Source organism: Halomicrobium zhouii, from assembly GCF_900114435.1.
GTDB classification, from domain to species: domain Archaea; phylum Halobacteriota; class Halobacteria; order Halobacteriales; family Haloarculaceae; genus Halomicrobium; species Halomicrobium zhouii.
In genome coordinates this window covers 165,681-221,575 of record NZ_FOZK01000004.1, presented here as the reverse complement: position 1 = coordinate 221,575, position 55,895 = coordinate 165,681, and the positions used below count along the sequence as shown (strand labels likewise).

Here is a 55,895-nt window from a genome sequence, read left to right as displayed (position 1 = left end):
CGACCCGGGGACGAACGTCGAGAAGGCCTGGCAGATCTGCGAGCGGTTGCTGACCGAAGCCCGCGCCAACGACGCCGTCATGTCCGTCCTCTGGCACCCGCGCTTCTTCAGCGACGACTACCAGAGCTACGACGTGATCTACCGGCGCATCGTCGAGAGAGCCCTGGAGATGGACGCCTGGGTCGGCGCGCCGGGGACGCTGTACGAGACCCTCGACCACCAGTCGATGCCGCAGGCCGTCGCCGAAGAGCGCGCCAGCCAGTCGGCCGACTGACGTAGTGCCATTTTCCACTGTTACTGGGTCGTAACCGGTGGCTCATCGGGCCCTGCAATCGAACAGTCCCCGTAGGGCGCCGATAACAAAGGCCGCACCGCGAGGGGTCTGCTGTACGCCGAATGCAAATCGAACAACTCGACCTGTCGGAGTGGCGCGAGGCGCTCCCGGACAGCGGGATCGAGGTCTTCCATCGCCCGGAAGCGCTGGCGACCCTCGACGACCACACCGCCGGGGACCTGGAGCTGTACGGGGGGTTCAAGGGAGACGAACCGATCGGGCTGTTGCCGGTGTTCAAATCCTCGAAGTTTGTGGGAACGACGGTGACGTCGCCGCCGCCGTCGATGAACGTGCCGCGCCTGGGCCCCGTCGTGATGCCGACCAGCCCGAAGCAACGCAAACGAGAGAGCGTCAACCGGGATTTCACCGAGGAAGTACTCGCGGAGGTGGACATCGACGGGTCGCTCTCGCTGTTCCGGACGATCTGTCACAGCGACTACGCCGACCCACGGCCCTACCGATGGGCCGAGTACGACCTCTCGACGCAGTTCACCTACGTCCTCGATCTCGCAGAGAGGGACGCCGACGACGTGCTCGCCTCGTTCAGTAGCGGGCTCCGGCGCGACATCCGCGACGCCGAGGACCTGCCCGTCACCGTCGAGATCGAGGGGATCCACGGCGCCCGCGACGTCTACGAGCAGACGAAAGCGCGCTACGAAGAACAGGGTCGCGGGTTTCCGCTATCCTGGGAGTACGTCCGCGACCTGGTCGAGCGTCTCGACGAGCATGCCCGCGTCTACGTCGTCCGGGGTCCCGAGGGCGAGTTCCTCAGCGGGATCACGGTGCTGTACTCGACAGACGACGCCTACTTCTGGCAGGGCGGAACCCGCGCGGACTACGACGGCACGAGCGTCAACAGCCTGCTCCACTGGCGGATCATCACCGACATCCTCGAAGACCCCGCCCTCGACCACGTCACCGGCTACGACCTGATGGGGGCGAACACGAAACGCCTGTGCAAGTACAAGTCCAAGTTCGCCGCCGACCTGGTCCCCTACTACGTCGTCGAGTCGGACTCCATCGGGATGGACGTCGCGAAGGCGACGTACCAGACGCTGAAACGGTGATCCGATGCGCGTCCTGAACCTCGTCACGAACGCCGACTCCCAGTTCTACAAGACCCAGGTCTCGATGCTCGAAGACCGTGGCGTCGACAGCACGACGCTCGCCGTCCCCGGCGACCACCAGTACGGCGTCGCAGACGAGGACACCGAGGGCTCGGCCTCCCGGTCGCTCGTCGACTACGTGAAGTTCTACCCCCCGGTACTCAGGCGCTCCTTCGCGGACTACGACCTCGTCCACGCCAACTACGGGCTGACCGCGCCGGCGGCCATCGCCCAGCCGAACCTCCCGGTCGTCCTCTCGCTGTGGGGCTCGGACCTGATGGGCACCTACGGTCCCGTCTCGGAGTTCTGCGCGAACCACTGCGATGCCGTCATCGTGATGTCCGAGGAGATGGCCGCGGAACTCGACCGCGAGTGCCACGTCATCCCCCACGGCGTCGACCTCGACCGGTTCGAGCCGATGCCGCGGACGGCCGCGCGCGACGAGATGGGCTGGGACCCGGACGCCCACCACGTACTCTTTCCCTACCCGAAGGGACGCGAGGTCAAGAACTACCCGCGCGCCGAGCGCGTCGTCGAGCGAGTTCGCGAGCGCGTCGACCGGCCGGTCGAACTCCAGATCGCCAGCGGCATCCCCCACGAGCTGATGCCGACCCTCTTCAACGCCGCCGACGTCCTGTTGCTGACCTCCGAACGCGAGGGGTCGCCCAACACGGTCAAGGAGGCGATGGCCTGCAACCTCCCCGTCGTCGCCACCGACGTCGGCGACGTCCGGTCCCGTCTCGAGGGAGTCGCGAACTCCCACGTCGCCGCCAGCGAGGACCGCCTGGTCGGCGCCGTCGAGGCCGTCCTCAGGCGTGGCGAGCGCTCCGACGGCCGGGACGCGATCCGTCCCCTCAGCACCGAGCGCATGGCCGAGCGGATCCACGGCGTGTACGAGGAGGTGCTCGGCCAGGAGGTCCCGGGGCCCGGACGCAACGACGGCGGGGGGAACGACGGCGAATCCCGTTCGGAGCGAATCGTCGAAAACTGACCGCCCGCGCGGGGACCAGGAGCCGCACAGGGACCAGGGGCCGCGCAAGGACCAGGGGAAGTGAAGCCGCTCGGTGGACACGTCGCGGGACTGCGGGGGAAACGGACTCATACGATTTTGCAACGACAGCATAACAATGGACGTGCTGGGGATATCGCCGGCAACGAACCAGATGACGAGCACTAGCCTCCCGCGGTCGAGACGGCGACGGTTCACCGGCGTCCTCGCGGTCGGATTCCTCGCACTGACGGCGGCGATCCTGGCGGCGCGCTCGACGCCCATCGACGGCTACGAGCTGTCCATCTACGAGGCGACGCCGCCGACGTTCTGGGCCGGCGTCGTCCTCGCCGCTCTCGCGGCGGCCATCGTCGCGCTTAGCGCCCCACCGAAGAGCGTCCCGCGCCGCCTCGGCCTCCTCCTGGGGCCGATGGCGATAGTATCGGTGGTCGCGCTCCCGGTCCTGCGCGGCTACTACTTCTTCGGGGCCGGGGACGCGCTGAGCTACCTCGGCTGGGCGCGCCTCATCGCCGACGAACAGCTCAATCCCGTCGAGTTACTCTATCCGGGCATCGAGAGCACCGCGATCTTCGTCGCCCAGACGACCGGCATCACGCTCCGCCGGTCGCTGCTGCTGATCCCGCCCCTGCTGTTCGCCGCGTTCGTCGTCTCGGTGACGCTCGTGGTCGGTCGGATCTCGACGAGCCGAAACGGCGTCGTCGCCGGCTGTTTCGCCGCGCTCCTGGTCCTCCCGATCAACAACGTCCACACCTACATCGTCGCGTACCCGACGACGGCGGCCATCTTCTTCTCGCCGCTGGTGCTGTACGCGCTGTTCCGGTACGTGACGGACGAGGGGTCGGTGGCCCGCCTCGGCGACCGCACGCTCCTGACGCCGTTCGGCGTGTTGCTCGGAATCGCCGGCGTCGCCGCGATCCTCTATCATCCACAGGTCGGCGCCAACGTCATCGCGATCCTGTTCACCGTCCTCGGTCTCCAGGTACTCGCCCGGGCGTCGCGGCGGTGGGTCGGGTCCACCGCGATCAGCGCCCACCGGGCGATCGTCGCACCGGCGGCCGTCGTCGGCGGCTTCTTCCTGCTGTGGACGCCACGGTTCGACCGCGCCCAGGACACCGTCGGGACGCTCGTCACCCTGCTGGTGTCCGGCGCCGACCCCGGCGGGACCATCGAGGCCAAGGGGACGTCGCTGGCGACCCTCGGCGGCGGCATCGAGGAGCTGTTCCTCAAGATGTTCCTCGTCAGCGGCGTCCTCTCGCTGGTCGCCGGCCTGGTGATGCTCGCGACGCTGACCCGGCGCCTCGACGACGCGCCGGACCGCAACGCGCTGTTGACCTATCTCACCGTCGCCTTCGCGCCCATCTTCGTGCTGTTCCTGGCGTTCATGGTCGCGAGCCTCTCCGTCCAGCAGTTCCGCTACCTGGGCTTTATCATGGTGTTCGTCACCATCTTCGTCGCCGTGGCCGTCGCCGACGGAATCCCGTTCGGGCTGCCGATACGGTCGCCGACGACGCGGACGACGCTGGCGGTGGGCGTGTTCGCCCTCCTGCTGGTCCCCCAGCTGGCGATGGTGTTCTCCTCGCCGTACATCTACCAGCCCTCAAGCCAGGTGACCGAGCGGACGATGGAGGGGTACGAGACCTCGTTCGAACAGCGCGACCCCGAGGTGTGGCACACGGGCGTCCGCGGCGGCCCGCGCCGCTACGTCGACGCGTACCACGGGACGACCGGGTCGAACACGGCCGCGGACGGGACGACCTTCGAGGGCAAAGACGAGATGATACCGTTCGGTGTGTGGGGGAACAACATGACGGAGTTCTACTCCCGGTGTCGCTACGTCGCCCTCGAGCAGTCCGACTACCAGCGGGAGGTCGGCCTCTACGACGGCTTCCGCTACAGCGAGGCAGGCTTCGAACGGATGGAGACCGACCCACGCATCCACCGGGTCCAGTCGAACGGTGACTTCCGACTGTACGTCGTCGCGCCCGAAGGATCCACGTGCATGAGATGATTCGCGGGGGGCAAGCGTGAGCCTCGCCGAGCGCGTCGCCCGCGGCGTCAAGGCGTCGCTGATCGCCCGGGTCGTCTACATCGCGACCAACTCCGCGCTGTTGATCGTCCTCACGCGGTACCTGCTCGAACCCGGCGAGTACGGCCAGCTCTACTTCGCGCTGTCGGTGCTTGGGATCGCGCTCCTGTTCTCGGCGCTGGGCATCCCCAAGGCGACCGCCCGCTACGTCACCGAGTACGTCGAGAAAGACCAGCGCCAGATACCGTACCTGATCGAGCGCTCGCTGCTGGTCCTGCTCGTTCTGAGCGGGCTCGTCGCGCTCGCCCTCGCCGGCGGCCGCGGCCTCATCGCGGAGCTGCTCGGTGAGCCCGGCCTCGAACCGTTCCTCCTGATCGGCGCCGTCCACGTCGCCGCGAAGTCCCTCCAGACGTACGTGAAGACGCTGTTCCAGGGGTTCAACCGCGTCACCTACAGCGCCGTCGTCAGCGCCACCAACGGTGTGGCCAGGCTCGTCCTCGCGACCGTCTTCGTCCTCGCGGGGTACGGCGCGCTCGGGGCGCTGGCCGGCTACGTCGCCGCGTACGTCCTGTCCAGTCTCCTCGGCCTGGGGATTCTCTACGCGAAGTTCTACCGGCGCTACGAGCGCGCGGCCGAACCGGAAGCGGGACTCCTGCGTCGCCTGCTGGAGTACAGTATCCCGACGGCGGCGACGCGGGCCGGCGTCGTCCTCGACAGCCGGGTTGACAGCCTCCTGCTGGGCGTCCTCGCCGGCCCCGTCGCGGTCGGGTTCTACACGGTCGCCCGCCAGATCGCCGACGTCTGCATCGTCCCGGCCCAGTCGCTCGGCTACACCATCACGCCCGCGCTGGGCGAGCAGAAGGCCGCCGACCAGTCCTCGCGCGGCGCGCGCCTCTACGAGCGCTCCCTGGAGAACGTACTGCTGCTGTACATCCCGGCGGGCGTCGGGCTCGTCCTCGTCGCCGAGCCGGCGATCCGGTACGTGTTCACCGAGGACTACCTCGGGGCCGTCCCCGTCGTCCAGCTGTTCTCGCTGTTCATCCTCGTCCGGGCCGTCCACAAGATCACCGGCAGCGGGCTGGACTACCTCGGCCTGGCCCGTATCCGCGCTATCGCGCGGACGACGACGGCGCTCGGCAACGTCGGCCTGAACGTGCTGTTGATCCCCGAGTACGGCGCCGTCGGCGCCGGGCTGGCCACCGTGACGACGTATACGCTGTACACAGCTGTAAACGTCTACTACATCCACCGCGAGTTCGCGCTCCGCCTCGGGTTCCTGGCCAGACGGATCGCCCACATCCTCGCCGTCACGTCGGTGATGGCCGGCGGCGTCGTGCTCGCGCTCCCCTACGTCACCGGCCTGGCGACACTGGCCGGCGCGATACTGCTCGGTGGGGTCGTCTGGGCCGTCCTCGTCGTGCTGAGCGGCCTGCTCGACCCCGCCGAGATCCGGACGTTCCTGGGCTAGCGACGGCAGCCACGCCGGCCGCGCAGGCGGCGTCGCACGGGCCCGGGAGTACCGACCGACTACGCGCTGGTGTCCCGGCCGCTGTGAGCGTTTTACTAAGTGGTTTCCAGGAATTGACGACCACATGCACGGCGACGGAACCGATCGGCGGGGATCGGTCGTCATCTCCATCGACGCCGAACTCGGCTGGGGCTTCCACGACCTCGAGTCACCGCCCCGGGAGCGCATCGAGCGCAGTCGCGAGGGGTGGCTGGTGCTGGCCAATCTCCTCGGCGAGTACGAGATTCCAGCGACGTGGGCCATCGTTGGCCACCTGTTGCTCGACGACTGCGACGGGACTCACGCGGACCATCCCGCTGGCGAGGAGTGGTTCACCTGGGACGGCGAGGGACGGCGCGACCTGCGGTTCGCCGACGGCCTCGTCGACCGCGTCGCCGACTCGCCCGTCGACCACGAGATCGCCTGCCACACGTTCAGCCACGTCCTGTTCGGCGACGGCGACACCTCGCGAGAGGTCGCCGTGGCCGAACTGGAACAGTCCCGCCAGGCCTTCGCCGACGCCGGCCTCGACTTCGCCTCGTTCGTCTTCCCACGCAACCAGGTCGGCCACCGCGACGTGCTCGCCGAGTTCGGCGTCGAAGCATACCGCGGCGGGCGCGCCCCCGACGGATCCACGCTCCGGACGGCCGCCGAGTCGCTGCTGGGGACGTACGACCCACACCTCCCGGAGCCGACGGTCGACGAGTACGGCCTCGTGTTCGTTCCGCCCTCGCAGTACCTCTTCGGCTTCGAGGGAATCTACCACGAGATCGCCGAGGCGACCGTCGGCGACCCCGTCGTCGCCCAGGCCCGTCTCGGCATCGACGCCGCGGCCGAATCCGGCGGGCTCTATCACATGTGGCTGCACCCGAACAACCTGACCAGTCCGCTCCAGCGGCGCCGCATCGAGCGAATCCTCGCTTCCCTCGACGCCAACCGGCACCGGGTCCGGATCGAGACGATGGCCGACGTTGCCAGCCGAGTACGGTCGAACGATCCGGCCGCCGTCCCCGAGTAACGGTGGAGGAATCGACCGCCGTCCTCGAACAACGACTGGAAACACGATTATAACAATAGCCGCTGCCGGCGTCGGTGCTGGCACCCGCGGCTCTCAGTTTCCCATGTCCCAGCGTCCCTCCACTCGACAGGCGGCCGGCGCCACCGACCAGTACGAGATCCGCCCCTTCGAACCCGGCGACCGGGCGGAGTATCTCACTCTCTTCGACCGCGTCCTCAGCGGCGGCGACGACGAGTGGTTCGCGTGGAAGTACGCGGATAACCCCTTCGCCGACCACGTCCCGATCGTCGTCGCAACTGACGGCGACAGCGTCGTCGGCGCCAAATCCGCCGTCCCCCAGCGAGTCCGAGTCGGCGACCGGGCCGTCGACGCCCTCCAGCCCGCCGACACCATGGTCGACCCCGCCCACCGCCGACAGGGGCTGTTCTCCCGGATGACGGAGGTCATGAAGGAGCGCTACGCCGACCGGTCCCAGCAGCTGTTCTTCAACTTCCCGAACGAGATGACGCTCGCCGGCGGCAAGAAACACGGCTGGGTCGAGGTGGGCCGGGTCCCCACCTACTACCGGATCCAGCGCACTCGCGGAATAGTCGGTGGGGAACTCCCGGCCCCGCTCGACCGGGGCCTCGACCTGCTCGACCCGGTCTTCGACGCCTACCTGACGGCCCGGGGGAAACTGGCCCCCTCGTCACCGCCGGGCGTCACCGTCGAGGAGAACGAGGACGTCCCCGCCGACGTCCTCGCCGACCTCTACGAGCGAGCGGTTCCCGACGAACTCCACGTCGAGCGGTCGGCGGCGTTCTACGACTGGCGGTTCGAGAACCCGAAGTGGACCTACCAGACCTACCTCGCCGGCCTGGCGGGTTCGTCGGGAAGGCTCTCCGAACCCGACGTCGGCGTCGTCGTCGGCACGAGTACCATCGACGGCCAGGACGTCGCGAACGTCGTCGACGTCGCCCCGCTGGCCGGCGGCGCCCGGCTCCGGGCGCTCAGAGCCGCCCTCGAACGGGTCTGCGAGCGCCACGCCGACGCGGACGTGATCGCCGTCAGCGGCCACGCGATTCCTGCCGACCTGCTGTCCTCCCTGGGCTTCCTCGCCGACACCGACGTGCCCCTGTCGCTGGTTTCCTCGCCGAGCGCGCTGGCGAGTCACCCACTGACCGAGAACGGCTCCTGGTCCATCGACGGCCGCAACATCCGCCGGATGGACGACTGGCTGGTGACCTTCGCCGATCAGGACACGCGGTGAGGGCACTGCGCTGGGAGGGCGTTCTCAGTTCTCGTCGGTACAGACCCACTCGTGGCCAAGCGACGGGAACTCCTGGTCAGGAATTCTTTCCGTGGAAAGAGAATCTTTCCAGTAGCAGTCTTCGACGAGTCGTCAGGGGATTTCGCCGGCCGTTTCGACCAAGTCGTCCTCCGTTCGCCAGCGTCACAGTCGACTAGCGTCACCCAGTTCACCCCCATTCGAAGAGAGACCGCTGGACCGATCTCTAATCGGTAGTTTGCCCTGGGGTAAACTACTCGATGGATGACCCCGTAGCACGTCACATGAGCACCGACCCGGGGACCGGCGACGGGTCCGACCCGCGCGAGCTGCTGCACTTCGTGACCCAGCAGACCCGCTTCGCGCTGGTCGCGAACGTCCTCCAGCATCCCGAGGGACTGGCGTCGATGTACGAACTCGAACAGCTGAACCCCAGCCTCAGCGACGCCACCGTGTACAAACACGTCCAGAAGCTCGTCGACGCCGGCGTGCTGGAGGCCGTCGAACTCCCCGACGACGAGCGCCGGCAGGGCTACCCCTGGAAGTTCTACCGGCTGACCGACGAGGGTCGGCGGTTCCTCGACGACCACAACCTGCTTCAGGCCGAGGAGACCCTCCAGCGAATGTACGAGACCATCGCGGACAAGCCCGAGAAGATAGTCAAGTACGAGAACGCGCCGCGGCCTGAGGTGACGTGAACAGAGGGCGTGACCCGTAATCGGATCAATTCACTTCGATCATACGGATCACCATATTTTTTGGTGACTGGTTCGTACTGATTTTCAGAGGGTGATACAATGGCTTCGTCTGACGGCGGTGACAACGGCGACACGTACGGTACGGCCGAGATCAACGATCGTGGACGGCTGACGATTCCCAAAGCGCTCCGCGAAGAGTTGCATCTCGATGCGGGAACCGAGTTCGAGGTCGTCCGTGAAGGCGGGGACATCCGACTGGTCCGGCGCCTGCCGGAACTCGAAACGCTCACGCGGGACGAAGAGTGGGGAGACGAGGCGTTTCGGGATGCGGGGGACGCCACCTTCGGGGGGCGGTGACACCGATGGGTGGGGATCGAATTCTTCCAGACCTCAACGCCATTTCGATCCAGCTCGTCGACGACCACCCGGGGCACGCTGCCGTCGCGAACGAACTCGTCCCGGCTCTCAGCGGTCAGGACACACTGCTCATGTTCGGTTATCTCCCATTGCGAATCCAGTGGGTACTCGAGGACCTGGGATTCGATAGCGTCGGTGCCAGGAACGCGGTCTCGTCGCTGCTGCAGTATCCAATGGAGTTCGTCGATGTCGACGACGAGACGATCCGCGACGCGTACGCGATCAGCGCCGAGAAGAACCACGACGTCTACGATAGTTTCTACGTCGCCCTCGCACGCGCCGCCGATGCAGACAGGCTCGTCACTACGGACCGTGATTTCGAAGCCCTCTGTGCCGACGAGCCCTTCGAGTACGTCAATCCGGTACCCGAGGATGTGCTATCGAAATTCGAGAACGTCTGATAGCGCACCGATCGAACCTGGTCTACAACAGCCTCGAATCGCCTCCTGCCGAGAAAAGTCATTCAGTAGCCGGTCGGTTACTGCGTTACGACCGATGCCGCGGCACCGCAGGCCGGATATAACAAACTCTCCGTAGGTGCGAGCCACTACCAGATGACGTCGATAGCGTTCATGGGCAGTCACCCGCTCGGCGAGCAGTGTCTCGAAATCGCGACGGAACATCCCGACACCGACGTCGAACTGGTCGTCACCTACGGCCCCGACGAGGACAACTGGTGGGAGGGGTCGCTGTACGACCTGGCGACCGACATGGGCCACGACGTCGTGACCATCGACGAGGAGTCCCAGGTACTGGAGACCGACGTCGACTATCTCCTCTCGGTGTACTACCCCAACATCCTCGGCGCGGAGATGCTGAACCACCCCAACGACGCCGCGATCAACCTCCACCAGGCCGAGTTGCCCCGTTACCGCGGGTCGAACGTGATCAGCCACGCGATCATGAACGCCCGCGACGACGACCACTGGCAGTACGGGACGACGATGCACTTCATGGCCGAGGAGGTCGACGCCGGCGACGTCATCGCCCGGAACTTCGTGGAGATCGGCGAGGACGACACGGCCCGAGAGCTCTACGAGCGCATCGAGGGCGCCTCGGTCGACCTGTTCGACGAGATGCTCCCCGCGATGGTCTCCGGCGAGATCCTGGAGATGGGCACGCCCCAGGAGGAGTACCCCGGCGAGCGCTACTTCTACACCAAGGCCAGCCTCGACGGCGAGAAGGCCATCGACCCCGAGACGCTGACCGACCCCGAGAAGGAGGACGAGGTGTACGACAAGGTCCGGGCGCTCGACTTCCCGCCGTTCGAGCCCGCCTGGGTCGAACTCGACGACGGCCGGAAGCTGTATCTCACGGCGTCGGACTACGAGTACGTGCTCGACGAGATAGCGGCAGACGAGTGAGATACGGAGAGGACGTCACTTCGGAAGCGTCATCAGCTCGCTTCCTCATCGGCTGGAGTGACTTCGTCTGATCGTTGCACGATGGCTTGGCCGCAGTATCGAATAAAAAGGAGCCACCCGTTCTGATATAAACTATATATACATCTGCCTCAGATATCGGAGTGTTCCTCAGAATATGAAGTCTGGCGAAGGAGACAACAGTTCATCTCGATCTCTTCCTCACGATTAGATGGGTTGCGAATGCGTACTCCCCGAAATCGTAGTCAAGAATAGATAACGCTGTAACGTTCGTTTATATATTCCCATCCCGACATCAGCGATACTCGACGACGTCGACGACTTTCTTCGTCTCGTCGTGGGTGAGATCGCCGTCATCAGAGACGACTGGCGCGTCCAGTTCGCGTCCGGTCGCTGCGATGAGAGCATCGGGACCATCGAGATAGGGGCCTCCGGGAGCGATCTCGTCGGCGATCTCCCCGGCAGTCACCGCTGTTCGCTCATCGGCCGTGTACTTCTCACCCCACGAGAGATCGGCCCGTGCTCCCGCAACATCACCGCCCGGTAGGTTTCCCTCGCCCACGAGCGCCTCCGCGTACGCGACAACTGGCATCACCCACCGTTCCTCCTCACCACCATTCGCCTCGTAGAATTCGCGAGTTGCCTCGAGGCCATCGAGATAGTCGATGAGAAACGTCGCGTCGAGGACCTTCATGTAGTGTCCTCGGCACGCTCCCGCATCCGTCGCTTCCGCTTCTCTTTCGACCGTCTTCGTCCCTCACGGACGCGCTCTGTCTCGTCGTCCGACCAGCGACCGAATCCGTCGTAGAAGTCGCCCGTCTCCACTCCCTCTTCGAGGACGCGTTCGAGGACGTCGTTGTAGCTTTCCCCCTCTCGCCGTCGGCGATCGAGTTCCCGCTTCACCCGGTCGCTGACCCGGATCTGGTCGTCAGCCGTTGCCATATTTGCGTCAACGTTAGCGTTGACACGACTTAGTCGTTGTGAGGCCTGTGGCAATTAATATCGATCGCAGACCGCTCACAGGACCTGAACGTGCTCGCGAGCAGCAGACAGTTTGAGCGGCAGCCGAATCCCGAAGAAACGAAGAAAACCGACGGCGCTAGTCGTCGCTGCTTTCGGAGTTGACGGCGGAGTTGACGGCGGTCGGCTGCCGTTCGGAGCGACCGACGTCGGTCGGGTGGACGACGCGACCCTCGTCGGCCGATTCCTCGGCGCGTTCGAGCAGTTCGACGGTCTGGGCGCCGACGCGGCCGCTGGCGGGCGGGTCCTCGCCCTCCAGGCTCGCGTCGACGAACGCCTCTATCTCGGCTTTCAGCGGCTCGCGCTTCTCCGTGGTGTGGACGATGGAGCCGTCGTTACGGGAGGTGAGCTGGCCGTCGCGGTCCGAGTACACCTCCGCGTCGAAGATCTCCAGTTCCGTGTTCTCGAGGTAGTCCAGCCGCGCCGAGCGGTTGGAGCCGACGACGACCAGGTCGCGGGTCTTGCCGAAGGCGGGGACCTGCCACGAGGAGTTGATCACGCCGGTCGTGTTCCCGTAGTCCAGCGTCATCGTCGCCGTCTCGTCGATGCCCTCACGGACGAAGTCGTCCATCTTGCAGTGGATCGACTCCGGCAGGCCGTCGAGCAGGTAGTTGTACGTGTCGACGTCGTGGACCGCCAGCGAGTAGAGCACGCCCGTGGTGTCACGCGGGATGCGGAAGGTGTACCGTCGGGTGTGGAGGTACTTGATCCGGCCGAGCTCGCCGCGGTCGATGCGCCGTTTGAGTTCGCCCAGTGCGGGGTGGTAGCGGAAGATGTGACCGACGCCGAGCGAGCAGTCGTTGCGCTCGGCCGCGTCGACGATGGCCCAGGCGGCGTCGCTGTCCAGCGCGAGGGGCTTCTCGACCAGGAGGTCGGTGTCCCGCGAGAGGAGATCCGTCGCGATACCTTCGTGGGTAGTAGAAGGGGTCGCGACCGTCGCGGCGTCGACCTCCAGATCGCCGACGTCGGTGACGTAGTCGACACCGTAGGTCTCGGCCATCTCCGAGACGCGGTCCTCGTCGACGTCGCAGAGGACGATGTCGTCGATGCGGCCCTGGTCGCGCAGCTCCGCGGCGACCCTGACGTGGTTCTTCCCCCAGTAGCCCGTGCCGACGACGCCGTAGTTCATCGTTCACCGTAGAAGCGCTCGATCTCGTCACACACGCGGTCGACCTCCGCGTCGGTGATGCGCGGGTGCATCGGCAGCGAGAGGATGCGGTCGACGAGTCGCTCGGTTCGGGGCAGCGTCGGCACCGACGCCATCTCGGCGCGAATTGCCTCAGTCTGGTGGACCGGCGTCTCGTAGTGAATGCCCGTGTCGATGCCCTGCGATTCGAGGTGGTCCCGGAGCTCGTCGCGCTCGTCGCTCTGGATCACGAACAGGTGGTAGACGTGGTCGACGTCGTCCCGCTCGGTCGGCAGGCGGACCGCCGTCACCGATTCGAGGCGGTCGCGGTAGCGCTCGGCCGCCCGCTGGCGCCCGGCGTTCCAGTCGGCCAGATGGGAGAGCTGTTCGAGGCCAAACGCGGCGCTGACGTCGTCCATCCGGTGGTTCAGCCCCAGGCGGACGTGTTCGCCGTCGTCGTTGCGCCCGTGGTTGCGGTACTCGCGGGCGCGCCGGGCGATTTCGGCGTCGTCCGTCGTCAGGATACCGCCGTCGCCGCCGACGGTCATGTTCTTCGACGGGTAGAAGCTGAAACAGCCCACGTCGCCCAGGCTCCCCGTCGGCTGGCCCTCGTAGGTCGCGCCGTGGGCCTGACAGGAGTCCTCGACGACGGCGAGGTCGTGCCGGCGCGCCACGCGCCGGATCCCCTTCATGTCCGCCGGATGGCCGTAGAGGTGTACGGGGACGATGGCCTCGGCGTCCTCGCTGCGCTCGGCCGCCCGGCCGAGGTGGTCGACGTCGACGGTGTAGGTCAGCGGGTCGACGTCGACGAACACCGGTTCGGCGCCGAGTTCGAGTATCGGGCTCGCGCTCGCGAAGAAGGTGTGGGCCGGGACGATGACCTGGTCGCCCTCGCCGACGCCGACCGACTTCAGCGCCAGGTAGATGGCGTCCGTCCCGCTGTTGACCGCGACGGCGTGCTCGGCGTCGCACGCGTCCGCAAACGCCGCTTCGAACTGTTCGACGAGCGGCCCCTTGACGAATCGCCCCGAGCGGAGGGCCTCCTCGACGCGAGCGACCATCTCGTCGTCCACTTTGATATCTGTAAACGCAACCGATTCCGTCATCGACTATACCGGCCACTCGCGGACGGTTTGTTATAGAGAAAGTACCCCAGAGCCCCCGGTTTTAGGCGTCGCTGAACGCGATCGGAAGATGTTGCCGGTAACTGACGGCGATCTGGAACCGCGGGGAAGTAGGCGACAGGGAGTGCCTGTCGTCAGGAATCGAGTTCGTTTTCCAGCGAGTCCGTCTCAGATGACTTCCAGCCGCCGGTGCATCGTTATCGAACTGCTTCCAGACGTTCGATCTGTTCGCGAACCGTCTCCCAGTCATCGAGTGCACGCCACACGGCTTCGACGTCGACATGGTCGGCGTGTTCGAGCGCGTCGACACCGGACGGATCCTCCGCGTCGAACCGCTGTCGGAACGACGCGTCTTGGTCCAGTAGGTGGTGCAGTCGGTCCCGTATATTGGCCTGCGACGGCTGTGTGAGACGGTCTCGCTTTCGCCACTCGAAGTACGACTCGTTGCGAGCGAACGCGTCCGGACTTTCGCCCGTCTGTTCGAGGACACCGATATCGGCCAGTTTCCGGAGGTGCCTGCGCGCAGTATCGACGGCGCAGTCGACCTGCTCCGCTACCGTCGCAGCCCGCGCCGGCTCGTGAAGCTGGAGCGCCACGCGATAGACGCGTTCGTCGGCCGGCTGTGACGCCAGCTCCGCGGAAAGTTCGTCGGCGAGCGATGAGTCGGGGGGCGAAGTCGGCTCGTCTGTCACGGGAGTGTCTCGTAGCCGCACCACTATAGAATTTTGTCGCGCGGTATCTGGTCAGCCGTTCGGCTCGCGAATCGGTGCTGGGAATTCGACGACGAACGACGCTGTACGAAAGCGCCGACTTCCCCTCGGCGGAACATGTTGGTAGCGGTATTACTTTACGCGTTCCTCGAATCGTCGGGGACAACATGACCGACAGCGACCTGACCGGACAGACGGTGCTCGTGACCGGCGGCGCGGGGTTCGTCGGGAGCCACCTCGCCGAATCGCTGACAGACGCGGCCGAGGTGCGCGTCCTCGACGACCTCTCGAACGGCGACGCTGCGGACGTCCCCGCGCACGCGAGACTCATCGAGGGCGACGTCCGCGACCGGGCGACGGTGCGGGAGGCGATGGACGGCGCGGACGTCGTCTTCCACGAGGCGGCGATGGTCTCCGTCCCCGCCTCCGTCGAGGCCCCGATGGACTGCCACGGCGTGAACGGGACGGCGACGCTCCAGTTGCTCGACGTCGCCCGACAGACCGACAGCCGGGTCGTGCTGGCGTCGAGTGCAGCGATCTACGGCCACCCCGAGTCGGTCCCGGTCCCGGAGTCGGCCCCCAAACGCCCCGCCTCGCCCTACGGCGTCGAGAAGCTGACGAACGACGAGTACGCGCGCGTGTACGCGGAGCAGTACGAACTGGAGACCGTCGCGCTGCGCTATTTCAACATCTACGGGCCGCGCCAGACCGGTCAGTACAGCGGCGTCATCAGCGTCTTCCTCGACCAGGCCCGCGCCGGCGACCCGATCACCGTCGAGGGCGAGGGCGACCAGACGCGGGATTTCGTCCACGTCGACGACGTGGTAGCGGCGAATCGACTGGCGGCGACGACGGCAGAACCGGGCAGTGCGTACAACGTCGGCACCGGGTCGAGCGTCACGGTCCGCGAACTGGCGGAAATCGTCCGCGACGTGGTCGGCGCGGACGTCCCCATCGAACACGTCGACCCGCGGCCCAACGACATCCAGCGCAGTTGCGCCGACGTCTCGAAGGCCAGAGACGAACTCGGGTTCGAACCGACCGTCTCGCTCCGGGACGGACTCGCGACGACGATCGCGTAGTGGCTACCACCTGCTGATCGCGTTTTTTCCAGGCGCGCGCCACTCCGGGCTGAGACGAGGGCCCGAACCCGCCTGACCGTCGACATCGAATCGCCGGATCGGACCGGATCGGTCGTCCTCGGTCGCGAGCGGCCGTCCTCGGAGCTCCCTCCCAACTGGCCGAACCGACGAGTCGCCGATCCGTGAACGCGTTCCCTGATAAATGACCCGACCGTTCGGTCGGTAAGGAAGTCGCTACCGCCGGGAGCCGCCGGATCGAGTTCGCCGGACGCGGAGCGGACCGATTCGAACGACCAACAAACACATATAGGGAAACGAGTGATCGACAGGATATGACCTATCCCAGTACCGATGGTGGGGAAGGGGTGCCAGCACCTGCGAGCGAGAACCCTTCGAACCCACCCAGCACGCGCGTGGCGTATCGACTGGCCGAGGAAAGCGACACGGCGATCGAGGCGCTCCGACCGCTGGCCGAGTCTATCGACCCGGAGGCATTAGACGCGCTCTTCGACGGCCGAGCGGCGGAGAACGCCTACGTGACGTTCCGTCACGAGGGATTCACGATCACGGTCACTGGGAACGGGGACGTGCTCGTCGATCCCGTCGACGTCGAGTAATCGCTACTTGACTGCAGGTCCGATTGGCTACCGGTCTGCACCCACTCGCTAAGCAGGACATTACTTTCGGTCCGAGACCCCTGTGATCGCGTGTTCATGAACGGTCGATTGACGGAAAGCGAATGGCAGCGTATCGCGGAGTTCGCGGAGACACCGAAGCACCAGCGCTGTCCCGAGCAGTTGCTCCCGGAAGGTGGCGAGACGCTCTCGGAGAACAGAGACGGTGCCGAGGGCGCGCGACGGGACAGATAACGGGTAACGGTTACGCGATACCGACCGAGGGTTGCGTCGTTGCGACCGACGATCAAGTCATGTTCTCGGTCTCGATCGTCTCCCACACCTGATTGCCCCGGTCGGTGATGCCGTAGACGCGTCCCTTCTTCCTGTCTTCTGATACCAGGAGCTCGACGAGTTCGTGGTCCCGTAGTTCCTGGAGCGCACGTGAGACGTGCGCGACGCTCAGGCCGGTGTCGTCAGCGATCCGCGAGGGCGTCGCCGGTCCGTCGGACAGACGCCGAAGCGTTGCGATCCTGTACCGGGAGCTGATGACGTAGCTCACGTCGTCCCATTCGGTCGCGACCATGTCAGTATCCAGATCCTCCCCGACAGCAGCGCCGGACGCTGACTCGCCCGCTACGGTCGGCACGTGCTATCGGTCGGTTTCCGTCTCGGAGTTCGAGAGTGTCGTGTTTAGTCATTTCGTCGTTTCTGGTTTCCCGTTTACAGTAGGCGGACGTTTGTCGGTACGAGCGCGGAACCATCACTCACTCCGGCGGCATCTCGATGTGCTGGCGAGCGGTCGAGACGTAGTGGGCCACCGAGAGAACCAGAAAACTCGCCACCAGGAGGCCACCGACCGCCAGGAGCGGGATGGCCCCGAACAGGCCGACCTCGAGCCACGCGAGTACGAACACGAGCGCGCCCACGGCCGACAGTCCCAGGTACAGGTAGTGCCACGGAATCGACGAATCGCTATCGGTGAGATAGTCGTCGATGACCGAGGTCCGGTCCGTGAGGTGCACGGTGCCGCTGTCCTGGTCGTACTCCACGAGCCCGACGTCGGTGAGCTTCGGGATGTGGGTCTGATACAGTGAGACGTACACTCGCTTTCGATCCTGGTCTGTGAGTTCTGATTCGTCGGTGTCGTTCTCCCACGCAGCGATCGCCTTTGCCAGCTCGTTCAGTTCGACTGTATCGTCGATCTCACGCAGATAGTACAGGACGAACCGACGTCTCGGATTGCTCAAGACGTCGAACACGTCACTTTGTGAGATGTCTGGGTGTTTTGACGACATCAGGACCTACGAGTGGTTTTCACCGGGAGTACGCTGGTTGCGGGCAGTCAGTAGGCGAAGCGATGACCACACCGACGAAACAAGTGTCCACCCCTTTGTTACAACCAGCTTATCAACAATCAATCAGTAAAGGCGCCGCATTCGATCGGCCGCAGGAGGCCCCTGCGACGGGAATGGGGCGGCTGTTCAAGACAGGATTATTTCACCAGTTCTGGCGGTAAGACCGCCGTATCCCCCGAAGCGGCGCTTTACCACCGAAAACGCGCACATAACAAAACGTCATTTGATCGATAGCTGTGACTGTGACGGAACGCACTACAGTCGCAGTGATTGCCACTGTCGCCGATGGAAGACGGGCAGTTCGGCGGCGTAATCCCGGATTTACGGGCCGCCGCCCGGTTCCCGCCCGGACCGCTTCGCCGCGCGGAGGTGGACGGACGTGACCACCTCGCAGGACGTCCGACCGACGGTCGCTATCGCCGACCCGGACGTCGGTGAACGCGAGATGGCCAGCGTCCGCGACGTGCTCGCGTCGGGCCAGCTCAGCGCCGGCGAAACCGTCCAGTCGTTCGAGACGGAGTTCGCCAGCTACTGCGGCGTCGACCACGGCGTCGCGACGAGCAACGGAACGACGGCCCTCCACACCGCGCTGGAAGCCCTCGATCTCGGTGAGGGGGACACGGTCCTCACCACGCCCCTGTCGTTCGTCGCGACGGCGAACGCCGTCCGCCTCGTCGGGGCCGACCCGGTCTTCGCCGACGTCAACCCGTCGACGTACAACCTCGACCCGAGCGCGGTCGAGGCGAAGATTCGTACCCTGGACGGCGACGTCGACGCCATCCTGGCCGTCCACCTGTACGGGCTCCCCGCCCCGATGGACCGTCTCCGGGACGTCGCCGACCGCTACGACGTCCCGCTGATCGAGGACGCCGCCCAGGCCCACGGGGCCGAATTCGACGGCGACCGGGTCGGCTCGCTCGGCGACGTGGCCTGTTTCTCCTTTTACCCGACGAAGAACATGACCACGGGCGAGGGCGGGATGATAACCACCGACCGCGCGGACGTGGCCGAGCGCGCGGCCGCGTTCATCAACCACGGGCGCGACGACGACGGCCGCCACCAGCGCGTCGGTCACAACTTCCGTATGACCGACCTGGCAGCCGCCATCGGCCGCGTCCAGCTCCAGAAGCTCTCCGGGTACGTCCAGGCGCGCCGGGAGAACGCCGCCCGGTACACGGACGCGCTGCGCGACAGTCCGATCCGGGCGCCGGTCGAACCGAACGGGTATCGCCACTCGTACCACCAGTACACGATCCGGGCCGAGGACCGCGACGACCTCCAGGCGCACCTGAGCGAGTACGGCGTCGACTCGGCGGTGTACTACCCGACTGCCATCCACGAACAGCCCGCCTACGACGACGTCGACCACGGGGCGCCCAACGCCGAGCAGGCGACCGAAGACGTCCTCTCGATCCCCGTCCACCCGAACCTCACCGACCGCGACCGGACCGCCGTCGCGACTGCACTCGCCGAGTACTCACATGACTAACAGAGAGATACTGCGGGCCGGCGTCGTCGGCGTCGGCTCCATGGGAAGCCACCACGCACGGGTCTACAACGAATTGCCGAACGTCGAACTCGTCGGGGTCGCCGACGCGGACGCCTCGCGTGCGGAATCGACTGCGAACACCTACGGGACCGAGGCCGTCCCGACCGAGGATCTCCTCGACGCCGTGGACGTGACGTCCATCTCCGTCCCGACCGGCTACCACCACGACGTCGCCACGTCGGCCATGGAACGGGACGTGTCCGTCCTCGTCGAGAAGCCGTTCGTCACGGACGCCGAGAAGGGGCGGGACCTGATCCGCATGGCCCGGGATCGGGGCCTGACGCTCCAGGTCGGCCACATCGAGCGGTTCAACCCGGTCGTGGACGTCCTCGCCGACCTGCTGCCCGACCTGGACGTCATCGCCGTCGCCGCCCGACGGCTGGGCCCGCCAGTCGACCGCGACGGCAACGACGACATCGTGATGGACCTGATGATCCACGACATCGACCTGGTCCTCTCGCTGGTCGAGCGTGACCTGGAGGCCGTCGCCGCCATGAGCGCACGCGGCAAGGACCACGTCGCCGCCCAGTTGCAGTTCTCGGGCGACGTCGTCGGCTCGCTCACCGCGAGCCGCGTCACCCAGGAGAAGATCCGCGACCTGTCGATCACGGCCCGGGACTGCCTGGTCCACGTCGACTACATGGACCAGTCAGTCGAGATACACCGTCACTCGTCGCCGGAGTACGAGACCGAGGACGGCGACGTGCGCTTCCGCCACGAGAGCGTCGTCGAGCGCCCGTCGGTCGACAGCGGCGAACCGCTCAAGCGCGAACTCCGCTCGTTCGTCGATGCGGTGCGCGAGGGCGAGGAGCCGAAGGTGACCGGCGCCGACGGGCTCCGGGCGCTCTCGGTCGCCGGACAGATAAGCGACATCGCGACCTCCCGGGTCCACGGGGAAGCGGAGGTGAACCCGAGTGAAGTCACGACAGTCTGAGCGGGGCCTCTACGACGCCGACATCGACGAGGCACGCCAGCGAGTCGCACTCGTCAGCGGCGAGGTGCCGGTGGCAGTCTACGGCCTCGGCAAGATGGGACTACCGCTTGCCGGCGTCTACGCCGAGGTGACCGGCAACGTCGTCGGCGTCGACGTCGACGAGTCGGTGGCCCGGACGGTGAATTCCGGCGGCTGTCACGTCGAGGGCGAACCTGGCCTCGCCGAACTGGTCGAAGAGCGAGTGAACGAAGGCGCGCTGTCGGCGACCCACGAGCCGACGGCGGCCGCGGCCGAGGCGAGCGTCCACGTCGTCATCGTCCCGACGTTGCTCACCGACGACAACGAACCCGACCTCGCGACACTACGGGCCGCGGTCGAGTCGATCGGTGCAGGGCTGAGTGAGGGAGACGTCGTAGTCATCGAGTCGACGGTCCCGCCGGGCACGTGTCGCGACGTCGTCTTGCCCCTGCTGTGTGCGGAGAGCGGGCTGGACGAGGGCGCGTTCGGCCTCGCCTTCTGTCCCGAACGGACCTCCAGCGGCCGGGCGCTCGAAGACATCAGGGGGTCGTACCCGAAGGTCGTCGGCGGCGTCGACGACGAGAGTACGCGCGTCGCCGCGCTGATCTACGACCAGGTCACCGACAACGACGTCATCGAGGCGAGCGACGCGACGACGGCGGAGTGCGTGAAGGTGTTCGAGGGCGTCTACCGCGACGTCAACATCGCGCTGGCGAACGAACTCGGCCGGCTCACCGACGACCTGGCGGTCGACGTCACCGAGGCGATCGACGTCGCGAACACCCAGCCGTTCTGCGACATCCACACGCCCGGCCCGGGCGTCGGCGGCCACTGCATCCCGGTGTACCCGTACTTCCTGACCGAGCAGGTCGACTACGACCTCCCGCTGGTCCGGACCGCGCGAGCGGTCAACGACCGGATGTCGGAGTTCGTCGTCCGGAAAGTCGACCAGTTGCTCGCGGACCGGGGCCAGGCCCTGGATGATTCGACCGTCCTGTTGCTCGGCGCCACCTACCGCGCTGGCGTCGCCGAGACGCGCAAGGCACCGGCACGCGCAGTCGCACGGCACCTCGTCGAGCTCGGTGCCGACGTCACGCTGACCGACCCGATGCTCGAGGCCGACGACGTCGCCTCGTGGCCCGGGACCTTCGTGCCCACGACGGACGTCGAGACAGACGCCTTCGACGCCGTCGTGCTCCTGACGGCCCACGACGAGTTCGAGTCGCTGGATCCGGCGGCGTTCGGCGACGCGGCCATCCTCGACACGCGCCGCGCGCTGGCGTCTGGGACCCACGATCGGCCCCATTACGCCCTCGGACGCGGCACGAAGTAACGTATCGTTAGCCCCAGAGTCCATCGGGACCGTTCTCGCCTCGCCTCGCTGAACGAGTCGTCACCGCCTCGACAGATAGCGTGACCCTGTGGAACCGGGGACACGGGCCGTCGTCAGCCGTTCTATCGGATAGTAATGGGGTATTACCCCGCTTTTGGACCCGATTACCAGGAGTTGGGTAGAGAGTAACACATGTATACCAGTCTTAAAATTACAAACCATTAAGTGTCTGAGCTTCGGTAACTTGGACGCACTCGGGGGCTCGCCCCGGTGGGCAAATCGGAGAGAGATCATCCGGAATCGGATCGGCCCGGTGTGCGTCGCACCGATGGCGCGTACTACTCTCGGCGTGTAACGCCGAAATACGAACTGACGGTCACACATCGTGCGGCCGTGAGGGGGTCACAAAATGAGCGCACAGAATACAGCACCACAACGAAGCCAGGAATACGACGTCGACTCAGAGGACGTAGAGAACGAAAGCGAACAGACGGAGACGACAGCACCCGCCGAACCCGAAGAGCTGTCCCTCGACCTGATATTCGAGGTCCTGAAGAACCGACGTCGGCGTGACGTCATCCGATATCTCGAAGAACGGGGCGAGCGAACGTCGCTCAGCGACCTCGCCGAGCACGTCGCCGCCCTGGAGAACGACACGACGACGCAGGCGCTGACGTCGAGTCAGCGCAAGCGCGTCTACGTCGGCCTCTACCAGTGCCATCTGCCGAAGATGGACGACATGGACATCGTGAACTTCAACCAGGACCGGGGCTACGTCGAGCTCGGCGCCAACGTCGACCAGCTCGACCCGTACCTCGACCCCGTGACGACGGACGAGCAGCGCTGGCACACCTACTACCTCTGGCTCTCCGGGCTCGGGGTCGGCGCCATCGCCCTCTCGCTCGCCGCCGGCCTGACCGCGGCGCTCACCCAGGTGCTCCTGGGCGCCGTCGTCGCCGCCTATCTCGGCCTCGCCGCCTACCAGACGTACACGGCCTCGGCCGACGAGTAGCGTCATCAGGCTCGCCCCGTCCTTTCCTCGAGATCCGACCACATCCCGGCCTCGAAGGGGGCCGTTGTCGGAGGCCGGTCGGTCGTCCCGCCCGGGGCACGTGGAACCGCGGCGTCCGCCCTCGAAGCGTCTCCTGTCCGACCGCGCTCTGGGGACGGCCCTCTGTCTCCCAGGGCGCCCACTGTCCGCCCGCCTCCGGATTCGTTCCGGACGCCGTCCGACTCCAGACCACCGACGCACCGGTTCGACGGCCTGTGACGGCCCAGCGTCGCGGGAGGACAGTCTCTCCGTCCTGCCGACCCGGTGGGAACGGCGGGATCCAGTCCCCCATCTTAACTGACACCAGTAGACATATTGAGTGTCGGGCGCTCGTTTCGTTTACAGTTTATTCCATGGATGGAATTCTCCTCGAATACGATGCCAGGGTAGACCAGTACTACGTCGATATGCCGCTCGACGGGTCGTCCGACGTCGGCAGGGCGGTCGTCGTCGCCATCGGAGAGATACTCGACCAGGACCCGGTTTCGCTGCCGCCGCTCGGTGAGGTCATCGACACGGAGTCCCTGACAGCGGTCTTCGATGGACGATCGGCCGAATCGGAGAGCGACGCGTCCGTCTCCTTCGACTACAGCGGCTTCGCGGTGACCGTTCACTGCAGCGGCCGTATCACCTTCGACGAGAGACGCTAGCCCCGACCGCGTGGGAACTCGAACGGTGAGTCTGGTCGTTTCGGCGGGGGAAATACAGTCGTTTCAGCGGAGGAAATACAGTCGTTTCGGCGAAGGGAGTCTGGTCGTTTTGCGGGTCGACCATCGTCTTTCGTTTCGGCGGTCGGTCGGCGTGCTGAACCCACCCCCCGTGTGCGAAATGAAATGTGTACAGAACCGCCGATACAGAGGTTTTGGTGGCGGTTTTCAGATCGGAATATCCGAACGAGAGAATCTGAGTAGGAGTGGTTTACGGCAAGAGAAACGGCCTCCTACGGGTCCACAGGGCACGTTGGGACAGCTCCGAGTGCACCTGGCGACAGGTCCAGAAACCGTGCACGACCGAACGGCGGTCACTTGCTGAGGAAGTCCGCGACCTGCGCGTTGACGACGGAGCGAACCAGGTCCTCGTCCGCCTCGAGGTCGGAGAGACGCGAGTCCTCGCGAAGCGTCTCGGCGACGACGTCGGGGTCGTCGGTGAACGTGTACTCCTTGTGGACGCCCCGGCCGAACCCGCGACTCCGCCGTTCGGACGTGACCATGCCATAGGTGTCGAGTTCGTTCATGTACCGCAGGTAGGTGTCGCGGGACTTCTCGTCGGTGTCGAGCAGGTCGGTGAGGTACTCGTACACCGCGAAGCCGACGGTCCCCGGGACCGAGTCGATGTCCTCGTCCGCGTACACCTGCACCGCCGCCGTCGCGTACAGCGAGAGCTTCTTCTGGGTCGAGAGGCCCTCGATCTGGGTGAGCGTCCGGTCCTTCTCGAACTCCTCCTGGGCGTTCCGGGCGTGGGGCTCGGTGACGACGTCGGCGTCGTTCCGGTTCGCGATCTCGCCGGCCTTCCGGAAGAGGTCGATGGCCTTCCGCGCGTCGCCGTGGCTCTGGGCCGCGAACGCGGCGATGAGCGGGATGACGTCCTCCTTCAACGCGTCCTCGCGGAACGCGTCGCGCCGACGCCGGAGGATCGACCGGAGCTGGTTGGCGTCGTAGTCCGGGAACGCGACGTCCTGGGGGTTGAACGAACTCTCCGCGCGCCCGTCCAGGTCCTCCATGAACCCCGGGTCGTTGGTGAGCGCCGCGACGGAGACACAGCCCTCTATCTTGCCGAGTTTCTCCGCTCGCGAGAGCTGGTAGAGGAGACGGGAGTAGGCGGGCTCCTCGTCGGTTCCGCGACGACGACCGTGGAGGAGGTCGATCTCGTCGAGGATGATGATGACGGAGTCGAAGTTGTCGTTGATCAGCTCGTAGAGCCGGTCGAGTTTCTCGTCTGTGGAGATGCCCTTGCGCGGGACGCCGGGGTCGATGCCGATGCTGTCGGCGGCCGTCTCCACGAGCTTGTACACCGCGCGATCGTGAGACTTGATCGTCTGGCAGTTGATCTCGACGACGCCGAAGCGCTGGCCGTTCGAGTCGGATATCTCGACGATCTGTTCGCAGACGGCGTTGATGATGAGCGACTTCCCCGTCCCGGATGGCCCGTACAGGAGCATGTTTGGCGGCCGGTCCCCCTGGATCGAGGGGCGGAGATAGGTGATGATGTCGTCGAGCTGGTCGTCCCGGCCGACGATGCGGTTCTCGTCGATGATGGTGTCGGGCTCGACGAGGCTCTTGTCCCGGAACACCGACTTGTGCGTCCCGGCCTGGAGCCGTTCCTGGATGGACTGCTGGTCGTCGTCGACCGAGACCTGTTCCTCCCCCTCAGACATTGGAGAGTACTGGTAGTGGAAAGTATAAAAAAGTACGCCAACCGTGTGCGATGGCAAATATTTCTGAATCCGACACCTCCGGGCCTCTATCCCCCGTATAGGAATTCTTACAATACACCGCGAACGAGTTCAGGAATTACCGCCAGCCCGCCGGGAGGAGTTGTGCCTGGCTGGGGACACACCCCGTGTGCGAAATGAAACCGCGAGGAAACCGCGAGGAGTTCGACCGCTAGCGAAGTATCGCCGGAGAAACGGTTGCATCGCCGGAGAGACGGTTGCCCACCCCCCGTGTGCGAAATGAAATGTGGCGTTTACGGACATCTGAGGTGGGAAGAGACGACCGGAACGATCCGTCGAACCCAATCTGGATCCGGCTGGGACCGATTTTCGGCCAGTCGGGATACGACATCGCCCGGATAGTCTCGATCGAGTGGGATGGTTCGAGGGGGGATCGAGCGAACTGGGGGTGATTCGAGGAGAGTCGAGCGAACTGGGGGGACTCCAGGGGGAGGGGACACACACCCCGTGTGCGAAATGAATTCGGCGGAGAGGTGTGGTGGTTCGAACGAGGCAGCAGTGGGTCAGTCGGAACGACGCACCGTGGAGCGGCGGGACAGCATCTCTTCCGGATGTTTTGGCGGGTTTTCTCGATATCCAACTAGGAAATGGATATTTAGTTAACAGTTGTTGTGAGGTGATGTCCTACGGATATGGTTAGACACCCCCGTAAATAAACTTTTCTCCTGTTTGGAGTTTCCATCGCAGGGGTCCCCCCTCGACTGCGTCTTCCCTCGAAGTTCATCGGCCGAATCCGATACCCTGACGCTCGGACGCCGTCTGATCACCCGCCCACGCTATTTTCCCGTTTCATTTCGCACACGGGGTGTGGGTGTGTTTTTAAAACCCTCTTCTCGGGGATTCCCGTTCCATCCTCCTATTCGAGAGACAAGTGAGGATCGGGCAGAACAGTCCCTCTCTATGGGAAGCTCGAAGATCCCTCTAGAAATCATTTCGCACACGGTGTCCCGTCCCGGCTTGACCTCCAGGATCGGTCGACGTCTCTCGAACCCTCACCTCCACTCGGGAAACGTCCACGACTCGTGAGAAGTCGACGGGGACACACACACACCTGATTCCGAGTTAGTCGGGTATCGAGCGAGGGGGAGGAGTCGAGAGCGGCGTGAACTAACTCGGAATCAGGTGTGTCGATACTAGTTACTAGTTTCTAGAATAGGCTAGAAGAAGAAACGAGATAGAGGAAACGACGAGTACTAGAGAACGGGTACTAGAAAACGAGTACTAGAACGAGTACTAGAGAGTTAGGAGAAAGAACGAGGAAGACGACAGAACCAGACGGGGTGGTCCAGGTCGCACTCGGGTACGAACGAGTAGACCGTTTTTGGCGGCGTGTTCTCTCCGACCTTTCGTACCTTCTTGCCTGCTACTCTTCCCGCTCCCTTCACTACTGCTCTCCCTCTCCCTCGGCCGAACTAACTCGGAATCAGGTGTGTGTGTCCCTCACCGAACTCTCCTTCCCTCCAGACGTTCCCTTCCGAAATCCAAATATGGCGGGTAGAACGAACGAGATGGTCGCTACCGGACGCTCGGCCGTTCGGCCGTCCGGCTCCCTCGCATCTCGTTCGTTTGACCGTCGCCGCCGAGCCGACCGGGCTACTAACTCGGAATCGGGTGTGTTGATCAGAACAATCCTCTCTGATCGGCTTCTCGTCCGGTGAATACTAACTCGGAATGAGGTGTCTCTCTCCTCGCCCCCGTCTCGAAAGCCGTTCGGTCGGTCGATATCTAACTCGGAATCGGGTGTGTCGTCCACCTTCCCGGGGAGGGAACGCGCTCCGACTATCTACCGGCCGTTCGATTCACCTTCACACGATCACGTCCGGTTCACCCGATCAGCTATTGGTCCACATCTCGTCGGGGTGGTCGCTCGGTGTTCCCATCGATTCACCGCCGTCCCGGTAGACTATGGGATGCCCGCACACAGCCGCTAACTCGGAATCAGGGGGGTGTCAACCGAATTCGTAGTTACCCAGAAAACCGCTGTACTGGCTCTGGATCGGCGCGAGGGAGGGGATCTAACTCGGAATCTAGTGGTAACGTTTTTGAATGTGGTCGTGGATAGCGTCTGTATGAACGAGGGGAGCGACGGGGGATCCGGGGGTGACAACCTCTTCAGCGACGTGGACGCTGGCGGCGGGAACGACGTCTTCGCGAACCGTGAGCTACTGAACATCGACCACGTCCCGGACCAGAACCGGATCGTCGGTCGCGACGACCACATCCGGGAGCTGGCCAACGAGGTCGGTCCGGCCGTGACGGGCGTCCCGCCGAACTCCGTCATCCTGTACGGCAAGACCGGGTCGGGAAAGTCACTCGTCGCGAATCACGTCATGGAACGCGCTCGTGACGAGGCCGAGCGCCGTGGCAATCGCCTCGCGACTGTCACCGTCGATTGCGCGCAGGCAAAGGGAGAGGCGGACACCATCCAGACGGTCGCCGACAGCGTCAACCGCCCGGGCACCGGCGTCAAGGTGCCGACGCGCGGTATCTCGACCAACGAGTACTACAACCGACTCTGGGAGATCTTAGACCGCGAGTACGACGCCGCGCTGATCACGCTCGACGAAGTCGACCGGCTCGGCGACGACAACGTCCTGATGTTACTCTCACGTGCCCGCGAGGCCGGGAAAGTCGACGTCCCCATCGGTATCATCTCCATCTCGAACAAGGTCAACTTCCGCGAGCAGATGACCGAACGCGTCAAGAGCAGCCTCGGGCACAACGAGTTCATCTTCGACCCCTACGACGGCGAGCAGCTGCGCCAGATTCTCGAAAACCGCAAGGACGCGTTCCAGGAAGGGGTCCTGGAACCGGGCGTCATCCCGAAGACGGCGGCGCTCGCGGCCCAGCGACACGGGGACGCACGCAAAGCGATCCGCCTCCTTCGTCACGCCGGCGACTACGCCAAGAACAACGGCGTCGGCGAGGTCAGGGAGGACCACCTCGAACTCGCCCAGGAACAGGCCGAGGTCGAGCGTCTCAAAGAACTCATCGCCGGACTCCCACCCCACAGCAAGTACGTCCTCTACGCGCTCGCCAACCTCACGTCGAAGACGCCCGACGACCGCGACTGGTTCCGGACCACCGTCATCTACGACGTCTACCGGAAGGTCTGCGAGTCGGAGGGAACGGACGACCTGACGACCGACACGGTCCGCGGGCTCCTCAGCGAACTCGCCTTCCTCGAAGTCACCGAGTCGAACCAGGAACACGGCGGGATGGGGAAGGGGACGTACAAGGAACATCGGCTTCTCTGGGAGCCCAGCGTCGTCTTCAAGATGGACCCCGACCCCGCGCGCGTCGACGTCGATCAGTGACGCGATAGACGCCGATCGCCCCGGTCGACCGTCGGTTCGCTACTCGCCGCCGTGCCCGCCTCGTTTCCATTCCGGGTGGCCGACGACAGTCACGCTATCGGTTCCGGAGAGGCCGTGCTCACCGGATTCGTCCCGTTCCCACTCGAGGCGGGCCTCGGATTCGTCACCGTCGAACCCGGCGTGCCAGGTTGGGAACAGCAAGAGGAGGTCCTCTCGTCCGTCGCCGTCGACGTCCAGGGGATAGCCGTCGTGGACCGGTCGTGCACCGCCACCGTCGCTGACGACGTCTGGTGCTCCGAACCGGTACCGAACCGGTTCACTCGTCGGGTCGAACTCGTCCGTCTGGCCGACCGCCACCGGGACGAAGCCGTGTCCCTGCTGCGCGATCCGGTTCTCGTCACTGTGCGGTTTGACGTCGACGGAAAGCTCGTCCGGGTAGTGTGCAGCAGCCTGGCCACTGAGCGCTGGCACTGCGACTGCGGCGGCTGCCGCGCCGGCGCCCAGCCGGAGTACGTCCCGCCGGTGTTTCGAATTCGATTCGCCCTCCTCTCGCTCGCCGCCTCGTTCGCTCTTCATGTTAGACAAATAATAAGCCACTGGGATTGAAATTAATTTTTCTGGTACAATCGACGAAACGTGCCCCAACTGTACCTATCGGGGGGACGCCGCCGATGCCACTGTATCACGACTAGAGGCAGTTTCACAGCCGCGCCATCGTTTGTAATGGGTGTTACAAACGATCGTTTGCAACGACTATTTGCATCGACTCCTTCGACCTCGTAGCGTGAACTCGTGAGAGCTGCCCTCGACACTCCCCGCTATCGAGACGGTGCTCCCTCCCGTGTTATCCGCCTCATCCGCGCTCCACTCGCAGACGACCAGGACTCGGATATCGCCATACGATCTGATTCGTGTTCACTAACAGTGACGACGAGATGAGGGATTCACCACGCGTGCGCGCTTCTCCCGTCCGTGTCGGATCTGGATCCGAACGACCTTCGATGGCCGAGGCGGGATCGTGCCGAGTGAACTCTCGATCCGGGTGGAGACGTCCGCCCTCGAAACGCGTCGAACGTATCTCACGAACCAGATCAGCTACCTAAAATCCGGCGCTTAAACCGGGAAAGGAATTGTTTGAGCGGTGTTGACGATTTCAATACTAAAACTTGGCCGGGATCGATACGAATCAGCCGAATACGTTCATAGACTACTCTTCATATATTAATAAACAAATACCGTGAAACATGCTTCTACGAACCCGTAACGGACGAATCGCCAATTATTGGTATGCAATTTAATCTGAATTATCATGAGTGTGCCCTCATTATCACAAAATTTTGATAAGTTTTATAACTGGTTATAGGGAGATGTACTTCCGAATCAATGCGGAATACAGATCAGGATGATCAGGAAACTGATCGTCTTCGGGTGGGGCGTCGTCCGTTCCTGCGTTCGATAGGAGCAGCCGGCGTCGCGGGTGGAATCGCAAGTTCGGCGACCGGAATCGCGAGCGCAGCGACTCCGGACACGTGGGATACGGGTGGTGATCCGTACTACCAGACGCTCGTCGACGATCTCAAGAACGGACAGGGGCTCCCGGAAGCGGAGTTCGTTTTCGCCGACAACGAAGCCGATACGTGGAGTAGCGATAACGTTTCCGCGTATATTAGCGGAAACGGAACGGTAGACCGTTCGCTCGACGTGAGTGGTGACGACGTTCCGTTCACGCAGGCGACCCGGTTCGATATCACGTCGTCTCCCGAAGCGAAGACGAACGTCGCATACAAAGCTGATGTTCCCGATACCGTTGCATCGGAAATTCAAGAGAACGATGCGATGCTCGCAGTTGTCTACCTCCGGGCCCCAGCGGGCAACGTCACGGGCGAATTCTACGCGTCCAACTCCAACAATATCTCGCTGTGGCAACCCGACATCGGGGCCGAGTGGCAGCGATACTATTGCCCAATTGAATATGCGAGCGGTTCCGGTCAGAACGTACAGTTCTGGCTCGGGTTCGACCAGCAAACCGTCGATGTCGGTGGGTTTGCACTCCTGAACTTCGGCCAGAATGCTGCTTACGGGGATCTCCCGCGTGGACCCCAAGGAACCTTCGTCGATCCGTACTACGACCACCTGACTGACGACCTGAGCGAGATGGGCCTTCCCTCGGGAGAGTTCGTCTACGGTACGAGCGAAACGGCTGCGCGAAACACCTTCTACGAGACAGCCGGAGACTTCGGCTCGGTCTCATCGATCGACGTGGCTGCGGAGGGCGCCCCCTTTGCGGAGGCGAGGGCGTACGAGATCACGTCGTCGCCTGCCAATCCCTGGGACGTTCAACTGTACGCTACGCTCCCTAGAGCGGTCTCTGCGGGCGACGTCATGCTGGGTGTCGCATACCTTCGCTCGCCGTCGGATAGTCCGATTGCCGAGTTCCACGCGGTCGACAGCAACGACAGCGGAAACCATAATCAGGGACCGACATCGCCGACGATTTCCTCCGAGTGGACGCGCTACTACTTCCCGATAGAATTCGGAACGGACTCCGATGCCGACAATGCATACGTCCAGTTCCAGCTCGGATTCCAGCAGCAGACAGTCGAGGTCGGCGGCGTCGCACTGATCGACTTCGGTCAAGATGCCGACGTCAACTCGCTCCCAAGTGGTGTTCCAGGCAGCGGCGGCGGCGAGGACATCACCGAGTGGCCGGCCGTCGACGACCAGTACTACTCGACGCTGGTCGACGACCTGAGCGCGATGGAACTCTCGCCAGGGAAGTTCGTCTACGCGAACAACGAAGCGGACACGTTCGCGGCGTACGACGTCGACATGGGCGAATACGGTGACAAGACGCGCCCGCTCGACGTCAGCGGCGATGGTGTCCCGTTCTCGGAGGCGGCCCGGTTCGACGTCACCCAGAACCCCAGCAACGATTACGCCATCTCCTTCAAGGGCGAGGTGCCTGAGCAAGCGATTTCGAGCGGGGACGTCCTGCTCGGTGTCGCGTACCTCCGGACGCCCAACAATTCACGCGCCGATGTCACCTACAAGACGGGGTACTCGGCCGATTCGTCCGCCGACTTCACCGTGAAGAACAATCCCTCGGTCGGCCAGCAGTGGAAACGGTACTACTTCCCGATCGAGGCTGGTGACGCGTCCGACCCGACGGCCGAGGGCGAGTCCTGGTGGACCGAGTTCTGGCTCGGTGCTGACGTCCAGACCGTCGACATCGGTGGCCTGGCACTGCTGTACTTCAGCCAGGACCTCTCGACCTCCGACCTGCCGGTCTGGGAGGACGAGCGAAACGAGAACTGGGAGGCGAACGCGGACGCACGCATCGACAGCATCCGCACGACCGACTTCTCGGTGGACGTCGTCGACGGCGACGGCAACGCCGTCTCCGACGCGGACGTCCAGGTCGCGATGCACGAACACGAGTTCGACTTCGGGACGGCGCTCGACGCCGCCCACCTCGTCGAGAACACGGAGTCCGGAGACACGTTCCGGGAGAAGATCCCACACCTGTTCAACACGGTCGTCCTCGAGAACGCGCACAAGTGGCGGTTCTGGGAGGAAGAGAAGTACACCGCCGACTACGGGACCCAGTGGGCCATCGAGAACGGACTCGACGTCCGCGGGCACGTGGCCCTGTGGGGCGACGTCAGCAACTGGGCGGTCCCGATGGACGTCGTGCGAGCGATGGGCGTAGAGTTCGAGGACGGCAACGTCACCGACCCCGAACTCGACCCCGAATACGTCGAAGAACGCACGCACGAGCACCTCGAGGAGATCATCCAGTATTACGGCGACTACATCGACGACTGGGAGGTCGCTAACGAACACATCCACAAGCCGGGCCTCCTGGCCGCCATCGACGGGAAAGACGTCGACGACGCGGGCCTGCTCGAAACGCCCGACGGCGACCACGCGTACCTCACCGCAGACACGCTGGCGTCGTGGTACCAGACCGCCCGCGACGCCGCGCCGGAGGGCACGTCGCTCGCGGTCAACGACTACAGCGTGCTGACCGGGAACTACGGCGGCAAGCAGACCAAGTACGAGTCCCAGATCGAATTCCTCGCGAACCAGGACGCGGGCCTCGACATCGCCGGGATGCAGTCGCACTTTAGCGACGAGTCCACCACGCTCTCGCCGGTCAGGCTCATGGAGACGTTCAACCAGTACGCCCAGTACGACGTGGACCTCCGGATTTCCGAGCTGGACATGACCGACGGCGACTGGTCGGACGAGGACAAGGGAACCTACTTCTACCAGTTCCTGAAGATGGCGTTCAGCCACGAAGCCGTCGCGGAGTTCGACGTGTGGGGGATAAACGACGCCTACCACTGGCGGGACGACGCGCCGTTCTTCGACGCCGAGTGGAACCCCAAGCCGGCGCTCGCGAAGTACAAAGACCTCGTGTTCAACCAGTGGTGGACGAACGAGACCGGCGCGACGGACGGCGAGGGCTCGCTCGCCGTCTCGGGAGCGTTCAAGGGCGAGTACGCGATCATCGTCACCGTCGACGACGAGGAGACGACGAAGTACGCAACGGTCTCCGACGACACGGGCACCGTCGAGGTCGACGTCTCGACGAGCTACGAGCCGCCTGAGGAGCCGGACGTCGACCTGATGGACGCGTACCGCTCCAGTTCCGACGACGACGATGACCACGACGATTCACGTTCCAGCTCCGACTCGACGGCGACGCCGACGGCGTCGCCAACCCCGACGGCGACGTCGACTGCCACCGAGGAATCGACTGCGACGCCGTCGCCGACTCCGGGCGGCGCGCCGCCGGCCCAGGAGACCGACGAATCGACCGCGACCGAGGTGACAGACGAGTCCGGCCCCGGCATGGGCGTCGCCTCGGCCGTCGCCGGCCTGATCGGCGTCGGTCGGTATCTGACCCGGTCGACGAGCGAGGAAGAGGAGAACTGACGGCCCGGCCGGCCCCGAACGGAACGCTCCATGATCCGGGGCCGCCACCGCTCTCACGGGAGTCGACGCTCGGCGCCCACGCCGGTTGCTAATTCGTTCCCCCTTTCGCTCCTCTTCTCACCGGCCGGTGTTTCATTTCGCACACGGGGTGTGTGCGTCGTTCACGACGGTTCGCTTCACGGCGTTCCGTGACCCGGGAACGCGACTCACCCACGTGGACTATCGGTGTCCGCAGCGTAGTCGCTCGCATGGCGACTGTACTGGAGTTCACCAGCCCGGCCGACGAGTTCCCGCTGGGAACGATCTTCGAGAACCTGCCGACGGTAACAGTCGAACTGGAGCGGCTCATTCCCCACGAGACCATGATCATCCCGTACTTCTGGGTTCGTGGCGCGGACGCGGTCGACGTCGAAGCCGCCTTCGAGGCCCACGCCGGCGTCGTCGATGTCGAACGCATCGACAGCGTCGATAGCGAATATCTCATGCGTGCGGAGTGGGAGTCTGAGTACTTCGGCATCCTGAGTGCACTCGCCGAGGCGAGCGTCGTCGTTCTCACGGGCGTCGGGACCAGCGACGGCTGGGACTTCGAGGTTCGCGGGGAGGATCGGGCGGCGATCAGCGAGTTCCGAACGCTCTGCCAGGAACACGACATCCCTATCGAGATTACCGCCGTCCACGCGCTGCTCCCGGTCAAGGGCGACGGCATCGAACTGACGGACGCCCAGCGGGAGGCACTGGTGCTGGCGTACGAACGCGGCTACTTCGACTCACCCCGCGAGACGACGCTCGACGAGATGGCGTCTGAACTCGGGATCAGCCAGCAATCGCTCTCCTCGCGCCTCCGTCGCGGTCACCGACGCCTCATCGGCGGCACGCTGGTCAACTCGTAGCCTGGTGAACTGTCGACCACTCGTAAAAACCTCCTGTATAATCAGGGGAGTTCATCAACCGCGTTCGGTCTCTAAGTACAGTAGATTCCTTTGATCGCCACTTATCCGAATACCGAACTGGAGTCGCTGACGTTCGACCGCGACTCGGGGACGTACAGGGCGGAGTTCGACCAGCAACGTACCTCTGCGAGTGCGGCAGTCACCGCGTTGCTGTCTGCGGTACGGGACTGCGCCCCGATCGAACTCTCACCGCTCTACGAGTCTGTCGACCCGGACGCCCTCGACTCGCTCACCCGGGTTCGGAGTGGCACCAACGGTGACGTCACGGTCTCGTTTACCGTCGGCGAGGACGAGATCACCGTGTACAGCTACGGGACGGTCGCAGTCACGTCTTCGAACGCCGATGGACTCGAACGCTCGACCGAACAGCCCGCGCTCGACTGACCGCCCGACAGACTAGACGCCGAGCCACTCGTCGTCCCGGACCTCGTAGCCGTTCGACCGGCAGAAATCCGCTGCTTCGCGGCGCACTGCCCGGGATCCGGGTAGCTTCTCCTTCTCGCGGATCTGCTCGACGATCCAGTCGCGTATGACCCGGATTCCCTCGTCGTCGTCGTCCGCGTCGATTGCCGCGAGTTCCCGGAACGTCTTCTCGTAGGCGTCGCGCTGTGACCTGCCGAGGTCCGCGCCGGACAGTCGGTCGGTGGCTTCGACGACGCGTTTCATGGCCGTCGCGATCGTCGGTCGCTGGACCCGGATCCGGACGTCGGTGGGCGCCGCGAACGTCTCCGCGTCCGAGTCGGGGACCAGCTCCGCGACCGCGTAGCTTTCGTCGGTCGCGTCGACCTCGCGGTCGCCGATGGCCGCGACGACGTCTGCCCCCGTCGCCGGGAACGACACCGCCTCGAGGTCCGACTCGACGTCGTCGAGGTTCGCCTCGTCGACCGGCGGCTCGGGTTCGTCGCCGCGTTCCAGCTCGGTTTCGATAGCACGCTCCCGCTGGCGCCGCTCTTCGTCGTCGGCCTGTTTGTCTCGACCCGATTTGTTATCTGCCATTCTACATTTTTGGCACCGGAGCCGGATAGACCTGTGGTCGCTGGTGGACGTTTGGCGTTCGGCTATCGTCGACATCCCGGCCGGAATCGGCTCGCTCAGCCCCTGAGCGCGTCGACCGGGCGGTCGTTGGCTGCCTTCCAGGCCGGGTAGAGCCCGCTCAGCAGGCTCGCGAACACCGCGAACCCGAAGCCGTAGAAGAGGTACCGGAAGCTGGACCAGCCGAACACGAGCAACGCGTCGTCGGCGATCAGATCGAACATGAGCATGCCGACGCCGAGCGAGACGAGGGCGCCGACCAGCCCGCCGATGACGCCCAGGAAGGCGGCCTCGGTGAGGATCATCCGGAGGACCTCGCCGCGACGGATCCCGACGGCCCGGAGGACGCCGATCTCACCCCGGCGTTCGATCGTGCTCATTAGCATGACGTTGAGGATAGCCACGCTCGCGACGACCAGCGATATCGATCCGATCCCCAGCAGCGCCAGGTTGAGCGTGTTCAGGAACGAGTCGATGTTCTCCTGGACGCTGGCGAAGTTGGTGACGCTGATCACCTCTTCGTCCCCCTCGTTGAACCGCTCCTCGAGGCCGTCCGAGATGGCGGTGGCCTGGTCGCCGTCCGACGCCTCGATCGTCACCGAGTCGTAGTACTGCTGGTCGGAGAGCGCCGAGAGCGGCAACACGAGTTCGTTGCCGCCGCCCCCGAACCCCTGGCTCGAACCGATGAGCCCGCGGATGCGGTAGAGGCGGCCGTCGTACTCGACGGGGTCGCCGATCTCGAGCCCGAGCTGTTCGGCCGTACTGGCGCTGATCAGCGCGCCGGACTCCAGGCGGTCGGGCGAGTCCCCCGTCGTCACGTTGTACAGCACGTTCGCCTGCTCTACCGCGGTGACGCTCACGAACACCTCCTCGCCGCTCCGGGAGGTGAGCCTCGTCGAGTTGGTCTTCTGGGGAACGACGGGCGCGTCGCCGGCGATAGCTCGCATCTCGGCGACCTGGTCGTCGGTCAGCCCGTCGGTCTCGCTGTCCTCGCCGATCCGGACCGTTACCTCGCTCGCCAGGCCACCCAGGTCCGTCGTCGCCTGCTGCTGGATGGCGGCGCCCGCCATGCCGAGCGACGCGATGGCGATGACGCCGATGACGATGCCGAGCGCGGCCAGTCCCGTCCGGACCCGGTTCCGGCCGAGGTTGCGCCAGGCCATCAGGGCGCTGGGGAACCGCCAGAGGACGTCCGCGACGCTCACGCGGGGACCACCTCCTGGATCACGCCGTCGACGATACGGACCGTGCTGTCGGTGTACTCGAGCATCTGCTCGTCGTGCGTGACCGCGACGATGGCGACGTCCTCCTCCTCTTTCAGTCGGGTCAGCTCCTCGAGGATGGTCTCGCCGGTGTCCTGGTCGAGGTTCCCCGTCGGCTCGTCGGCCAGCAGGATGTCGGGTTCGTTGATGAGCGCGCGAGCGATGGCGACGCGCTGTTTCTGGCCGCCGGAGAGCTGTTTCGGCGTGTGGTCGAGCCGGTCGCCGAGGCCGACCCGCTCCAGCAGGTCGATGGCCCGGTCGTGCCGGTCGACGCTGGTGTCCCACATCGAGGGCAGTTCGACGTTCTCGGTCGCGGTGAGCATCGGCAGCAGGTGGAAGTCTTGGAAGACGAAGCCGATGCCCGACCGGCGCTCCTCGGTGAGTTCGTCCTCGCTGAAGTCGGTCACGTTCCGGCCGTCGAGCCGGACCGTCCCCTCTGTCGGCGTGTCCAGCAGGCCGATGATGTTGAGCATCGTGCTCTTCCCGGAGCCGGACGGTCCGATCACGGTGACCATCTCGCCGCGGTCGGCCTGGAAATCGACGCCCTTCAGCGCCTCGATTATCTCCTCGCCGCTCTTGTAGCGCTTGACGACGTCCTCGAGTTCGATGACGTTCATCGTCGCCAGAGGAACACCGCGACGCCGGCCACCGCGAGGATCACGAGGACGACGCCGATGGGAAGCAGCGGGAGGCCGCTCGAGCTGGGCTGTTCGTCCGGTCCGCCGGTCCCGCTGGCGGGGTTCTGCCCCTCGCCGCCGGGCTGCCCGTCACCACCGGTGGCGGCGCCGGCCCCACCGCCGGACCCGACGTTGACGTCCTGCGTCGTGGTCACACGCTCGCCGTCGACGATGTAGGTGATCTCGATCGGGACCGTCGACGTCCCGGCGTCGACCTCACCGGTCAGCTCGAAGGTCGCGAACTCGCTGGCCTCGATGGCGCCGATGAAGTACTCGCCCGACGGCGCCACGGGGCGCACGCCGCTGGCGTTCGGGATGCTGACGAGCACGGACTCGGTGTCGGTGCTCCCGATGTTCGCGGCGTCACCCTCGACGGTGACACGCGACCCGGTGCGCGTCGTCTCGACGCCGGTCAGCCGAATCTCGCCGTCGACCTGCTTGACGTTCTGCAGGTTGACCGTCTCTTCGGTGGTGTGGCTCTGGCCCGCCGCCGTGTAGGTCGCCGTGAACGTGACCCGGTCGGACGAGACGTTCTCCGTGTCGAACGTGGTGGTCTGGCTCGATCCCGGCGCCACGTCGAACAGGAAGTTCCGGTCGAATTCCTCGCCGTCCGCGCTCGCTGCGATCTCGACGTCCGACAGCTCCGTGTTGCCGAAGTTCGTCAGCGAGACCTCGGTGGCCCCCGACTGGTTGCCCGCCGTCCGCGTCGAGATATCCGCCTTGACGACCGGGTCCTCGACGTCGACGTACACCGGGTACTCGTAGGAGTTGTGGTTCCCGTCCTGGTCCCGGACGACGACGTGGGCGGTGAGGCGCTTCTCGCCGGCCTTCTCGAAGGTCGTCGTCAGCGGGATGGTGACCGAGCCGCCCGGCGGGACCGACCCGACGTCCTCGATCCGTTGTCGGGTGCTGGCATCGCCCGACGTCCGGAGGTAGATGTCGGTGATGTAGACGCTCCCGTTACTGCTCTGGAGGTTCGACACCGTCGTCTCCAGGGTGACGGGCTCGCCCGTCACGGTCTCGTTCGACGTCACCGACACCGACGAGATCTGGACGTCGGTCTGGGCGGCCACGACGGCCGTCGCGGCGACCCCCGCGCCGACGAGCACGGCGCAGACGACGAGTACTCGCAGGGTTCGGGACCTGGTCATCGGGCGACCCCGCTGGTGGCCGCCTCGCGGCCGGTCGCTGGTCGACGGCGATACCGACGACGAGGGAGGGGGCGCGCGGAGGACTGCCGGTTGCACGTTTCGCTATCAGGGCTCATACAGTGCCACTCGACGTGGAGCCATAAATGATATTCCAAATTCAACTGTGCCTGATCGGGAAGAAAGCTCGAACCGGACGCTGTCGGCACCGGCGGCCGGTGCGGCGTTTTCGGGCCCACTGACCCCCCGTCTGCGAATTGAAATCCGGACTCGATTCGGACTACTCTCCCCGCTTGCTTGCCTCGTCCAGCAGGATGACCGCGCCGCCCAGCAGCGCGACGTTCTTGAGGAAGTTGATCTTGTTCGCCTGGCGTTCCTGTCCCTCCATCGTCCAGAAGTCGTGGATGGCCGGCGTCGTCCCGAGGAAGAACACGACCAGCGCGCCGGCCGAGGCCCGCGGGAACTTCCAGAGCAGAATACCGAGGTTGGCGACCAGCAGCATGCCGGTGACGAACGGGACGGAGACGGCCGCCATCGGGACGCCCTTCTCCTCGGCGATGGCGACGCGCTTGTCGTTGTTCCGGAACCCGTCGACGGCCATGTACGCGAGGATACCGGCGTACAGCGCCCGGCCCAGTGCGGACGGCGGACTCCCGGCCGCGTCGGCGTCGGTCACGCCTCGACCACCCCGAGCCGGCTGACGTTGGCACTGACGCGCCCGACCGTCTCGTACTCCCCGTCGTCGGTCCGCCGCATGACCCGGCCCTCGACGTCGTCGCGCTGGTCGGGGACGTCGAAGAGCCCGGACCCGCAGATCACGTCGCCGTCGTGGACGGCCCACGTCTCGACGACCTCGTGGGGCTCGCCGGGGTAGGCGACGCGCTCCCAGTCCCGGCCGAAGTTCGTCGACTCGAACAGGGCGACCCCGTGCTCGTCGTTCACCCAGGCGGGCGGGGCCTCCTCGCCGCCGCCGAAGAAGACGGTGCCGTCGTGGACGAACACCTCCCTGATGTAGGAGAAGTCGGTGCCCCCGTCGATCCGGTCCCAGGAGTCGCCGGCGTCCGTCGTCCGCCAGAGCCCGCCCTCGCCGACCGCGTGTCCGAGGCCCAGGTTCTCCAGGTCGTGGTCGAGATAGCCGGTCGCGGCGAGCCAGACGTCCTCCGAGATGGGGAGGACCTGGTGGACGTCGTCGACGATGGCGTCGCGCCGGTCGACCCACGTCCGGCCGCCGTCGTGACTCAGGTGGATCCCGCCCGCCTCGACGCCGGCGATCAGCGTCTCCGGTCGCCCGGGGACCGTCTCCAGCGCCCGCAGCCGCGCGTAGTGGGGGTCGATGGGCGACTCCCAGTGACCCCGGGAGGGCAGCTCGCGGAACCCCTTCAGCTCCGACCACGTCTCGCCGTCGTCGACGGAGCGGAACAGGTAGGGGTCGTTCGTCCCGGCGTAGAGCGCGCCGTCGCTCGTCGCCAGGATGGACCACACCTCGCTCTGGCCGGCGTGCCAGAACCGGTCCCCGAGCGGGACGCCCAGATCCTCCCACGTCTGTCCGCCGTCGCGCGAGCGGTACGCCCCGGTCGAGGACGCGACGAACACGCCCTCGGTGTGGTCCCAGGACTTCACGGCCGTCACCACCTCGCAGTCGAGCACCTGCTCGGCCTCCTCGCGTTCGAAGGGCACGTCCGGAACCCGGAACAGGCCCTCGTCTGTCCCGATCAATAGTGTCATACGTGAACGTGTACGTTGCACTCCTAATAAGCGTTTACCAGACTGTAAAATCTAAGTGAGAGGGGCCGCAACCGGCACACGACGATTCACCCGCGCCGAGGCCGCTCCCGGCCCGGTCACCACTCCTCACCACCGACACTCCACCACCGACACTACTGCACCGACTACGCCACTCCACCGACGACGTTGCCGCACCACTGACACCATCCCACCAATGACGCCACCTCACCCCACGAAACGACCGACCGACGCAGCACACCTCGACGACGCTGTCGGCGACCAGGCCGACGACCTGCCCCGGGAACTGCTCACTCTCCCCTGGATAGACCCGCACAACCACGCACACACGCTCTCGTGGGCGGACCGGGAGCGGTACGCCCTCTCGGGGTGCCGGTCGATGCTCATGGTCGCGTCGGGCTACCACTGGACGCCGTACAAACCGGTCGCGGCCGACGACGTCCGGTTCCTCTGGGACGACGCGATCAACCGCCGGGGCGCCATCGAGCGGGACCACTTCTTCGAGGCCAAACTCGGCCTGGGAATCCACACCGGGGTCCGCATCGAGAACCCCGACGAACTGCTGGACGCGATGGCCGACTACTGCGAACTCGACGAGGTGGTGGCGGTGGGCGAGACGGGCGTCACGCCCTCACAGCACGTCAGTCGGTGGGATCTGGCCGGCCAGCGCGCCGTCGTCGGGGCGCAGATGGAACTGGCCGCCGACCACGACCTGCCCGTGATTCTCCACACGCCGAACACGACGACCGACAGTCGCCGCGAGTACCAGCGACCGCCGGGGACGCCGGGCTACGAGAAGAACGCCGGCCTCGGCCAGGACCCGGTGATCGACGCCGACAATCCCGCGCTGGAAGCGGCGAAGATCGACGTCGAACTCGCCGACGAGGCCGGGCTGGACGAAGAGCGAGTGGTCGCCTCCCACGCCGACCGGAACAACACCGAGTGGCTGATGGAACAGACCGACTGCTACCTGAGCTACACCATCGGCCACTCCTGGCTGATCGGGGTCACCGCCGCCGACGTCGCGAACGCCATCGACGAGTACGGCCCCGACCGGATCATGGTCGATACGGACTGTGCGAACGTGTTGCGGACCGATCCGTTCGCGCTGAAACGGGCGATCTTCGAACTCTATCGCTACGGCATCGACGTCGACGACATCCGGCAGGTGGTCCTGGAGAACCCGCGTGACGTGTTCGATTTCGAGGAGTAAGCTGTCGTCCGAGTCAGCCCACGGGAGGCCGCGACGGCTGACTTCGGTGCTCTAGCCGAACTCGCAGGGGTTCGTCAGTTCGCCCAGTTCCTCGATGCCGACGGTGACCTCGTCGCCGTCGTCCAGGAGCACGGGCGGGTCGCGGTACACGCCGACGCCGGGCGGCGTCCCGGTGAAGATGAGGTCGCCGGGTTTCAGGGTGAAGGCCTGGCTGCAGAAGGAGACGATTTCGTCGACGCCGAAAATGAACTGGTCCGTCGAGGAGTCCTGCAGGCGCTCGCCGTTGACCTCGGTCCAGATGTCCAGGTCGTGGGGGTCGTCGACCTCGTCGGTCGTCACGAGTTCCGGGCCGACCGGGGCGAACGTGTCCAGGCTCTTCCCGCGGACCCACTGGCCGTCGCCGTGTTGCAGGTCGCGGGCGGAGACGTCGTTGCCGACGAGGAAGCCGGCGACGTGGTCCATCGCGTCGTCGGTGTCGACCCGACGGGCCTCCTCGCCGACGACGATCACCAGTTCCGCCTCGTAGTCCACCTTCTCGGTGAGTTCGGGGTCCCAGCTGATCGGCTGGCTGGGGCCGTTGACGGCCGTCGGGAACTTCGAGAAGAGGACGGGTTCGTCGGGGATGGGGTTGTCGCCCTCCTCGGCGTGGTCGCGGTAGTTGAGGCCGACGCACACCACCTTCTGGGGGTCGCTGACGGGGGCGCGGCGCTCCACCTCGTCCGCCTGGTGGAGGCCGACGTCGTTCTCCTCGGCGTACTCGACGGCAAGCTCTACCTTGCGTCGCCACTGCCACGTCGCCAGCAGGTCACTCGTGCGGTGTGGGACGTCGATACCGGCGGCCGCGCCGGCCGTCGGCAGGTCGACTACCGTGTCGTCCGGCCGCAGGACGCCACACCAGGGCTGTTCACTCTCTGTCGTCGCGTATTGTCCGATGCGCATGTGTCTCGTCTCGGTCGTCGGTTCTCGCTCGGTGCTCTTCGGTATTGGGAAGTCGGTGGTCCGGTGTAGCGCCGGGCCGCAGCGCGGCGCGGTCTACAGGTCGATCCCCGCCTCCTCGATCAGCCGGTGACCGGACTCGACGAAGCGGTCGAACTCCTCGTCGACCAGCGGGTTCAGGAGTTCGCCGTCGCGCTTGACCACCTCCCCGTCGACGAGCACCGTGTCGATGTGGGAGGGGTCGGACTGGAACACGACGGTCTGGATCGGGTCGTGCGACGGCGCCGTCGTGAAGTCGTTCGTCCGCAGCATGACGACGTCGGCGCGTTTGCCGGGCGTGAGCGACCCGATCTCGTCTTCCAGGCCCAGGGCCTTCGCGCCCTCGATGGTGGCCATCTCCAGGGTGTCCCGGCAGGAGATGCTCACCTCGCCGACTTCCTCGTGGCCCTCGAGGACCGCCTGGTTGTCGAACATCCGCTGGAGCTGGAGCCCGAGCCGCATCTGCGAGCCCATGTCGCCGCTCACGGCGGAGCAGACGTCGACGCCCCACGCCGGTCGGCCGCCGGCCTCGAGGACTTTGTCCGTCACCGGGATGCCGTGGCCCATCTGCATCTCGACCTCCGGCGTCGACGAGAACGAGGCGCCGGCGTCGACCGCGAGCTGGACGTCCTCCTGTGAGAAGTGGTTCCCGTGGGCGACGTTGACGTCCGGGCCGAGCTCCTCTTCGAGACAGCCAAAGCCCTGGTAGTCCTCGCCGTAGACCGACGACGGCCACAGCGCGGCGCCCATGTGGATGGTCGCGAGCGCGTCCATCTCTCGCGCCAGTTCCAGGTCGCTCAGAGCGGTCTCGTCGACGCAGAAGTCCGGCCCCCGGAGCCCGAGCGCCAGGCTGAGCAGGTCGTCGTCGCTGATCTTCTCCTCGTAGAGCGCGCGGACGTTCTCCTCGGGGAGGCCGACGTCGCTCTCGAACCACCACTTGGCCGCGTCGTCGCCCGGCGGCCCGTAGGTGTACACCGTCCGCAGTCCGGCGTCCTTCAGCGCGTCGACGGCCCGTTCACCGTGTTCGAGCGAGTTGGGGTACGACCAGTCCAGGGCCGTGGTCGTCCCCGTGTGGAGTTTCTCCAGCGCGCCGAAGAGGCCCCCGAGGTACATGTCCTCGGGCTGGTAGAGCCCGGTGATATTCCCGAGCATGTGTTCGAAGTACTCTCCCATGAGCGACCAGTCTCCGGCGATGCCCCGTACCTGGGTCTGTGCGAGGTGGATGTGCGAGTCGACGAACCCGGGGATCACGATGTGGTCCGTCGCGTCGATGACCGCCGCGTTCGACGCCGAGAGCCCGCGCCCGATCTCCAGGATCTCCCCGTCCTCGATCAGGACGTCCGCGTCGTCGAGCTGGCCGATCTCCGGGTCCAGCGAGACGACCGTCCCGTGTTGTATGATGGTCTGTGTCATGGACAACTGTAATGATTGACCAGTAGGGTATAACTTTACCGGATGGTAAACTGGCCTCGTTCCGGCGTCGCCGCTGCGGCGTCTCGGCACGTCGCCCCGACGTCTCGGTCGCCGGCGCTTCCGCGAGCAGTCCTATTATATAGCTCTTGATCGGAGTAGTGGTATGAGCGAGCAGGACGGGGAGGCCGCCTCGAAGGACACGCGCGAGGTCATCATGGAGGCGACCTTCCGTGCGCTGCGAGAGCGGGGGTACGGCGACCTCCGGATGCGCCACATCGGCGAGGAGATGGACCTCACCAGGCAGGTGATCCACTACCACTTCGACGGGAAGGACGACCTGATGGCCTCCTTCCTCGAGTACATCGCCGAGCAGTACGAGGGGAGCGTCGAGGTGGCCGACGACATGGACCCCCGGGCCGAACTGGACGCCCGGATCGACCAGTGCCTGTTCGGCCCGGAGTTCGACGAGTTCACCCACTGGGACCGGATGAAAGTCTACCACGAGCTGTTCGCCCACGCCCAGAACGACGACCGACACCGCGACATTCTCGACGAACACTACGAGCAGATCAAGGGGAGCATCGTCGCGGTCATCGAGCGCGGCATCGACGAGGGCGCCTTCCGCGACGTCGACGCCGACCGCTTCGGCCAGCTAGTGACCGACGCCATCCACGTGGGTCGCGAGCGTCGCATCTCGCTGGGCCACGAGGAGGCCCCCGAAGAGGCCCGCGAGGCCATCGACGAGTTCATCCTCGACTCGCTGTCCGTCGACGAGTGACCTGGGTCGTCCCGCCCCGTCACTCGTCGCCGTCCTGGTCACCGAACGCGCCGGCGTCGGCCAGGGCGTCGATCTCCGCCTCGTCGTAGCCGAGTTCGCGGAACACCGCGCGGTTGTGCTCGCCGAGCAGCGGCGGCGGGAGGTCGAACCCGCTGTCGGCCTCGCCGTACCGGAGCGGGTGTTCGATCACCGGTATCTCCCCGAGCTCGGGGTGCTCGATCGACGTGATCGTCCCGCGAGCGTCGATCTGGGGGTTGTCGAGCGCCTCCTCGACGTCGTACACCGGGCCGGCCGGCACGCCGGCGTCTTCCGCGATGACCCGGATCCACTCCTCGGTCGTCTTCTCCCGCAGCGTCGACTCGATCTCGGCCTCCAGTTCGTCCAGGTGGTCGACGCGGTCGGCGTTCACTTCGAAGCGGTCGTCCTCGGGCAGGTCCGGGCGGTCGATCGCCTCGCACAGCTCCCCCCAGAGCTTCTCGTTGAGGATGCAGACGTTGATGTAGCCGTCCTTCGTCTCGAAGGTCTGGTAGGGGGCCAGCACAGGGTCCTTCGTCCCCATCCGCCGGGGCTCCTCGCCGGCGAACACCATCCCCGCCTGCTTGGTGAGCCACGGGAGCGTCGCCTCCAGCATCCCGAGGTCGATGTACTCGCCCTCGCCGGTCTGTTCCCGGCGATAGAGTGCGGTCATCGTCCCGAAGGCGGCCCACATCGCGGTGATCAGGTCCGTCATCGGCAGGCCGACCTTGACCGGCTGGCGCCCCTCCTCCCCGGTGACGCTCATGATCCCGCTCATCCCCTGGATGAGCAGGTCGTAGCCCGACCGCTCCCGCCAGGGGCCGGTCTGGCCGAACGCCGAGATGGCGAGGTAGACGAGGTCGTCGTTGTACTCGCCGAGGGTCTCGTAGTCGACGTCGAGGCGCTCGGCGGTCCCGGGCCGGAAGTTCTGCACGAACACGTCGGCTTCCGCGACGAGTTCGTAGAGGGCTTCCTTCGCCGCGTCGTTCTTCAGGTCCAGTTCGAGGCTCTTCTTGCCGTAGTTCAGCGACCAGTAGTACGGCGACTCGCCCTGGATGAACGGCGGCCCGGTATGGCGAACGGCGTCGCCGTAGCCCGGCTGTTCGACCTTGACGACCTCGGCGCCCTGGTTCGCCAGCATCGCGGAGCAGAACCCGCCGGTGACGAACGTCGAGAGGTCCACTACTTTCACGCCGTCCAGTATCTTGCTCTGGTCAGTCATGGTCGACCCCCGGTCCGGTGCCGGGTCGGCATTCTTGCATGATCGTTACTGTACTTACCGTCTGGTAAAACTATCGCCGGTGCCACCGTTCGTAAGCTATCGACCCGGACGCGACTGCGGGAGTCGATTTCAGTAGTGTTCCGTAACTGGGTTTCCAGTAGTAACTCCTATCGGGCACGGGGTCGATCGGCTGCTATGGACGACGAAGCGGGCGATTCCACCGGAGAGCTCGAAGTCTGGTGTGCCGGGAACGACTGGTGTCCGGTCACGACGACCGCGACGCTGATCGGGAAGAAGTGGCACCCCGTCATCGTCCACCGGTTGCTCGAACACGGCCCGAGCGGCTTCAACGAACTCGAGGCAAACGTCGACGGCATCTCCAGCAAGGTCCTCTCGGACAGCCTGGACGACCTCGAAGCGAACCAGCTCGTCGACCGCGAGATAATCAGCGAGAAACCGTTCCGCGTCCACTACTCGCTGACTGATCACGGGGAGGCACTCCAGCCAGTCATCCACGCGATGCGCGACTGGGGGACAGAACACCTGAAGCGGCCCGAGCACGCCGAGGACGCGGCCTCCGGTGGCTGACCGGCACAGTTCGCGAACGCACCGAGGGCGATCGGCCTCTCGGCCAGAAGGAGTTACGACAGGAGAGAGGCCTGTGACGCGAGAGAGGGGCCTGCGACGCGAGAGCGGCCGTGAGCCCTACGCGGCACAGTTGTTCGGGCCCAGCTCGAGTTCCGTCGCCTCGCTCTCGTCGTCGACGGTGTCTTTGCCGGTGTTGATGGCGATGACTGTCTCGTAGTTCGGGGGCTTCTCCGGGGCGTCTCCGGTCAATCGTTCGACGAACGCTTCGCGGTCCAGCCCGAGGAAGTCGAGTTCGTCGCGGAGGTCCCCGAGCCGGGCCACGAGGGGGTCACCCGGCGAGCCGTTCTCGTAGCGCCCGTCGCTCGTGACGGTGAGGTGGCCCGGCAGGATGGTCGTGTCGTCCGGGAGGTCGAGGATCGTCTCGTGGAGCGAGTCGTACAGCAGTTCCGCGCCACGCGAGGCGTCGTCCTCGTCGAACTGGAGTTCCGTCCGGCCGACGGAGTCGACGAACAGCGTATCGCCCGTCAACAGGAGTTCCCCGTCGACGAGGTAGTTCGTCATCTCCGAGGTGTGGCCGGGGGTGTGGAGCGCCTCGATCTCGACGTCGCCGACCTCGACGACTGCGCCATCTGCGAGCGGTTCGTATTCGTACTCGACACCGCGCTCGCTGGCTGCGTCACCGAGGTGGTAGGGCACGCCGACCTCGTCGGCGAGTGCCGGACTGCCGGAGATGTGGTCGGCGTGGACGTGCGTATCGAGCACGCGTGCGATGGAGAGCCCGGCGTCCTGGGCAGCGACTTTGAACTGGTCGGTCTGTCTGGTCGCGTCGACGACGGCTGCCTCTTCCGCGGCTTTCGAGCCGACGACGTAGCCGAGACAGCCCTTCGCCCGGCGCTGGACCTGCCGAACGACGAGGTCGTCGCTCGCCGTCTCGATGGGGACGACCTCGTAGCGCTTGCTCCACGCCTCCATCCCGCCAGTGACGACCGAGACGTCCTCGTAGCCGTGTTCCTCCAGGTCGAACGCGAACGGCGTCGACGTCAGTCCCTTCCCGCAGATGGCGACGACCGGTCCGCCGTCGACCAGTGTCTCCACCTCGTTTCGCTGGTCTTCGCTCAGTCCCTCGTCGGGGTCGTATGGAACGTTCGCCGCGTCGGGCACGTGCCAGGCCTCGAAGCTGTCTTCGGGACGCACGTCGATGAGCGTGAACTGTTCGCCGGCGTCGATCTCGTCCGCGAGTTGGTCCGCAGTGATGGTTGTGACCATGGTATCTCACCTGTGTCGTATCGAGTGTGCCGTTCGTGGGATCTATCGGGTCGCCGTTCGTCGGAACTGTCGGGTTCGCCGTTCGTGGGATCTATCGGAGTCGCTGTCGCCGCCTAGCGCGTTCGATTACGCCCTTCGTCGGGAAACGTGTTCCTGCGTGGGATCATGGACGTCTCGCAGTACGCTTCGCCGGCCGCGTAGTCGACGCCGGGCTGGATGAACGGATACGCCCCGTCTGCGGGCGTGTTCTGGGCTCGGCCACCGTCGTCGGCGGTCTCGACCAGCCCCATCACCTCGTAGTCGACGGGCGAGTGGCCTTCGAGATACTCGACGACGACGTCGACCGGGATGGTCCCGTCGTCGACCTCGACGTCCTGGAACGGGAACCCGCAGTTACCGAGGTCGCGTTCGGGGTCACCGGGCCGGCGGAACGTCGCCACCGAGTACGTCTCCTCGGGGTCGACCGTCTCGCCGTCGACCCGCATCTCGACGAGGCGACGGCCGCGCTTGGCGGTCGGGTCGACGGTCACCGCGACGTTCGAGGAGAAGCTACGGACGCGACCGTCCTCCTGGTCGTAGGGGTACGGCGTGAAGTTGTCCTCGAGGAACGCCTCCACGTGGCTCGTGAGTTGCTGGCCGTAGGCGACGCCACGGGCGACGGGCGCCGTCATCGGGAAGAACGTGTATAGATCGCCGAGTGTGATCTCGCCGGGCGGGATAGCAGTCCCGTAGCGGAACCCGTGCGAGACGGCGAGGTCCGTGCCGAAGTGCGCCCGCAGCGCGTCGTTGAACAGCGTGTTCCACGCGCTCTCGAGGAACGACTGCCGGTAGAGTGGTTTCTCCGTCCGGCCGACCACCGTATCTAGCGGACGGTCGAGCATCCCGGCCCCTCGCTCGAATCCTGGCTCGTCCTCGAGGAAGGGCGCGCGCTCGGCTTCGACCGTCGCCGCCGCCTCGGCGTCCGGTTCCGGCGTGTGCTCGCCGTCCTCGGTCAGACAGTAGAGGTGATGCCGGAACTGGATCTCCCCGTCTCGTACGCGGAGGTCCACGCGGCCGAGCGCCTCGCCCATCCCGGATTCGACGACCACGGTTTCGGTCTCCGCGACGACGATCGGGTCGTAGGTGTACTCGTGGGTGTGCGCGCTGAACATGACATCCACGCCCGCACAGTCCTTGGCGGCCTGGACCATCCACGGGAGGCCGATCTCGGTGACCGCGACCACGACGTCGGCGCCGTCCTCGCGGGCGGCCTGTGCGGACGCTTCGAGGAGCGCGGGGTGCTTCCCGAAGCGGTACTTCCCCTCGGAGAACGCGGGCGCCATCCGGTCGACGTAGACGTTCGTCATGCCGACGACGCCCACAGAGAGGCCACCGACGTCGAGGATCCGGTACGCGTCGTACAGTCGCTCGTCGGTCTCCCAGTCGTAGAGGTTGTTCGCGAGAACCGGGGCCTCGAGTGCGTCCATCAGTTCCACGAAGGAGCCGTCCTCGGCGGCCTCGTTCGAGTAGTCCCAGTTGCCGGGGACGTAGACGTCGGGCGCGACGTGTTCGTTGACGGGGTCGAGCATCGCTCGTCCGTCGGTGTAGGTGGTCACGGCGGAGCCGTGGAACGTGTCGCCACTCATGAGCGTACAGACGTCGTAGTCCTCGCGGAGTTCGTCGAGTTTGGCCGCCAGGATCGGGACGCCACCCGCACGCTCGATGACGCGGTCGTCGTCGCCGAAGTCGAAGTCCGGCTTCGACGTGAGGTTGTCGTAATAGACCTGGTGGCGCGGTGCCAACTGTCCGTGGAGGTCGCTCACGTGAGCGAAGACCACGTCGGCGTCCTCGTCGTCGCCGCGATCGACGGTGGCTCCGTCGAGAGAGCGCCACTCGCCCGTGACCGTTTCGTTCCCGCTCATGGTGGGGCGACTGTCCCTACGCCCGCCGACCGTTCGTGCGTTGTGGTTGCGATTACAAATACTGTACACGACTATCGAGAAATACCAGAACTGGCACGTGGGACGCGACCACGCCCCGTGGACTGCGATCGGACAACGAAACAAAACTGAACAGACGCGCTGGCTTGGATGCGAAACACGATACGGCGTTTCGCTCCCCCTTCGTAGTGGCAACTGCCCTAAGTGATGCGGTCGTAGTATCGGCCAGACAGATGCGTCTGCTACCGTCGAAACGGCGGCGGTATCGATGACGACAAACTGGATAACGACGGGAGTCTCACCTACACGGGAGCCGTGACGACGCCACTGCTGATCGAGGCCGTCGTCGCCGTGCCGATGGTGTTTCTCGGTGTCTGGTTCGGCGTGTACATCTTCGACCACATCCCCGAGCGCATCTTCCAGTGGCTCGTACTGGTGCTCCTGGCCGTAAACGCGTTCGTCCTCCTGTTCACGGCGGTTCCGGACCTCTGACGCGTCGGTCTGCTTGCCCGTCCTCCCCAGATTCGTACGTAACCGCTATCCGAACATATTCGCGCGAACCAACTTTTAGCCCGGCCTAAAACTCTCGGACGAGAACGGCGGTTCGACGAGTCGGCCACCCACGGCCGGGATACTCGGCCGCTGGTGCCGGTCACGGTGTCACTCCAATGCCATACGCAAAACTCACCATAACAGTCCCGGAGGCGGTCTGGGTCAGCGACGTGTCGCAGAGTCACCCCGACGTCCGGTTCCGCGTCCTCGCCGCGACGGCGAACGACGACGCCGGCGTCGCCGAGATGGAACTCGTCGGGCCGGACGCGGGCCTGATCAGTGACGAGATTCGGGCCTACGAGACGGTTTCGGCGGTGACCGAGTTCGAGTCCGAACCCGGCCGCCACCGCATCGAGGTCGAGACGACGATGCCACTCCTGCTGTCGTCGATCCAGGCCTCGGGCGTCCCGCTGACCACGCCGTTCGAAGTCCGTGACGGTGAGATGCTGCTGGAGGAGCGACTCCCCCAGGAGCGACTCTCGAAACTGGGTGACACGCTGGCGGACGTCGGCATCCAGTACACCGTCGAGCAGATCCGCCAGCACGTCGACTCCGAGTCGGTACTGACGGACCGCCAGCGCTGGTTGATCGGGGAAGCGATCGATCGGGGCTACTACGACACGCCCCGCCGGACGACGCTGACTGCCCTCGCCGAGGAACTCGACATCGCCGCGTCGACGTGTAGCGAAGTGCTCCACCGCGCGGAAGAGCGGGTACTGAAACAGTTCGTGCGAACGGACCGTCCGGCGCCCGCCCGTACGCCCGTTCACGCGGACTGACCTCCCGGTTTGGGCACGCCCACGTATTCGGCCGTGGAACGGACTCGAAGGGATTCGGGGTATCGCTTTCCGTGGTGGCTGACGAACCGTCGTGTATGTCCGCAGAGAGCCAGGGGCCCGGAACGGACGGCCTCGCGCCATCACCGTCAGCCGTCGGCGGGACGCCCGGGAGGTACCTGCTCGCGATTCACTGGCTCGCTGACGGGGATGCTGGTCGGGTGTCGACCGGTGAGCTGCAGCGATCCCTGGACGTGAGCGGGCCGACCGTGAGCGAGACGGTAGCGAAACTCGGTGACCGAGGCCTCGTCGACTACCAAAAGTACCGCGGGGTGACACTCACGCCCCGGGGGGACGCCGCTGCGACCCGACTGGCCCGGCAGTTCTGTATCGTGACGACCTTCTTCGAGTCGGTGCTCGACGTGCCGCTCGACGACGAGATGACCTACGATATCGGTGTCACGCTGCCCGCGGACGCCCTCTCCCGACTTCGGGAACTCACCGACCGCCCCTGCATCGACGACTGTCCGGAGACGGCCGGGGAAGATGCGGGCTGTCTCGTCTGAGCTGCTTTCACAGGGCGGTCCCAGCGGGGACCGACACTGTCGGAACCCCCGTCAGAACGGCGCGTCCGCACTGTAGCCGCGACTCGTACCTCCCATCCCCTGTGAACAGCCCGTCCCACCGCTTCCTCGCTGCCGCTGCTCGCTCGATTCGCCCGTCTCGCCGTCGTCGGCCGCTGCTTCCATCTCGGCCAGCATCTCGTTTATCGCGTCGGCGCGGTGGTGCATCTCGTCGACGCGGACGCGGACGAGGTCGTACTCGTGGCGGTCGGCCAGCCCGTTCCAGGCCCGGAAGGAGCCCCTGGTGAGCGTGTCGCTCTGCGGGCAGAAGGGCGTCGTCGGCGTGAACTCCGCCCACAGGATCGACGGGTCTTCGGCGTCCTCGCGAGCTTGCGAGGGAGGGCTCGTGGAACCGCGTTCCACGGCGTACCGGTAGCCGGCGTTCCGGTGTCGCGTGTCGAGGTTCAACCGCGCGAGGTTGTAGCCGAACGTCATGTCGTACACCCCGCGTTCCTCGAAGAGATCCCGCGTCAGCTCGTGGAAGTCGAGGTGGGCCTCGCCGGTGAGGACGTCGTGGCCCTCGAGAAATCGACCGGGCTCCGGGACGTTCGCCGGGACGAACTCGTCGTAGCTATCGAAGAGCGCGTCGCTGCCGCCGTCGTCGCCGCCGAACGGCGTACTGAATCCGACCATACCTCTTCTCGGTCGCGGACCACTACCACAGTATCGCCCAATATATTCGCCCGTGCCGGGAAGTGGGCCGTTCTCGACTGTCGACGCATCGTCCCGAATCGGGTCCAGCGTCGTCTCTCTGACTGGGCTCCGTCGCTTCCCACGTGTGAGGCGAACACGTTCGTGACGACTGGTTAGGGGGTCGAGCGGGACCTATCTGGTATGTCGTACTCCCGCATCACGCCGGACGTTAGCGAACGACTACAGCTCCTGGGCGGCGCAGTAGCCCTCGTCCTCGCCACGGTGTGTCTCGTCGCCCTGACCATGCTCGGGGTCGGCGGCGAACTCGACCGGATGGCGCTCGGCCTCTTCACCGTCGGCCTGTTCGTCGCCGGTGCGCTGTCCATCGGGAAGTCCGAACAGCCGCGCGTGTGAACGGCAGGGGCGTTAGGGCGTCACCGCGACGCGGGTGACGTACCCGCCACACGAACACCGCCCCTCGTCCGAGAGCTCGACGCCCCGTTCCACCGACCGTAGCGCTCCGTAGAGATACGACGACGGATGTCCGTGTCGTTCGTGGGTCACGAGATCGACGTATCGCCCGCTCCGGGTCTGTTCGACCGCGTCGACGGCCTCGGCGACTGTCAATCGGCTGTCGGCCGCGTGGGCTTCGCTCTCGAGGTCGGCGACCCACGGCCGGTCGTGTGCTCGCCTCGTCACCGGCTCGCGGTCGGCGTACGCGTTCGTCATCGGTCGGTCGTTTCGCGCAGACTGTCGAGTGGTTTCGGCCGAATATATGCGGGCTCGACTTCAGTTCCAGACGGCGGTCCGTCCGGACTGGATTCACGAAGGGTGAGTCCCCGTGACGGTCCAGTAGATGCTCTGGAGCGACTTCCCGGCGAAGCACCCGACGAAGAACCACAGCACGCCGGCCTCCTCGCCCTGCAGCGCGGCGCCGGCTACCCCACAGACGACACCGACGACGAGTCCCGGATGGCCCAGGAGCGACGGAACAGTTCGCATGGATGCCCAGTAGTTGTTCACTCTGATGAGTAATCGCCCGAACCGATTCGCATTCACGCTGGCGCCCAGTCGCGACGCTTCTTCCCCGCTCCACCTCGATGGTCGTTGGCGGTGAAGCGCTGATGCCGAACTAATCTCCGTCTGGTTCGTACGACGCCATGAAGGCCTGTGCACGTTCTTTCGCGGTCTCCACGTCCTCGACGACACCCAGCCGTTCGGCCGTCTCGCCGGTCGCTCTCACCAGGTAGCGCCAGCCGACGAAACTGCTCGGTTCCTGCACGTCGCTGATCCGGACCGCCTGGTCGCCGCTCTCGTGCTCGAAGACGATTCGCGTGTATTCCCGGGCGTTGTGGCGTTCGAATCGCGTTTCGTCGTGGACGGGTTCCCAGACGTCGGGGACAGCAGTCGTTACGGACATACCTCACTGTCGGTTGCCACCAGCCTTCCACCCGTTTGCGAAGATGTTCCCGATACCAGCTATCACGGTCTGGCGCAAATTCCTCGGAGAGCGCTCCGGTCGGCGGGGTCCCGTCTTCGGACGAAGCCCCCGGAATCGATTCCCCGAACCCCTTTTGTCACCAGCGAACCAATTCGATACAATGTCGAGTCACTCTCACGACCACGACCACGGTGAGGCCGAACCGGTCACCGACAGAACCCACGACAACTCGTGGTCCGCCAACCTCGAGAAACCACAGTACGAGGACGACCGGTCACTGCTCGAACGACACGCGGTCGAGGCAGTCGAACGGACCACCGGTGGTCACCACGTCAACCTCGTCACCCACGCGGCCCAGGGCCACCCGGAGGACTATCTGTACGACGCGCTCGAATCGAACTACGGTGACGACGACGTCGAGTGGGAGTACGTCGAGCAGTGTGGCTGCGGCGGCCACGTCGTCCGCGTTCACGTGAACTGAGAGGCGACGATCTGAGCCCGTCGTCTATCGACCACTCGCAGTTGGCTGACTCCCCTTCGTTGGTGACGCACAGGGCGTGTAATTACTAGCTACGAGCGCAGAGACGATTCGGGGAGTACCGTGATCACGATGTGAGAAGGGTTCTATGACACCCTGTGGCAGAATACTAAATCTGCCATTTTCTAAACACTCGAGTGTCCGCTCGATCGCTGCAAACGACATCTCGATCACGCTCGTGTGGTAGCCGTCGTGTTCGCGAAGCACGCGACAGGCGTCCAGGAGCCGGCACGCTTTCCGGAGCTGGATCACGTCGGCGTCGTGGGCAGTCGGATCGAGCCCTTCCTCGGAGTCCAGTCCACCGAGTGCGTACCCTCCGAAAGCGTCCTCGGCGTCGTCGAGCGTGGAAACGAGTGCGTCCGGATCGTCAGGCACTATTCAACACCTCCTGCTTGAGGTCGCGGAGCGTGTCGCTGTCGACGAGCGTAATTCCGTCGGTGAATACGTCTTCGAGCCGGCCCCCGTGTCCACGTGCTGATTCCGGCGACTCGACGAGAATCTGGAACTCGTACCGCTCGCCGTCGAACCGTACTTCCAGCCAGACGAGTTGCCCGAAGGGGAGAACGTGAAGGAACGGCGGCTGGAACTGCTCGACAGGGAACACGGCGTCTGGCAGTGTCACACCCAGTTCTCGTGTACAGCGGTCTGCCCGAAGGACATCCCGATCACCGAGGGGATCCAGGAGCTGAAACGCAAATCGGTCAAACAGAACCTGAAATTCTGGTAGCCATCCCCGATTCAAAAGGAGACGTTCCGGTCGTCGCGCGGGTCGGCCCTGTCCATCTCTTCGAGGGTCCCGCCCCGGTCGTCGTAGTACTTCCGTCCGATGTACCGCTCGTCGAGCGTCCCGTAGATCGACGCGAAGAGGTCGTCGAGGTTCTCGAACGTCTCGTCGTTGTCCCGGTCGAGCATCGTGCGAATCGCCGCCGAATCGTCGTCCGGGGCGTCGATAGTGACGTCCCCGACGCGTTCGACGACCCCCGACCGGTCGACCGGAAACTCGAACTCCTCGTCTAGATAGCCGCGCAGGTGTGGTGGTCTCATTGTGTTCACTGGATCGTTGTATTCACTCGATCGCTGGGTTCGTCCGTCCACTGTTCGTGGAGCGGTGTCGGCCGGAATTCTCTCGTGGAACGATTCGGCCGTCCCCGGCAAAAGCGTGCTTCTCAGTTCGTTCCCAGTCGGTGTTCGCGTTCGATGTCCTGGTGTTGTGGAATCGACGCTGACCCTCTCACAACGTGGATGATTCCCGCGTCTAGAGTCGCGGGAGGAGCTCGCGCTCCGTCGCGGATTCACCCACCGGGAGGTTTCGGTCCAGCCCCTATCTGGCGGACGTGTTCGGACGGCGATTGAAGGGCTCGGGGAACCAACACCGACGTGATGCTCGAACCAGGCGACACCGCACCGACGTTCACCGCGACGCTCGGCACGAGCGACCACGAATCGTTCGATCTCGACGACCGCCTCGGCGACGGCCCCGTCGTGCTCGCGTTCTTCCCGGGCGCGTTCACGCCCCCGTGTTCCAGCGAGATGGTCGCGCTGCAGGACCACCTCGAGGCGTTCCACGAGGTCGGGGCGACCGTCCTCGGCGTCAGCGCCGACTCGGCGTTCGCACAGGGCGCGTTCCGCGACGAACACGGTATCGAGTTCGACCTCGTGAGCGACACGGCGGGCGAGGCCATCCGCGCCTACGACCTCGAGATCGACATCGAGCCCCTCGGTCTGTACGGGGTCGCCA

At 65.3% G+C, this 55,895-nt stretch carries 58 protein-coding genes and 1 pseudogene (2 of these 59 cut by a window edge); 33 read left to right on the top strand and 26 right to left on the bottom strand.

The window, feature by feature from the left end:
* The 11 genes from BM337_RS18225 to BM337_RS18175 all read left to right on the top strand — a co-directional run.
* On the top strand, positions 1-274 hold the 3' portion of the coding sequence (locus BM337_RS18225; protein ID WP_089818624.1) for a polysaccharide deacetylase family protein. 653 nt of this gene lie to the left of the window's left edge; 274 of the gene's 927 nt are visible here — the last part of the coding sequence; its start codon lies off the left edge, out of view; it ends in the stop codon at positions 272-274.
* Positions 275-396: 122 nt separating this feature from the next.
* Positions 397-1,401, top strand: a complete 1,005-nt coding sequence (locus BM337_RS18220; protein ID WP_089818623.1) for a GNAT family N-acetyltransferase — start codon at positions 397-399, stop codon at positions 1,399-1,401.
* Positions 1,402-1,405: 4 nt separating this feature from the next.
* Positions 1,406-2,431, top strand: a complete 1,026-nt coding sequence (locus BM337_RS18215; RefSeq protein ID WP_089818622.1) for a glycosyltransferase family 4 protein — start codon at positions 1,406-1,408, stop codon at positions 2,429-2,431.
* 136 nt (positions 2,432-2,567) lie between these two features.
* A complete protein-coding gene (locus tag BM337_RS18210; protein WP_089818621.1) occupies positions 2,568-4,457 on the top strand; it encodes a hypothetical protein in 1,890 nt (629 codons plus the stop codon).
* A 16-nt stretch (positions 4,458-4,473) separates the two neighbouring features.
* Positions 4,474-5,943 (top strand): flippase, encoded by a 1,470-nt coding sequence (locus tag BM337_RS18205; protein ID WP_089818620.1) that lies wholly within the window; start codon positions 4,474-4,476, stop codon positions 5,941-5,943.
* A gap of 124 nt (positions 5,944-6,067) precedes the next feature.
* Positions 6,068-7,000 carry a polysaccharide deacetylase family protein gene (locus BM337_RS18200; RefSeq protein WP_089818619.1) on the top strand — a complete coding sequence of 311 codons (933 nt, stop codon included), beginning with the start codon at positions 6,068-6,070 and terminating at the stop codon, positions 6,998-7,000.
* 103 nt (positions 7,001-7,103) lie between these two features.
* Positions 7,104-8,249, top strand: coding sequence for a GNAT family N-acetyltransferase (locus tag BM337_RS18195; protein WP_089818618.1), 1,146 nt, complete (start codon positions 7,104-7,106; stop codon positions 8,247-8,249).
* 302 nt (positions 8,250-8,551) lie between these two features.
* Positions 8,552-8,965 carry a PadR family transcriptional regulator gene (locus BM337_RS18190; RefSeq protein ID WP_089818616.1) on the top strand — a complete coding sequence of 138 codons (414 nt, stop codon included), beginning with the start codon at positions 8,552-8,554 and terminating at the stop codon, positions 8,963-8,965.
* A gap of 99 nt (positions 8,966-9,064) precedes the next feature.
* The gene (locus BM337_RS18185; RefSeq protein ID WP_089818614.1) at positions 9,065-9,322 is read left to right on the top strand and encodes an AbrB/MazE/SpoVT family DNA-binding domain-containing protein; all 258 of its coding nucleotides are present in this window, start codon (positions 9,065-9,067) and stop codon (positions 9,320-9,322) included.
* 5 nt (positions 9,323-9,327) lie between these two features.
* Positions 9,328-9,783 carry a PIN domain-containing protein gene (locus BM337_RS18180; protein ID WP_089818612.1) on the top strand — a complete coding sequence of 152 codons (456 nt, stop codon included), beginning with the start codon at positions 9,328-9,330 and terminating at the stop codon, positions 9,781-9,783.
* A 153-nt stretch (positions 9,784-9,936) separates the two neighbouring features.
* On the top strand, positions 9,937-10,746 hold the full coding sequence (locus tag BM337_RS18175) for a methionyl-tRNA formyltransferase (RefSeq protein ID WP_089818610.1): 810 nt from the start codon (positions 9,937-9,939) through the stop codon (positions 10,744-10,746).
* A 313-nt stretch (positions 10,747-11,059) separates the two neighbouring features.
* Here the strand turns inward: BM337_RS18175 and BM337_RS18170 are convergent, their stop codons facing one another.
* The 5 genes from BM337_RS18170 to BM337_RS18150 form a co-directional block, all read right to left on the bottom strand.
* Positions 11,060-11,458 (bottom strand): PIN domain-containing protein, encoded by a 399-nt coding sequence (locus BM337_RS18170; protein WP_089818608.1) that lies wholly within the window; start codon positions 11,456-11,458, stop codon positions 11,060-11,062.
* On the bottom strand, positions 11,455-11,706 hold the full coding sequence (locus BM337_RS18165; RefSeq protein WP_089818583.1) for an antitoxin VapB family protein: 252 nt from the start codon (positions 11,704-11,706) through the stop codon (positions 11,455-11,457). The genes BM337_RS18170 and BM337_RS18165 overlap by 4 nt, the downstream gene beginning before the upstream one ends.
* Before the next feature lie 157 nt (positions 11,707-11,863).
* Positions 11,864-12,913, bottom strand: coding sequence for a Gfo/Idh/MocA family protein (locus tag BM337_RS18160; RefSeq protein WP_089818581.1), 1,050 nt, complete (start codon positions 12,911-12,913; stop codon positions 11,864-11,866).
* Positions 12,910-14,016 carry a DegT/DnrJ/EryC1/StrS family aminotransferase gene (locus BM337_RS18155; RefSeq protein ID WP_089818579.1) on the bottom strand — a complete coding sequence of 369 codons (1,107 nt, stop codon included), beginning with the start codon at positions 14,014-14,016 and terminating at the stop codon, positions 12,910-12,912. Before BM337_RS18155 ends, BM337_RS18160 begins: the two co-directional genes overlap by 4 nt.
* A 215-nt stretch (positions 14,017-14,231) precedes the next feature.
* On the bottom strand, positions 14,232-14,726 hold the full coding sequence (locus BM337_RS18150) for a DUF7342 family protein (RefSeq protein WP_089818576.1): 495 nt from the start codon (positions 14,724-14,726) through the stop codon (positions 14,232-14,234).
* Positions 14,727-14,911: 185 nt separating this feature from the next.
* Here BM337_RS18150 and BM337_RS18145 point away from each other — a divergent pair, with 185 nt between their 5' ends.
* The 3 genes from BM337_RS18145 (at position 14,912) to BM337_RS21300 (ending at position 16,695) form a co-directional block, all read left to right on the top strand.
* The gene (locus tag BM337_RS18145) at positions 14,912-15,826 is read left to right on the top strand and encodes an NAD-dependent epimerase/dehydratase family protein (RefSeq protein WP_089818575.1); all 915 of its coding nucleotides are present in this window, start codon (positions 14,912-14,914) and stop codon (positions 15,824-15,826) included.
* A 332-nt stretch (positions 15,827-16,158) separates the two neighbouring features.
* Positions 16,159-16,443, top strand: a complete 285-nt coding sequence (locus BM337_RS18140) for a HalOD1 output domain-containing protein (RefSeq protein WP_143117756.1) — start codon at positions 16,159-16,161, stop codon at positions 16,441-16,443.
* Positions 16,444-16,539: 96 nt separating this feature from the next.
* Positions 16,540-16,695 (top strand): hypothetical protein, encoded by a 156-nt coding sequence (locus BM337_RS21300; protein ID WP_177227678.1) that lies wholly within the window; start codon positions 16,540-16,542, stop codon positions 16,693-16,695.
* 52 nt (positions 16,696-16,747) lie between these two features.
* Here the strand turns inward: BM337_RS21300 and BM337_RS18135 are convergent, their stop codons facing one another.
* Positions 16,748-17,026 (bottom strand): winged helix-turn-helix domain-containing protein, encoded by a 279-nt coding sequence (locus BM337_RS18135; protein WP_089818571.1) that lies wholly within the window; start codon positions 17,024-17,026, stop codon positions 16,748-16,750.
* Positions 17,027-17,207: 181 nt separating this feature from the next.
* Positions 17,208-17,738 (bottom strand): DUF7344 domain-containing protein, encoded by a 531-nt coding sequence (locus BM337_RS18130; protein WP_143117755.1) that lies wholly within the window; start codon positions 17,736-17,738, stop codon positions 17,208-17,210.
* A 505-nt stretch (positions 17,739-18,243) separates the two neighbouring features.
* Here BM337_RS18130 and BM337_RS18125 point away from each other — a divergent pair.
* The 5 genes from BM337_RS18125 to BM337_RS18105 all read left to right on the top strand — a co-directional run bounded on the left by BM337_RS18125 (position 18,244) and on the right by BM337_RS18105 (position 23,333).
* A complete protein-coding gene (locus BM337_RS18125) occupies positions 18,244-19,287 on the top strand; it encodes a DegT/DnrJ/EryC1/StrS family aminotransferase (RefSeq protein ID WP_089818727.1) in 1,044 nt (347 codons plus the stop codon).
* Positions 19,280-20,281 carry a Gfo/Idh/MocA family protein gene (locus BM337_RS18120; RefSeq protein ID WP_089818567.1) on the top strand — a complete coding sequence of 334 codons (1,002 nt, stop codon included), beginning with the start codon at positions 19,280-19,282 and terminating at the stop codon, positions 20,279-20,281. Before BM337_RS18125 ends, BM337_RS18120 begins: the two co-directional genes overlap by 8 nt.
* A complete protein-coding gene (locus tag BM337_RS18115) occupies positions 20,262-21,632 on the top strand; it encodes a nucleotide sugar dehydrogenase (RefSeq protein ID WP_218155592.1) in 1,371 nt (456 codons plus the stop codon). Before BM337_RS18120 ends, BM337_RS18115 begins: the two co-directional genes overlap by 20 nt.
* Before the next feature lie 409 nt (positions 21,633-22,041).
* On the top strand, positions 22,042-22,644 hold the full coding sequence (locus tag BM337_RS18110; protein ID WP_089818565.1) for a DUF7344 domain-containing protein: 603 nt from the start codon (positions 22,042-22,044) through the stop codon (positions 22,642-22,644).
* Between the two features lie 392 nt (positions 22,645-23,036).
* Complete coding sequence (locus tag BM337_RS18105; RefSeq protein ID WP_089818563.1) at positions 23,037-23,333, top strand: HalOD1 output domain-containing protein; 297 nt, start codon at positions 23,037-23,039, stop codon at positions 23,331-23,333.
* 371 nt (positions 23,334-23,704) lie between these two features.
* Here the strand turns inward: BM337_RS18105 and BM337_RS18100 are convergent, their stop codons facing one another.
* Positions 23,705-25,057, bottom strand: coding sequence for an orc1/cdc6 family replication initiation protein (locus BM337_RS18100; protein WP_089818561.1), 1,353 nt, complete (start codon positions 25,055-25,057; stop codon positions 23,705-23,707).
* Between the two features lie 2,147 nt (positions 25,058-27,204).
* Here BM337_RS18100 and BM337_RS18095 point away from each other — a divergent pair.
* Positions 27,205-28,452: an orc1/cdc6 family replication initiation protein gene (locus BM337_RS18095; protein ID WP_089818560.1), complete on the top strand. Its 1,248-nt coding sequence runs from the start codon at positions 27,205-27,207 to the stop codon at positions 28,450-28,452.
* 39 nt (positions 28,453-28,491) lie between these two features.
* Here the strand turns inward: BM337_RS18095 and BM337_RS18090 are convergent, their stop codons facing one another.
* A complete protein-coding gene (locus BM337_RS18090; RefSeq protein ID WP_089818558.1) occupies positions 28,492-29,028 on the bottom strand; it encodes a hypothetical protein in 537 nt (178 codons plus the stop codon).
* Positions 29,029-30,288: 1,260 nt separating this feature from the next.
* Between BM337_RS18090 and BM337_RS18085 the strand changes: the two genes are divergently transcribed.
* The 3 genes from BM337_RS18085 to BM337_RS18075 all read left to right on the top strand — a co-directional run bounded on the left by BM337_RS18085 (position 30,289) and on the right by BM337_RS18075 (position 34,727).
* The gene (locus BM337_RS18085; RefSeq protein ID WP_177227676.1) at positions 30,289-33,393 is read left to right on the top strand and encodes an endo-1,4-beta-xylanase; all 3,105 of its coding nucleotides are present in this window, start codon (positions 30,289-30,291) and stop codon (positions 33,391-33,393) included.
* A 248-nt stretch (positions 33,394-33,641) separates the two neighbouring features.
* Positions 33,642-34,283, top strand: coding sequence for a helix-turn-helix domain-containing protein (locus BM337_RS18080; protein ID WP_089818554.1), 642 nt, complete (start codon positions 33,642-33,644; stop codon positions 34,281-34,283).
* A 90-nt stretch (positions 34,284-34,373) separates the two neighbouring features.
* A complete protein-coding gene (locus tag BM337_RS18075; RefSeq protein WP_089818552.1) occupies positions 34,374-34,727 on the top strand; it encodes a HalOD1 output domain-containing protein in 354 nt (117 codons plus the stop codon).
* 12 nt (positions 34,728-34,739) lie between these two features.
* On the opposite strand, the gene BM337_RS18070 is transcribed toward BM337_RS18075, so the two are convergent.
* From BM337_RS18070 to BM337_RS18045, 6 genes are all read right to left on the bottom strand, one after another.
* Complete coding sequence (locus tag BM337_RS18070; protein ID WP_089818550.1) at positions 34,740-35,339, bottom strand: DUF5789 family protein; 600 nt, start codon at positions 35,337-35,339, stop codon at positions 34,740-34,742.
* A gap of 95 nt (positions 35,340-35,434) precedes the next feature.
* Positions 35,435-36,580, bottom strand: a complete 1,146-nt coding sequence (locus BM337_RS18065) for an ABC transporter permease (protein WP_177227672.1) — start codon at positions 36,578-36,580, stop codon at positions 35,435-35,437.
* Positions 36,577-37,254 carry an ABC transporter ATP-binding protein gene (locus BM337_RS18060; protein WP_089818547.1) on the bottom strand — a complete coding sequence of 226 codons (678 nt, stop codon included), beginning with the start codon at positions 37,252-37,254 and terminating at the stop codon, positions 36,577-36,579. Before BM337_RS18060 ends, BM337_RS18065 begins: the two co-directional genes overlap by 4 nt.
* On the bottom strand, positions 37,251-38,465 hold the full coding sequence (locus BM337_RS21675; RefSeq protein ID WP_245778699.1) for a COG1361 family protein: 1,215 nt from the start codon (positions 38,463-38,465) through the stop codon (positions 37,251-37,253). Before BM337_RS21675 ends, BM337_RS18060 begins: the two co-directional genes overlap by 4 nt.
* 277 nt (positions 38,466-38,742) lie before the next feature.
* Complete coding sequence (locus BM337_RS18050) at positions 38,743-39,138, bottom strand: DoxX family protein (RefSeq protein WP_089818545.1); 396 nt, start codon at positions 39,136-39,138, stop codon at positions 38,743-38,745.
* Positions 39,135-40,187 carry a WD40/YVTN/BNR-like repeat-containing protein gene (locus BM337_RS18045; protein ID WP_089818543.1) on the bottom strand — a complete coding sequence of 351 codons (1,053 nt, stop codon included), beginning with the start codon at positions 40,185-40,187 and terminating at the stop codon, positions 39,135-39,137. The genes BM337_RS18050 and BM337_RS18045 overlap by 4 nt, the downstream gene beginning before the upstream one ends.
* Before the next feature lie 214 nt (positions 40,188-40,401).
* Between BM337_RS18045 and BM337_RS18040 the strand changes: the two genes are divergently transcribed.
* Positions 40,402-41,418: a TatD family hydrolase gene (locus tag BM337_RS18040; RefSeq protein ID WP_089818541.1), complete on the top strand. Its 1,017-nt coding sequence runs from the start codon at positions 40,402-40,404 to the stop codon at positions 41,416-41,418.
* Positions 41,419-41,469: 51 nt separating this feature from the next.
* Here the strand turns inward: BM337_RS18040 and BM337_RS18035 are convergent, their stop codons facing one another.
* Positions 41,470-42,357: a fumarylacetoacetate hydrolase family protein gene (locus BM337_RS18035; RefSeq protein WP_089818539.1), complete on the bottom strand. Its 888-nt coding sequence runs from the start codon at positions 42,355-42,357 to the stop codon at positions 41,470-41,472.
* A 93-nt stretch (positions 42,358-42,450) separates the two neighbouring features.
* A complete protein-coding gene (locus tag BM337_RS18030; protein ID WP_089818537.1) occupies positions 42,451-43,806 on the bottom strand; it encodes an amidohydrolase family protein in 1,356 nt (451 codons plus the stop codon).
* A 163-nt stretch (positions 43,807-43,969) separates the two neighbouring features.
* On the opposite strand from BM337_RS18030, the gene BM337_RS18025 reads away from it, so the two are divergent.
* Complete coding sequence (locus BM337_RS18025) at positions 43,970-44,584, top strand: TetR/AcrR family transcriptional regulator (protein ID WP_089818535.1); 615 nt, start codon at positions 43,970-43,972, stop codon at positions 44,582-44,584.
* 19 nt (positions 44,585-44,603) lie between these two features.
* Here BM337_RS18025 and BM337_RS18020 read toward each other — a convergent pair whose 3' ends face one another.
* A complete protein-coding gene (locus BM337_RS18020) occupies positions 44,604-45,821 on the bottom strand; it encodes a CaiB/BaiF CoA transferase family protein (protein ID WP_089818533.1) in 1,218 nt (405 codons plus the stop codon).
* A gap of 195 nt (positions 45,822-46,016) precedes the next feature.
* Here BM337_RS18020 and BM337_RS18015 point away from each other — a divergent pair, with 195 nt between their 5' ends.
* Entirely contained in the window at positions 46,017-46,409 is a 393-nt protein-coding gene (locus BM337_RS18015; RefSeq protein WP_089818531.1) for a winged helix-turn-helix transcriptional regulator, read from the top strand.
* A 117-nt stretch (positions 46,410-46,526) separates the two neighbouring features.
* On the opposite strand, the gene BM337_RS18010 is transcribed toward BM337_RS18015, so the two are convergent.
* Together BM337_RS18010 and BM337_RS18005 are read right to left on the bottom strand one after the other, a co-directional pair.
* Positions 46,527-47,675 (bottom strand): MBL fold metallo-hydrolase, encoded by a 1,149-nt coding sequence (locus BM337_RS18010; RefSeq protein ID WP_089818529.1) that lies wholly within the window; start codon positions 47,673-47,675, stop codon positions 46,527-46,529.
* A gap of 113 nt (positions 47,676-47,788) precedes the next feature.
* The gene (locus BM337_RS18005; protein ID WP_089818527.1) at positions 47,789-49,576 is read right to left on the bottom strand and encodes a 5'-nucleotidase C-terminal domain-containing protein; all 1,788 of its coding nucleotides are present in this window, start codon (positions 49,574-49,576) and stop codon (positions 47,789-47,791) included.
* Positions 49,577-49,909: 333 nt separating this feature from the next.
* Between BM337_RS18005 and BM337_RS18000 the strand changes: the two genes are divergently transcribed.
* From BM337_RS18000 to BM337_RS17990, 3 genes are all read left to right on the top strand, one after another.
* Positions 49,910-50,086, top strand: a complete 177-nt coding sequence (locus tag BM337_RS18000) for a hypothetical protein (protein WP_245778698.1) — start codon at positions 49,910-49,912, stop codon at positions 50,084-50,086.
* Between the two features lie 176 nt (positions 50,087-50,262).
* Positions 50,263-50,925 (top strand): helix-turn-helix domain-containing protein, encoded by a 663-nt coding sequence (locus BM337_RS17995; RefSeq protein WP_089818525.1) that lies wholly within the window; start codon positions 50,263-50,265, stop codon positions 50,923-50,925.
* Between the two features lie 95 nt (positions 50,926-51,020).
* Entirely contained in the window at positions 51,021-51,488 is a 468-nt protein-coding gene (locus tag BM337_RS17990) for a metal-dependent transcriptional regulator (RefSeq protein WP_089818523.1), read from the top strand.
* Positions 51,489-51,539: 51 nt separating this feature from the next.
* On the opposite strand, the gene BM337_RS17985 is transcribed toward BM337_RS17990, so the two are convergent.
* Positions 51,540-52,178 (bottom strand): DUF7998 family protein, encoded by a 639-nt coding sequence (locus BM337_RS17985; protein WP_218155591.1) that lies wholly within the window; start codon positions 52,176-52,178, stop codon positions 51,540-51,542.
* A 201-nt stretch (positions 52,179-52,379) separates the two neighbouring features.
* Here BM337_RS17985 and BM337_RS17980 point away from each other — a divergent pair, with 201 nt between their 5' ends.
* Positions 52,380-52,592, top strand: a complete 213-nt coding sequence (locus BM337_RS17980; RefSeq protein ID WP_089818521.1) for a hypothetical protein — start codon at positions 52,380-52,382, stop codon at positions 52,590-52,592.
* A 12-nt stretch (positions 52,593-52,604) separates the two neighbouring features.
* On the opposite strand, the gene BM337_RS17975 is transcribed toward BM337_RS17980, so the two are convergent.
* From BM337_RS17975 to BM337_RS17965, 3 genes are all read right to left on the bottom strand, one after another.
* Complete coding sequence (locus BM337_RS17975; RefSeq protein WP_089818519.1) at positions 52,605-52,907, bottom strand: CGCGG family putative rSAM-modified RiPP protein; 303 nt, start codon at positions 52,905-52,907, stop codon at positions 52,605-52,607.
* 93 nt (positions 52,908-53,000) lie between these two features.
* Complete coding sequence (locus tag BM337_RS17970) at positions 53,001-53,180, bottom strand: hypothetical protein (protein ID WP_089818517.1); 180 nt, start codon at positions 53,178-53,180, stop codon at positions 53,001-53,003.
* Positions 53,181-53,310: 130 nt separating this feature from the next.
* The gene (locus BM337_RS17965; RefSeq protein ID WP_089818516.1) at positions 53,311-53,598 is read right to left on the bottom strand and encodes a hypothetical protein; all 288 of its coding nucleotides are present in this window, start codon (positions 53,596-53,598) and stop codon (positions 53,311-53,313) included.
* A gap of 181 nt (positions 53,599-53,779) precedes the next feature.
* Between BM337_RS17965 and BM337_RS17960 the strand changes: the two genes are divergently transcribed.
* Entirely contained in the window at positions 53,780-54,100 is a 321-nt protein-coding gene (locus BM337_RS17960; RefSeq protein ID WP_089818514.1) for a CGCGG family putative rSAM-modified RiPP protein, read from the top strand.
* Positions 54,101-54,124: 24 nt separating this feature from the next.
* On the opposite strand, the gene BM337_RS20785 is transcribed toward BM337_RS17960, so the two are convergent.
* Positions 54,125-54,532 (bottom strand): DUF8154 family protein, encoded by a 408-nt coding sequence (locus tag BM337_RS20785; RefSeq protein ID WP_143117753.1) that lies wholly within the window; start codon positions 54,530-54,532, stop codon positions 54,125-54,127.
* A gap of 118 nt (positions 54,533-54,650) precedes the next feature.
* On the opposite strand from BM337_RS20785, the pseudogene BM337_RS21670 reads away from it, so the two are divergent.
* Positions 54,651-54,884, top strand: a pseudogene (locus tag BM337_RS21670) (succinate dehydrogenase); the annotation flags it as partial.
* 11 nt (positions 54,885-54,895) lie between these two features.
* Here the strand turns inward: BM337_RS21670 and BM337_RS17950 are convergent.
* Positions 54,896-55,201 (bottom strand): DUF5789 family protein, encoded by a 306-nt coding sequence (locus BM337_RS17950; RefSeq protein WP_089818512.1) that lies wholly within the window; start codon positions 55,199-55,201, stop codon positions 54,896-54,898.
* Between the two features lie 336 nt (positions 55,202-55,537).
* Here BM337_RS17950 and BM337_RS17945 point away from each other — a divergent pair, with 336 nt between their 5' ends.
* A protein-coding gene (locus BM337_RS17945) for a redoxin domain-containing protein (RefSeq protein ID WP_089818510.1) crosses the window boundary here: on the top strand, positions 55,538-55,895 show its 5' portion. 122 nt of this gene lie beyond the right edge of the window; only the first 358 of its 480 coding nucleotides appear in the window; it begins with the start codon at positions 55,538-55,540; its stop codon lies beyond the right edge, outside the window.

Bases quoted from the DNA above. Each gene is read 5' to 3' on its own strand.
- BM337_RS17990 (WP_089818523.1), top strand. From the start codon at position 51,021: ATGTCCGCAGAGAGCCAGGGGCCCGGAACGGACGGCCTCGCGCCATCA.
- BM337_RS18015 (WP_089818531.1), top strand. From the start codon at position 46,017: ATGGACGACGAAGCGGGCGATTCCACCGGAGAGCTCGAAGTCTGGTGT.
- BM337_RS17985 (WP_218155591.1), bottom strand. From the start codon at position 52,178: ATGGTCGGATTCAGTACGCCGTTCGGCGGCGACGACGGCGGCAGCGAC.
- BM337_RS17980 (WP_089818521.1), top strand. From the start codon at position 52,380: ATGTCGTACTCCCGCATCACGCCGGACGTTAGCGAACGACTACAGCTC.
- BM337_RS18010 (WP_089818529.1), bottom strand. From the start codon at position 47,675: ATGGTCACAACCATCACTGCGGACCAACTCGCGGACGAGATCGACGCC.
- BM337_RS18200 (WP_089818619.1), top strand. From the start codon at position 6,068: ATGCACGGCGACGGAACCGATCGGCGGGGATCGGTCGTCATCTCCATC.
- BM337_RS18040 (WP_089818541.1), top strand. From the start codon at position 40,402: ATGACGCCACCTCACCCCACGAAACGACCGACCGACGCAGCACACCTC.
- BM337_RS18210 (WP_089818621.1), top strand. From the start codon at position 2,568: ATGGACGTGCTGGGGATATCGCCGGCAACGAACCAGATGACGAGCACT.
- BM337_RS18180 (WP_089818612.1), top strand. From the start codon at position 9,328: ATGGGTGGGGATCGAATTCTTCCAGACCTCAACGCCATTTCGATCCAG.
- BM337_RS21300 (WP_177227678.1), top strand. From the start codon at position 16,540: ATGAACGGTCGATTGACGGAAAGCGAATGGCAGCGTATCGCGGAGTTC.
- BM337_RS17965 (WP_089818516.1), bottom strand. From the start codon at position 53,598: ATGTCCGTAACGACTGCTGTCCCCGACGTCTGGGAACCCGTCCACGAC.
- BM337_RS18220 (WP_089818623.1), top strand. From the start codon at position 397: ATGCAAATCGAACAACTCGACCTGTCGGAGTGGCGCGAGGCGCTCCCG.
- BM337_RS17950 (WP_089818512.1), bottom strand. From the start codon at position 55,201: ATGAGACCACCACACCTGCGCGGCTATCTAGACGAGGAGTTCGAGTTT.
- BM337_RS18060 (WP_089818547.1), bottom strand. From the start codon at position 37,254: ATGAACGTCATCGAACTCGAGGACGTCGTCAAGCGCTACAAGAGCGGC.
- BM337_RS18170 (WP_089818608.1), bottom strand. From the start codon at position 11,458: ATGAAGGTCCTCGACGCGACGTTTCTCATCGACTATCTCGATGGCCTC.
- BM337_RS18130 (WP_143117755.1), bottom strand. From the start codon at position 17,738: ATGTCGTCAAAACACCCAGACATCTCACAAAGTGACGTGTTCGACGTC.
- BM337_RS18140 (WP_143117756.1), top strand. From the start codon at position 16,159: ATGACCTATCCCAGTACCGATGGTGGGGAAGGGGTGCCAGCACCTGCG.
- BM337_RS18125 (WP_089818727.1), top strand. From the start codon at position 18,244: ATGGCCAGCGTCCGCGACGTGCTCGCGTCGGGCCAGCTCAGCGCCGGC.
- BM337_RS18160 (WP_089818581.1), bottom strand. From the start codon at position 12,913: ATGAACTACGGCGTCGTCGGCACGGGCTACTGGGGGAAGAACCACGTC.
- BM337_RS18025 (WP_089818535.1), top strand. From the start codon at position 43,970: ATGAGCGAGCAGGACGGGGAGGCCGCCTCGAAGGACACGCGCGAGGTC.
- BM337_RS18145 (WP_089818575.1), top strand. From the start codon at position 14,912: ATGACCGACAGCGACCTGACCGGACAGACGGTGCTCGTGACCGGCGGC.
- BM337_RS18195 (WP_089818618.1), top strand. From the start codon at position 7,104: ATGTCCCAGCGTCCCTCCACTCGACAGGCGGCCGGCGCCACCGACCAG.
- BM337_RS18095 (WP_089818560.1), top strand. From the start codon at position 27,205: ATGAACGAGGGGAGCGACGGGGGATCCGGGGGTGACAACCTCTTCAGC.
- BM337_RS18190 (WP_089818616.1), top strand. From the start codon at position 8,552: ATGAGCACCGACCCGGGGACCGGCGACGGGTCCGACCCGCGCGAGCTG.
- BM337_RS18020 (WP_089818533.1), bottom strand. From the start codon at position 45,821: ATGACTGACCAGAGCAAGATACTGGACGGCGTGAAAGTAGTGGACCTC.
- BM337_RS18185 (WP_089818614.1), top strand. From the start codon at position 9,065: ATGGCTTCGTCTGACGGCGGTGACAACGGCGACACGTACGGTACGGCC.
- BM337_RS18215 (WP_089818622.1), top strand. From the start codon at position 1,406: ATGCGCGTCCTGAACCTCGTCACGAACGCCGACTCCCAGTTCTACAAG.
- BM337_RS18030 (WP_089818537.1), bottom strand. From the start codon at position 43,806: ATGACACAGACCATCATACAACACGGGACGGTCGTCTCGCTGGACCCG.
- BM337_RS17960 (WP_089818514.1), top strand. From the start codon at position 53,780: ATGTCGAGTCACTCTCACGACCACGACCACGGTGAGGCCGAACCGGTC.
- BM337_RS21675 (WP_245778699.1), bottom strand. From the start codon at position 38,465: ATGACCAGGTCCCGAACCCTGCGAGTACTCGTCGTCTGCGCCGTGCTC.
- BM337_RS18135 (WP_089818571.1), bottom strand. From the start codon at position 17,026: ATGGTCGCGACCGAATGGGACGACGTGAGCTACGTCATCAGCTCCCGG.
- BM337_RS18100 (WP_089818561.1), bottom strand. From the start codon at position 25,057: ATGTCTGAGGGGGAGGAACAGGTCTCGGTCGACGACGACCAGCAGTCC.
- BM337_RS18110 (WP_089818565.1), top strand. From the start codon at position 22,042: ATGAGCGCACAGAATACAGCACCACAACGAAGCCAGGAATACGACGTC.
- BM337_RS17970 (WP_089818517.1), bottom strand. From the start codon at position 53,180: ATGCGAACTGTTCCGTCGCTCCTGGGCCATCCGGGACTCGTCGTCGGT.
- BM337_RS18070 (WP_089818550.1), bottom strand. From the start codon at position 35,339: ATGGCAGATAACAAATCGGGTCGAGACAAACAGGCCGACGACGAAGAG.
- BM337_RS18080 (WP_089818554.1), top strand. From the start codon at position 33,642: ATGGCGACTGTACTGGAGTTCACCAGCCCGGCCGACGAGTTCCCGCTG.
- BM337_RS18165 (WP_089818583.1), bottom strand. From the start codon at position 11,706: ATGGCAACGGCTGACGACCAGATCCGGGTCAGCGACCGGGTGAAGCGG.
- BM337_RS18085 (WP_177227676.1), top strand. From the start codon at position 30,289: ATGCTCGCAGTTGTCTACCTCCGGGCCCCAGCGGGCAACGTCACGGGC.
- BM337_RS18090 (WP_089818558.1), bottom strand. From the start codon at position 29,028: ATGAAGAGCGAACGAGGCGGCGAGCGAGAGGAGGGCGAATCGAATTCG.
- BM337_RS18005 (WP_089818527.1), bottom strand. From the start codon at position 49,576: ATGAGCGGGAACGAAACGGTCACGGGCGAGTGGCGCTCTCTCGACGGA.
- BM337_RS18175 (WP_089818610.1), top strand. From the start codon at position 9,937: ATGACGTCGATAGCGTTCATGGGCAGTCACCCGCTCGGCGAGCAGTGT.
- BM337_RS18120 (WP_089818567.1), top strand. From the start codon at position 19,280: ATGACTAACAGAGAGATACTGCGGGCCGGCGTCGTCGGCGTCGGCTCC.
- BM337_RS18155 (WP_089818579.1), bottom strand. From the start codon at position 14,016: ATGACGGAATCGGTTGCGTTTACAGATATCAAAGTGGACGACGAGATG.
- BM337_RS17995 (WP_089818525.1), top strand. From the start codon at position 50,263: ATGCCATACGCAAAACTCACCATAACAGTCCCGGAGGCGGTCTGGGTC.
- BM337_RS18035 (WP_089818539.1), bottom strand. From the start codon at position 42,357: ATGCGCATCGGACAATACGCGACGACAGAGAGTGAACAGCCCTGGTGT.
- BM337_RS17975 (WP_089818519.1), bottom strand. From the start codon at position 52,907: ATGACGAACGCGTACGCCGACCGCGAGCCGGTGACGAGGCGAGCACAC.
- BM337_RS18105 (WP_089818563.1), top strand. From the start codon at position 23,037: ATGGATGGAATTCTCCTCGAATACGATGCCAGGGTAGACCAGTACTAC.
- BM337_RS18045 (WP_089818543.1), bottom strand. From the start codon at position 40,187: ATGACACTATTGATCGGGACAGACGAGGGCCTGTTCCGGGTTCCGGAC.